A 46633-nucleotide genomic window follows, 5' to 3' on the forward strand; every position below is an offset into this window, starting at 1 on the left:
GGCACCCCGGCGTCGGCTTGCTTGAGGATCGAGACGATCTGCGTCTCGGTGAACTTCGACTTCTTCATGGAACCTCCTGGCTCGGGAACGATGCCAGAAAGTTCTACTTTCGAGATGTCTGCTTAGCGGGGGAGCTTACGCTATCATCAGAGACGGACAGTACTTGTTGCTTGAACATGGCAAACTCATCCGCGAACTCACGGCTTCTGAATACCGGGCGTTGCAAACGAATGAGATCCGCGGGTTTTCGGGGCATTGGCTTGTGTTTTTCTTCGTCCCTGCCGCCTACTTCCTAGGCAATAAATCTAACAAATCGTTCGAGGCGGACGGCTGCGCCGCCGCTCAACGCAAGCGTTAGGTGTCGACTGACAATGGACCTTTCACAAATCCGGACTTGGCTCACCGCCGCGCTCAGGCCGCACTTTGTTGACGGTAGTTGGGTAGGCGACGAGCAACTCCTTCCTTAACAAATCAAAATCAGAGTCAGAGTGCCCTTTACCTTATAGAGAGTCAGATTGACATGGTGAAGGGCGGATTCTCAAAGCAGCTCATGCGGACCCGGCGTCTTCCGTGGCGCCCCGGAACGTAGCGTCCGCCTTGCGGCGTTTCTTCTCGAACCAGTGGTGCGCGTAGGGGTTCTGGTTGTAGGCGGAAATCTCGCGGTAGCCGTTGCGCAGGTAGAGTGCGCGCGCTTCGACCAATGAGCGGTTCGTGTCCAGTCGCAGCGTGCGCAGGCCAAGTACTACGGCCTGTTGCTCGATTGCGTCAAGCAGGCGCTGGGCGATGCCCAGGCCGCGGGCCGATGGATCGACCCACATCCGCTTGATCTCGCCGACGCTGCGCGGCCCGGCCTTCAACGCACCGCAGCCGATGGCGCGACCATCGAGGCGGGCGAGCAGCAGCACCCCGGCCGGCGGGGTCAGTTCATCGGGAGTGGCCGATACGGTCAAGGCCGGATCGAAGCCGCTGTCGAAGCGTATCTTCAGTTCGGCGAAGTAGGCATCGAAGCACGCGCGTGCGTCGCCACTGGCGGGATCGGCGGGCGCGATGGCGACTTCGGATGCGCGCATGAGTCGCTCGACCTCGGCCATCGCGGCGAGCATGCGGGTTCGCTGGGATGAGCCGAGCGGTGTGATCATCGAGGTCGCCATGGCCTGCGATTGCCGGTCGAGTGCCGCCCACTCCGCCAGGCCTTTGCGGGTGAGGGTGGCGCGACGGACGCGTGCGTCGCCGGGTGCGGGCCTGGAGGTGACCAGGCCGCGCGTCTCGAGCGAGCGCAGCAGACGGCTGAGGTAGCCCGAATCCAGGCCAAGTCGCCCGCGCAGATCGCGCAGATCCGCGCCGTCGCGGCCGATCTCGAACAGCAGTCGCGACTCGCCCAGCGGGCGGCCGCGGCCGAGATAGTCATCGCTCAGCACGCCGATGCGGCGCGTGACGGCGCGATTGAAAGCGCGCACCTGTTCAATGTGATTGGCGTCCATTGTCTGACTTTAGTCAGGAAATGGACGAGCGGTCAACATGCGGCCCACACTGGCGGGTGAGCAGGGAATCGGTAGACCGACGGTCGAGAACGCAGAAGGCGCCCCGTGGGGCGCCTTCTTTTTGCAGAGCCTGCAGCTCAGCGGTTGCCGCTGCGGTTGCCGCCGCCGCGGTTGCCACCACCGCCACCCGCGGGGCCGCCGCCGGGACGGTTGCCGCCGCGGCCGCCGGGGCGGGCGCCTTGCGGTTTACCGGAGCGGTTGCCGCTACGTGCCGGGCCACCGCCGCCGGGGCCGCGGGATTCACCGCCGCCGGCACGATTGCCGCCGCCGAAGCCGGAGTAAGGGTTGGCGTTGCCGTGGCCGGCCGGACGCGGGGCGCCGGGCTTGCCGCCACCGCCGCCGGGGCGACGCTTGCCGCCGGGACCACCGGGACCGCCGGCGGGCTTGCCGCGCGGGGCCGAGGGGCCGCCAGCGTAGCCGTCGCGGGTTTCACCGGCGAACCAGGTGCGCACCGAGGGCAGTTCCTGCCCCGGGGCCACGCCGCGCTTGCCGCGGCCGCCGGCGCCGCCCTTGCGCGGCGCGCCGCTGCGCTCGGGGCGGGCGACGTTGCCGTTCACTTCGCGGCCGGGCGGACGGGGACGCTTGCCGCGGGTGGGTTCGTCGCGGATGCGGTCGAATGCGCGCAGCTCGCGCGCTTCGTCGGCGGCGCCGCTGCTCCAGGCGGTGGCGCTGCCGCGCTCGGGGCGGTATTCGGTGACATTGCGGTTGGCGCGGCGCTGGTGCAGCACCGGGCTCAGCGTGAGCACGGGCTGGGGTGCGCCCAGGCCGGTGACCTTGCGCAGCTCCTTCACCGCATCTTCGCCGAGCGCTTCGCAGTCGCCGCGGCGCAGGGCGCGCGGCAGCTGCACGGTGCCGTAGCGGATGCGCTTGAGGCGGCTGACCAGGAAGCCCTGGGAATCCCACAGGCGGCGCACTTCGCGGTTGCGGCCTTCGCGGATCACCACGCGGAACCAGCTGTGGCTACCGCCACGGCTGATGATGGCGATCTCGTCGAAGCGGGCGGGGCCGTCTTCCAGCTCGACGCCGGCCTTGAGCTTTTCGATGATCTCGTCGGGCACTTCGCCGTGCACGCGGCACAGGTACTCGCGCTCCAGCGCGCTGCGCGGGTGCATGAGCGCGTTGGCCAGCTCGCCGTCGGTGGTGAGCAGCAGCAGGCCGGTGGTGTTGATGTCCAGGCGACCCACGGCGACCCAGCGCGCACCCTTCAGGCGCGGCAGCTGCTCGAACACGGTGGGGCGGCCTTCCGGGTCGTCGCGCGTGCTCATGACGCCTTCGGGCTTGTGGTAGATCAGCACCTCGGTCTCGTCGCGGTTGTCGGTGGCGACGACGAACTGCTTGCCGTCGAGCACCACGCGATCGCCGGCGTGCACGCTGGCACCGATGCCGGCGGGCGCGCCGTTGAGCTCGACCTCACCGGCCTGGATGCGCTGTTCCAGCATGCGGCGCGAGCCGAGGCCGGCGTTGGCCAGCACCTTGTGCAGGCGCTCTTCGAGCTGCGGCTCGTTCTCGTCACGGGTGGCGCGTTTGAGGGTTAGTACGGATTTCTGCGGCGCAGTCATGCGCGTGACTCCTTAGGAATGCTTGTCGGCGTCGCCGTGATCGGCGTGCGCGGGGTTCGCTGCCTCGTCGGCAGTGGCAGGGCCATCGGTGTGCGCCTCTGGCGCAGCGTCGTCGGCCGTGTCGGTGGGGACGTGGTCGGCGGGCTCGGTGGATTCATCGAGTGCGGCGACGGTGTCGGTGTTGGGTTCGTCCGGGTCGGTGGACGCGGCGGGGTGATCGTGGTCGCCGTCGTGCAGTTCGGCCTGCGCGGCGGCTTCGGCTTCCGCGTCGGCTTCCGGGTCGATCGACAGGTTCTTGATGACGCGGGCCGGCAGCGGCTCGGGTTCGAAGCGCAGCTGCGGGTCTTCCATGTCGCGGATTTCCGACAGCGGCGGCAGCTCGTCCAGCGATTTGAGGTTGAAGTAGTCGAGGAACGCGCGGGTGGTGCCGAACAGCGCGGGCCGGCCCGGCACGTCGCGGTGGCCGACGACGCGGATCCAGTCGCGCTCTTCCATCGTCTTGATGATGTTGGAGGACACCACCACGCCGCGGATCTGCTCGATCTCCGGTCGGGTGATCGGCTGGCGGTAGGCAATCAGCGCCAGCGTTTCCAGCAGGGCGCGCGAGTAGCGGCTGGGTCGCTCGGTCCACATGCGCGACAGCCAGGGGTGCACGTCCTGCTTCACTTGGTAGCGGAAGCCGGAGGCGACTTCCTTCAGCTCGATGCCGCGGTCGGCGCAGTCTTCGGCCAGCGCTTCGAGCGCGCGTGCAATGAGCTCGCGTGTCACCTCGTGCTCTTCGCCGAACAGCTCCACCAGCTGCGCCACGGTCAGCGGATGGCTGGAGGCGAGCAGGGCGGCCTCCACGATCGGCTTGAGCTGCACGGGCGTGAGTGGCTCGGCGCGCACGGCGGCAGCGATGGCGGTGTCCGTGTCGATGGCAGTGACGTCTTCGTGTTCATTCATAGGCGGAGGCTTCTCCGGCAGATGCATCGTTGGGCTCGTCATCGGCGGCTTCGGCAGCGTCGTCGCCGGTGAGCGCGGCCTTGGCCTTGAGGTAGATCGGCGCCAGCGGCGCTTCCTGCACGATCTCGATCAGCATTTCCTTGGCCAGCTCCAGCATGGCCAGGAAGGTCACCACCACGCCGAGCCGGCCTTCGGCCGGATCGAACAGCGTCTCGAAGCGCTGGAAGGCGCTGCCTTCGAGCCGGCCCAGCAGTTCGCCCATGCGCTGGCGGACGCTGAGGGCCTCGCGCTTGATCGCGTGGTGGCCAAACAGTTCGGCGCGGTGCATCACGTCCTTGAGCGCCAGCAGCATTTCCTTCAGGTCCAGCGGCGGCGGCAGGCGGATCACCGTGCGCTCGCCGGCATCGACCTGCACCGGCACCGTGTCGCGCTCGACGCGGGGCAGGGCCTCGATGTCCTCGGCGGCCTTCTTGAACCGCTCGTATTCCTGCAGCCGGCGGACCAGCTCGGCGCGGGGGTCGTCTTCCAGCCCTTCCTCGCTGGGCGGCCGCGGCAGCAGCAGCCGCGACTTGATCTCGGCCAGGATCGCGGCCATCAGCAGGTATTCGGCCGCCAGTTCCAGTCGCATCACATCGCGCATCAGCTCGATGTAGGTCATGTATTGGCGGGTGATCTCGGCGACCGGGATATCGAGGATGTCCAGGTTCTGCCGGCGGATCAGGTACAGCAGAAGGTCCAGCGGACCTTCGAAGGCTTCCAGGATGACTTCCAGCGCATCCGGCGGGATGTACAGGTCCTGCGGCATCTGCAGCATCGGCTCGCCGCGCACGATGGCCAGCGGCATTTCCTGCTGCTGCGGCATCGACGCGAACACGTCCGGTGCGGTGCTGTTGCTGGTTGTCTGAGGCTCGGTTGGCTCAGTGCTCATCAATGCATGTCGTTGGGCCACCACCGAAGGCCGGCGGGGATTGCACACGATCGGAACCGGACCCGTCCTTGCGGCTCGCGCCGAGGGATGCGGGGCTTGTCTGCGCGCCGATAAAGCCGCGCCACGAGGAAACGCTCCTGCTGCAGATGCCCTGCCTGGCCGGTGCCTTGGTCGCGGTGGCGCGGGATGGGCCGGTCGGCGGCATCATCATCGCGATCGCTTCCAACCGCTGGGCGTCCGGTCCGGGAGGTGAGCCACGGTCGAGGCGCGCATGCCGTGGGGCGTCGGGGACGCTACGGTCGTATCAGTCGGTCGGCGGAGAGCATCGAATGTGGCTCTCGGGACACTCCCCACTGCCTCGCCGGCAGGATGGCGTCCGTTCTTAACCCCATGAATGACCCACAGGGTAGCGGCTGGGCGGGGGCAAGTCCAGCGCGACCGCGCACGGGCAGCACAGGCACGGGCGGAACGGGCGCGCGGCCGATCGTGTCGCAAACTGTCCCTGTGCGGCACCGCGTGCCGACAGCGCGCGACGCGCGTGAGCCGGACTTGTGCGCGAGTCGGCCATTCTGCACTGCCTGCACGGCACTCACTGCGTGGCATGGCTGTTGCTTCGTGATGCTTGTCACTGCGGCGGGCTTCGTGCGCCAATACATCGCGCCATGCGAAGCCCGGATATGCAGCAGTGGGGTAATCTGCCGGCGTCGCTTCGAGGGGATGCTGCCGGCGTGCATCGACAGGCTCCGCGGCGCGGGTTCAAGCGAGGGAACATGATGGCGATCGAGAAGAATGTGGCAGCGTCCGGACTGGAGCATCTGCGTCCGGCCCGCATGCGCATCGAGACCACGGTGCTGATGAGCCACGGCGATCAGTCCCACCCCACCGAACTGGTGGACATTTCCGCCACCGGCCTGCTGGTGCGCCGACCGCTGGGCTGGAAGGGCGAGCTGGGCGAGCCGTGGGTGCTGGACATGATCTTCGGCAACGACCTGCACATTCACCTGGAAGCGACGGTGGCGCGCATCTCCGATCACCACATTGGCTATGCCTACTCGCGCATCCCCGAGGACAAGCAGGTGCCGCTGTGGAACCTGCTGGGCGGCTACGCCGACATCCTGGAGCAGTGGCGCAACTGATCGCGCGCCGCCGTGACCCAACGAAAAACGCCCGCTTGCGCGGGCGTTTTTGCATCCGGCAGCCGCGGCTTCAGTGGGCGGCGGCGGGGACTTTCTTCTCGTCGCGCAGTTCGCGGCGCAGGATCTTGCCCACGTTGGTCTTGGGCAGGTCGGTGCGGAACTCGATGAGTTTCGGCCGCTTGTAACCGGTGAGGTTCTCGCGGCAGAACTCCCGGAGTTCCTCCTCGCCCAGGTTGGGGTCCTTGCGCACCACGAAGATCTTCACCACTTCGCCGGAATGCTCGTCGGGCACGCCGACCGCGGCCACCTCGGAGACGCCCGGGTGCTGCATCACGATGTCCTCGACCTCGTTCGGGTACACGTTGAAACCGGACACCAGGATCATGTCCTTCTTGCGGTCGACGATATAGACGTAGCCGCTGGCATCCATGCGAGCGATGTCGCCGGTGTGCAGCCAGCCGTCGGCGGTGAGCACCTTGGCCGTCTCGTCCGGACGCTGCCAGTAGCCCTGCATCACCTGCGGGCCGTGCACCATCAGCTCGCCCACTTCGCCGAGCGGCAGCGGCTGGTTGTCTTCCGACCAGATCGCCACGTCGGTGGAGGGGATCGGCAGGCCGATCGAACCGTTGTACTCCTTCAGGTCCAGCGGATTGATGCACACCGCCGGCGCCGTTTCGGTGAGGCCGTAGGCTTCGGCCAGCGTGCAGCCGGTGATCTTCTTCCAGCGATCGGCCACCGCGCGCTGCACGGCCATGCCGCCGCCCAGGCTCAGGTGCAGGCGGGAGAAATCCAGCTCGGCGAAGCCCGGCGTGTTGAGCAGGCCGTTGAACAGCGTGTTGACGCCGGTGATCGCGGTGAAGTTGGATTTGGCCAGCTCCTTGACGAAGCCGGGCATGTCGCGTGGGTTGGTGATCAGCCAGCTCAGGCCGCCGAGCCGGGTGAACACCAGGCAGTTCGCCGTCAGCGAGAAGATGTGATACAGCGGCAGCGCCGTGATGATCACCTCTTCGCCCAGCTTGGTGTTGCGGCCGATCCACACGCCGGCCTGCAGCATGTTGGCGATCATGTTGCCGTGGCTGAGCATGGCTCCCTTGGCCACGCCGGTGGTGCCACCGGTGTATTGCAGGAAGGCGAGATCCTGGTGGGTCAACACCACCTTCGGCAGCGGGTGGTGCGCGCCGCGATCGAGCGCGTCGGCGAAGCGCACCGCCTGCGGCAGGTGAAACTCCGGCACCATCTTCTTGACGTGCTTGGTGATCGTGTTGACCAGCATGCCCTTGAGGCCGCCAAGCAGGTCGCCCACGCCGGTGGTGACGATGTGCTGCACGTGGGTATCGGCTACCACCTGCTGCACCGTGGCGGCGAAGTTGTCCAGCACCACGATCGCCTTGGCGCCGGAATCCTCCAGCTGGTGCTTCAGCTCGCGCGCGGTGTAGAGCGGGTTGGTGTTCACCACCACCAGCCCCGCGCGCAGCGCGCCGAACAGGGCAATGGGGTACTGCAGCACGTTGGGCATCATGATCGCGATGCGATCGCCCTTGGCGAGTTTCAGTTCACCGGTGAGGTAGCCGGCGAAATGCGCACTCATGGCGTCGATCTCGCCGTAGCTGAGCTTCTTGCCGAAGCTGGCGAAAGCCGGACGATCCTTGAACCGCCCGAAGGCCTCTTCCAGCACCGCGACGACCGACGCATAGGCGTCCATGTCGATCTGTGCGGGGACGCCATCCGGATAGTGGTCCAGCCACGGACGCTCGTTGCTCATGGTGATCCTTGTGCTCCTGTGGAAGAGGATGATCGCTGCGGTGATCGGCCATCGACACGACGAGGCATTGGAGCATACGCTCGCGTATAGCGGCAAGCCGCGCCGCAACGAGATCGAGGCCTTGTCGATGCGACTCCGGAACGCCCTGTGGATGACCGTCATCGCGATCGTTTGCATGCTCGCGACCGGGTGCCATCGCACCCCCGACGAGGTGGCCGTGAAGCAGGCCGTGGCCGCCGCCGAGCGTGCCGCGGAGCAGACCGACGCAGGCGCTTTTGCCGATCATCTGACCGACGATTTCACCGGTAACGCTGGCGAGGTGGATCGCGCCCAGCTGGCCAACTTGCTGCGCCTGGCGCGCCTGCGCCACGAGAGCATCCACGTGCTGATGGGACCAGTGACGGTGGCGCAGCGCGGCGATCGTTACGTGGCCAGCTTCACGGTGACGCTGACCAGCGGCGGCCGCCTGCTGCCCGAGGACATGGGCGTATACGACGTGGAGAGCGCGTGGCGGCGCGAGGGCGGCGAGTGGGTGTGTTATTCGGCGACGTGGAAGCGGCCGCTTTAGCGCGCAGTCGTGTCGTTTCGCACAAAGAAAAACGCCGCCCCGTGGGCGGCGTTTTTCATCGGGCGTCTTTCATCGGGCTTGGGTCGGTGAGACTCAGGCCGCCTTCTTGCCCGCCAGCTGGCGCAGCACGTATTGCAGGATGCCGCCGTGGCGGAAGAACTCGCGCTCCTTCGGCGTCAGCAGCATCACGTTGACGGTGAAGGTCTTCTTGCTGCCGTCCGCCGCGGTGGCGACCACGGTGGCTTCCTTCGACTCGCCGCCATGGAGGCCGGTGATGTCGAAGCTTTCCTTGCCGGTGAGGCCCAGCGACTGCGCGTTCTGGCCTGCCTTGAAGGTGCACGGCAGCACGCCCATGCCCACCAGGTTGGAGCGGTGGATGCGCTCGAAGCTCTCGGCGATCACCGCCTTCACGCCCAAGAGCAGCGTGCCCTTGGCGGCCCAGTCGCGCGACGAGCCGGTGCCGTATTCCTTGCCGGCCATCACCACCAGCGGCGTGCCCTCGGCCTTGTACTTCACCGCGGCGTCGTAGATCGCCAGCTGCTCGCCCGACGGCACGTGCAGGGTGTAGCCGCCTTCGACGCCGTCCAGCATCAGGTTCTTGATGCGGATGTTGGCGAAGGTGCCGCGCACCATCACGTCGTCGTTGCCGCGGCGCGAACCGTAGGAGTTGAAGTCCTTCGGATCGACGCCCTTGGAGATCAGGAAGCGGCCCGCCGGGCTGTCCTTCTTGATCGAGCCGGCCGGCGAGATGTGGTCGGTGGTGATCGAGTCGCCGAACACGCCCAGCGCGCGGGCGCCGTGGATGTCCTCGACCGTGCCCGGCTCCTTGCTCATGCCGTCGAAGTAGGGCGGGTTCTTGATATAGGTGGAGTCGTCCCAGCGGAACAGCGCACCGTCCGGCGAGGCGATCTGGTTCCAGCGGCTGTCGCCCTTGAACACGTCGGCGTAGTTCTTGTTGAACATCTCCGCGTTGATCGAGCCGGCGATGGCGTCGGAGATCTCCTGGTTGGTCGGCCAGATGTCCTTCAGGTACACCGGCTGGCCGTCGCTGCCGGTGCCGATGGCGTCCTTGGTGAGGTCGATGTCCAGCGTGCCGGCCAGCGCGTAGGCGACCACCAGCGGCGGCGAGGCCAAGTAGTTCATCTTCACTTCCGGATGCACGCGGCCTTCGAAGTTGCGGTTGCCCGACAGCACCGAGGCCACGGCCAGGTCACCCTCGGCGATGCCCTTGCTGATCTCGGCCGGCAGCGGGCCGGAGTTGCCGATGCAGGTGGTGCAGCCGTAGCCGACGATGTAGAAGCCGACCTTTTCCAGCTCCTTCATCAGGCCGGTCTTCTCCAGGTAGTCGGTGACCACCAGCGAGCCCGGGCCGATCGAGGTCTTCACCCACGGCTTGGCCTTCAGGCCCCTGGCGGCGGCTTTCTTGGCGACCAGGCCGGCGCCCAGCATCACCGCCGGGTTGGAGGTGTTGGTGCAGGAGGTGATCGCGGCGATCACCACCGAGCCGTCCTTCAGTTCGAAGGTTTCACCGTCCTTCGCGACGCGCACGGTGCCCTCGCTGACGCTGTTGGCCTCGTTGCCGATGGCGGTGGCGCCGCCTTCGTTGGCGAAACGGGCCGAGTCGCCGTTCTTGGTCTTGCGGTTGGTGGTGAGGCCGCCGACCACGTCATGGAAGCTCTGCTGCACGCCTTCCAGCAGCACGCGGTCCTGCGGGCGCTTGGGACCGGCCAGCGACGGCTTCACGGTGGCCAGGTCCAGCTCCAGCGTGGTGGTGAACACCGGCTCGACCGAGCTCTCGTCGTGCCACATGCCCTGGGCCTTGGCGTACGCCTCGACCAGCGCGATCTGCTCGGCGCTGCGACCGGACAGCTGCAGGTAGTTCAGCGCCTCCTGGTCGATCGGGAAGATGCCGCAGGTGGCGCCGTACTCGGGCGCCATGTTGGCGATGGTGGCGCGATCGGCCAGCGGCAGATGCTTGAGGCCCGAGCCGAAGAACTCGACGAACTTGCCCACCACGCCGAGCTTGCGCAGCATCTGGGTGACAGTGAGCACCAGGTCGGTGGCGGTGACGCCTTCGTTGAGCTTGCCGGTGAGCTTGAAGCCGACCACCTGCGGAATCAGCATGGAGGACGGCTGGCCCAGCATCGCGGCCTCGGCCTCGATGCCGCCCACGCCCCAGCCCAGCACGCCGATGCCGTTGATCATGGTGGTGTGCGAGTCGGTACCGAACACGGTGTCCGGATAGGCCCAGTTTTCGCCGTTGGCGTCGTTGGTGAACACCACGCGGGCCAGGTGCTCCAGGTTCACCTGGTGCACGATGCCGGTGCGCGGCGGCACCACCTTGAAGTTGTTGAAGGCCTTCTGGCCCCAGCGCAGGAAGCTGTAGCGCTCCTGGTTGCGCTCGAACTCGATCTCGACGTTCTGCTCCAGCGCGGACGCCGAGCCGTAGGCGTCGACCTGCACCGAGTGGTCGATGACCAGCTCGGCCGGCGCCAGCGGATTGATCTGGGTGGCGTCGCCGCCGAGCTTCACCACCGCGTCACGCATCGCGGCCAGGTCGACCACGCACGGCACGCCGGTGAAATCCTGCAGCACCACGCGGGCCGGCATGAAGGCGATCTCGGTGTCCGGTTCGGCCTTGGCATCCCACTTGGCGATCGCCTCGATCTCCTTCGCGGTGACGTTGACGCCGTCCTCGTGGCGCAGCAGGTTCTCCAGCAGGATCTTCAGCGAGAAGGGCAGGCGCTTGAGGTCGAACTGCCGGCCCAGCTTGGTCAGGCTGGCGAACTGGTAGGCCTTGCCGTTGGCTTGGAGGGTGTCGCGTACCGAGAATGAATCTTTCATGGGGAACTCCTGGCTGGAACCTGCGGCTGGGATGGGGCCGATCCGCCGCAAGCGGTGGATCAAAGACGATCGATTATCGCGCAAACGCCCAATACCCGCGAAATAGACGGCCAGCGGCAAGGGGCGCGACGTGGATCGCGCCGCATAGGATGATGGACGCCTCCGGGGCGGACAAACGCATTTGACGACATGCTGCATTCGATGATTTCGACCACCCTTGCGGCGGTCTCGCTGCGCGACCTCGCGCTGGTGCAGGCGGTGCATCGGCACGGCAGTTTCAACAGCGCGGCGCGGGCCATGCACATCAGTCCGTCCGGCCTGTCGCACCAGGTGCAGAAGGTGGAGCAGGCGCTGGGCGGGCCGGTGTTCGAGCGCGGCGGGCGGAAAATCGTGCCGACCGCCGGCGGTCGTCGGCTGCTGGAGCAGATCGACGCCGTGCTGGCCGCGGCCGAACACCTGCAGCAGGTGGCGCGCGCCGGCAGCGTCGCCTTCGGCGGCGAGCTGCGCCTGGGCGTGCCGGCCTCGCTGGGGCCGTACCTGCTGCCGCACCTGATCGCGCCGTTCCCGCAGCATTTCGCCGGTGCGCGCCTGAGCCTGTCCGAAGGCAAGCCCAGGGGCCTGCTGCGCCGCCTGCACGAGGGCGAACTCGATGCCGTGCTGGCGCCGCCGCCGGCCACCGCACCCAGCGGCATCGCCAGCCGGCCGCTGTTCTTCGAGCCGTGGGAAATCATGCTGCGCGCGGATCATCCGCTGGCCGGCAAGCCGACGGTGGCGCTCAGCCAGCTCGATGCCGGCGAGGCCACGGTGATGGCCGAATACCACCCGGACGGCGAGCCCGCTGCGGGCCAGGTGCAGGACGTGAGCCTGGAGAGCCTGGCCGCGCTGGTCGAGCTGCGCGGCGGCTACGCGCTGGTGCCGGCGCTGGCGCGCGACCGGCTGGCGTCGATTCCGGCGGTGACCCTGGCGAAGATCCGCGGCCCGGCGCCGGGTCGCGAGATCGCGCTGTACTGGCGCGAGGCGACGCCGTGGCATGACGACCTGCAGGCGTTCGCCGAACTGCTGCGCCAGATCGCCCGCCGCCGGCCGGGACTGCGCCTGCTCGATTGAGCCGGCTCAGCCGTTGTCCAGCGTGGAGCCGGTGAGCAGGCCGCGCGCCAGCATGGCGCACTGCTTACGATGCAGCAGCAGTTGCCACTGGCGTCCGCCGACCTGCTGCCACAGCACGGCCGAGCGCACCGCGGCGAGCAGGCAGGTGCGCACGCGTTCGACGATCGCCTCCTGCTGCAGCATCTGCGGGTTGCCGGTGACCATCACGCGCGGCTTCAGCGTCGACAGCGTGGAGACGTAGAGCGCGGCCAGCCGGCTGATCACCTGGGGGGAATACCGGCCGAAATGCTCCACTTGCCGCTGGGCGGCGAGCAGGCCCTGCTGCAACTGGTCGCGCTGGGCGACGTGACGGGCCAGCGAGCGCTCCAGCCGCATCACGGTGATCGCCATGCGGGTGATCGCCATGTCGCTGGTGCTTTCCTCCAGCTGGGCGATGAGGGTGCGCAGGCCCAGCCGCAGCGACGAGGTGCGGCCGTACACGCCCACCACCGAATCGGCGTCGATGCGGAACACGCTGTCCACGCTGGCCTCGAAGGCGGCCTCGTCGCAGCGGCCCTGGTTGGCCAGCTGCTGGGCCAGCGAGGTGGCCTGGAACAGGCCGGCGAGGCCGAGCACGCGCTCTTCGGTCATGGCAAACAGGCTGGGCACGACTTACGACTCCGGGGAAACAGGGGAAAGGCCGCCGAAGGGCGCATCGGTCGCGGCAATCACCGCGCCACCGAGGCAGGCTTCGCCGTCGTAGAACACCACCGACTGCCCCGGCGTGACGGCGCGCTGGGGCTGGTCGAACGTCACATCGAGCCGGCCGTCGCGGCAATGCACTTCGCAGGCCTGGTCGGTCTGGCGGTAGCGGGTCTTGGCGGTGCAGCGGAAATGCGCGCCCGGTGCCTGGCCGGCCACCCAGTGGGGATCATCGGCCAGCAGGCGGGTGGACTGTAGCCAGTGGTTTTCGCCGCCCTGGGCGACGATCAGCACGTTGCTGGCGACCTCCTTGCCGACCACGTACCACGCCTCGCCGCTGGCGCCATGGCGCCCGCCGATTCCCAACCCCTGGCGCTGGCCCAGCGTGTAGTACATCACGCCCTGGTGCTCGCCGACCTCCAGCCCCTCAGGTGTGCACATCACGCCTGGCCTGGCGGGGATGTACTGGCTCAGGAACTCGCGGAAATCGCGCTCGCCGATGAAGCAGATGCCGGTGGAATCCTTCTTGGCGTGGGTCGGCAGGGCCGCTTCGCGCGCCATCGCGCGCACCCGCTCCTTCGGCAGGTGGCCGATCGGGAACAGCGTGGCGGACAACTGCGCCTGCCCCAGCGCATGCAGGAAGTAGGTCTGGTCCTTGGCCGTGTCGGCCGCGCGCAGCAGGCGGAAGCGGCCGTCGCATTCGTCGACCCGGGCGTAGTGGCCGGTGGCGATCTTCTCGGCGCCCAGGGCGCGCGCCTCGGTCAGGAAGGTCTTGAATTTGATCTCGCGGTTGCACAGCACGTCCGGGTTCGGCGTGCGGCCGGCGCGGTATTCGGCGAGGAAGTGCTCGAACACGCCGTCCCAGTACTCGGCGGCGAAATTGCGCGCGTGGAACGGGATACCCAGGCGGCCGCAGACAGCCACGGCGTCCTTGCGGTCGGCGTCGGCAGTGCAGGGGCCGGAGCGGTCGTCCTCCTCCCAGTTCTGCATGAACAGGCCTTCGACCTCGTAGCCGGACTGTTGCAGCACCAGCGCGGCGACCGAGGAGTCGACGCCGCCGGAGATGCCGAGCATCACTTTCACGGGTAGGGATCCCCGTCGAGCAGGCTGCCCACCAGCGCCAGCGGATGGCGCTGGCCGCCGAGCCAGGCGTCGATGCTCTTGAGCACCAGCGGGCTTCGCAGGCGCTCACCGAGCGCGGCGATCTCGGCCCGGGTGAGCCACAGCGCGCGGCGAATGCCGCTGTCCAGCGGCCGCTGCGGATCGTGCGCCAGCGCCCGTGCGGCGAAGCTGAAGCGCACCACGCCCTCACCGTGCTCGTGGCTGCGCCATTGGTGCACGCCGATCAGGTGTTGCAATTCCACCGTCCAGCCGGTTTCCTCCAGCGTCTCGCGCACGGCAGCGGTGAGCAGGCTCTCGCGGTCGTCCAGATGGCCCGCGGGCTGGTTGTAGGCCAGCCGGCCGCCGACTTCCTCTTCCACCATCAGATAGCGATCGCCGTCAGCGACCACGCAGGCCACGGTCACGTGCGGGCGCCAGGCGGCGTCGGAGCTTGCGGAGGAAGACATCAGGCAATCGCCCTGCGGCACTGGAAAAGCGTTCATTGTGCCATCACCTCCCGAAGGGTCGCCAAAGCCGCATCCACCGCGGCGTACAATCCGTATCAACAGGCAAGCGCATTCCTCCTATGGCAAATCAACCCGAACACGAGCAGGGCACCGGACACGGTCTCGCGCTGGAACCCTCCCGGCCGGAGGTGGCACGACCACCGCTGTATCAAGTTCTGCTGATGAATGACGACTTCACTCCCATGGATTTCGTGGTAGAGGTGCTGCGTGGCTTCTTCGGCATGGACCAGGAGAAGGCGGTGCAGGTGATGCTCCACGTGCATACCCGCGGACGCGGTGTATGCGGCGTGTTTACCCGGGAGGTGGCCGAGACGAAGGTGACCCAGGTCAACGAATATTCACGAGCGCATCAGCACCCGCTGTTGTGCACTATGGAAAAGCTCTAGGCGACCCCATTTTGGCGTCATCGCGGCACTTCAGCCGCTTGCCATCTACTCGGGAGACGGTCCGGATGTTCAGCAAGGATCTCGAAGTCACCATCGGCCAGTGTTACAAGCAGGCGCGCGAGCAGCGTCATGAGTTCATGACCGTCGAGCACCTGCTGCTCGCCCTGACCGACAACCAGTCCGCCGTCGGCGCCCTGCGCGCCTGCGGCGTCGATCTCCCGCGGCTTACCGCCGAGCTGCAGAAAATCATCGCCGAAACCGTGCCAGTGCTGCCGCACGGGGACGAGCGCGACACCCAGCCCACGCTCGGTTTCCAGCGCGTGCTGCAGCGCGCGGTCTACCACGTGCAGTCCTCGGGGCGGAAGGAAGTGACCGGCGCCAACGTGCTGGTGGCGATCTTCGGCGAGAAGGACTCGCACGCCGTGTATTTCCTGCACCAGCAGGAGATCACCCGGCTGGACGTGGTCAATTACATCTCCCACGGCATCGCCAAGATCGGCGAGGAGCCGTCGGCGGGTACGAGCGGCAATACCGATCGCGAAGCCGAGGAGGGCGGCGAGGGCAAGGGCAATCCGCTCAGCGAGTACGCCAGCAACCTCAACGAGCTGGCGCTGGAAGGCAAGATCGATCCGCTGATCGGCCGCGCCGACGAGATCGAGCGCACCATCCAGGTGCTGTGCCGCCGCCGCAAGAACAACCCGCTCTACGTCGGCGAAGCCGGCGTGGGCAAGACCGCGCTGGCCGAGGGCCTGGCCAAGCGCATCGTCGACGGCGAAGTGCCGGAAGTGCTCGAAGGGGCGACCATCTGGTCGCTGGATCTCGGCGCGCTGGTGGCCGGCACCAAATATCGCGGCGATTTCGAGAAGCGCCTGAAGGCGGTGATCGCCCAGCTCAAGAAGCAGCCGGGCGCGATCCTGTTCATCGACGAGATCCATACGATCATCGGCGCCGGTTCGGCGTCGGGCGGCACGATGGACGCGTCGAACCTGATCAAGCCGATGCTGGCTTCGGGCGAGCTGCGCTGCATCGGCTCGACCACGTTCCAGGAGTTCCGCGGAATCTTCGAGAAGGACCGCGCGCTGGCTCGTCGCTTCCAGAAGATCGACGTGGTCGAGCCGACCGTGGCGGACTCCATCGAAATCCTCAAGGGCTTGCGTTCGCGCTTCGAGGAGCACCACGCGGTGGCCTATACCAACGAGGCGCTGAAGGCGGCGGTGGACCTTTCGGTCAAGCACATCCCCGACCGGCTGCTGCCGGACAAGGCGATCGACGTGATCGACGAGGCCGGTGCCCGCCAGCGACTGCTGCCGGAAGACCAGCGCACCACCACTATCGACGTGCCCGAGGTCGAGTACATCGTGGCCAAGATGGCGCGCATCCCGGCCAAGCAGGTGTCCGCGTCCGATCGTGACGTGCTGAAGAACCTCGAGCGCAACCTCAAGATGGTGGTGTTCGGGCAGGACCAGGCGATCGAGGCGCTCACCGCGTCGATCAAGATGGCCCGCTCGGGCCTGGCCGATCCGTCCAAGCCGATCGGCAGCTTCCTGCTGGCCGGCCCCACCGGCGTGGGCAAGACCGAGGTCACCCGCCAGCTCGGCATGCAGCTGGGCATCGAGATGATCCGCTTCGACATGTCCGAGTACATGGAGGCGCATTCGGTGTCCCGCCTGGTCGGCGCGCCTCCGGGTTACGTCGGCTTCGATCAGGGCGGCCTGCTGACCGAGGCGGTCACCAAGCATCCGCACTGCGTGCTGTTGCTGGACGAGATCGAGAAGGCACACCCGGATGTGTTCAACATCCTGCTGCAGGTGATGGACCGCGGCGTGCTCACCGACACCAACGGGCGCGAGGCGAACTTCAAGAACGTCATCGTGGTGATGACCACCAACGCCGGCGCCCAGCAGGCGTCGCGTCGCGGCATCGGCTTCGTCAAGCAGAACCACACCACCGACGCGATGGAAGTGATCCGCCGCATGTTCACGCCGGAGTTCCGCAACCGCCTGGACGCGATCATCCAGTTCAACTCGCTGGACTTCGACCACATCCTGCGCGTGGTGGACAAGTTCCTGATCGAGCTGGAGGCGCAGCTGAGCGAGAAGCACGTGGCGCTGGACGTCGACGCCGACGCCCGCCGCTGGCTGGCCGAGCATGGCTTCGACCCGCAGATGGGTGCCCGTCCGATGGCGCGGGTGATCCAGGAGAAGGTGAAGCGGGCGCTGGCCGACGAGCTCTTGTTCGGCAAGCTGGCCGACGGCGGCAAGGTGAAGCTGGGCGTGCGCGACGGCGAGCTGCTGGTGGAGACCGAGGCGGCCGAGAAGCTGCCTGCCGTGGTGGAGTGAGGTGTTGCCCGGGCGGCCCTGGCTGCCCGGGCAATGGACACGAAAAAAGGCGACGCCGCGGCGTCGCCTTTTTACTGCTCCATGCCTTCGTTTCCGGCGCGGCGCCAAGGCAGCCGCAAACGGAAGGTCCGATTACTTCATGCGGTAGGTGATGCGACCCTTGGTCAGGTCGTATGGGGTCATCTCGACCTTCACCTTGTCGCCCGTGAGAATGCGGATGTAGTGCTTGCGCATGCGGCCGGAGATGTGGGCGATGATCACGTGCCCGTTCTCCAGCTGTACGCGGAACATGGTGTTGGGCAGGGTCTCCTGGACCGTGCCTTCCATTTCAATGACGTCGTCTTTGGCCATGCTTTCCGTCGTTCGGTCGGCGACCGATATGGTCGCGTAAGCCGACGATTATGCCACGTCCGGCGTTCTGGTTAAACATTCGTCAGGCGAACTGTTCGGCCAGCTTGCGCCGGATCTCGTCCTCGACCATCCCCTTGAGCGGTGAAAGCATCAATCCCAGCTCGGCGTGCACCTCGACGGCCGCCGCGCTCACGGCGATGGAGCCTTTCACGCCGGAACGGGAAAAGCGCAGGGTGTCGCCGTCCCACTGGCTGTCCATGTCGAACTTCTCGCGCATGCGAGTCGCGACGTGGTCGACCTTGGCACGGGCGTCGGCGAGGGGGAGCTGGTGCGGCTGGCGGATATCGATCTTGGGCATGGTGCGATTGTCCGGCATGCGCGCGGCGGCTGTCACGCGCAGGCGTGGGCACCGTGCGGCCGCGGGCCGTGCTTCTGCTAGAGTCCCGCCGTCCGTCGACTGGTTCACAGATGCGCATCGAGTTTCCCCACGCCGCCCGCGAAGACGTCCTCTGGGACGGTCCCGTGCTCACCATCGGCAGCGCGCCCGACAATGCGGTAGTGCTCGGTTCCCACCAGGCGGCGGCGCACCACCTGCGCCTCTACAGCGATCGCCGCGGTTGCCTGCTGCAGGTACTGCCGGGCGGCAGTCGCATCTACGTCAATGCCCGGCCGGTGCGCGAGCGCGCCCTGCTGCGCGCCGGCGACGTGCTAAGCGTGGGCGACTGCCGCATGCTGCTGAAGGCGGATGATTCGCCCGATGCGCGTGAGGTGCTGGTGATCCCGGAGCACAGCCGCTGCCCGGTGGCCCTGCGCGCCGTGGCCGGGCCGCTATCGGGCCGGGTGTTCGCGCTGCGCGACCAGCTCGAGCTCGGCCCGCATTCGGCCGTGCCGCTGGAATTGCCACAGGGCGAGACCGCCTCGTTGCGGCTGTACTGGCAGGACGGTCAACTGCGCCTGTCGCAGCAGCAGGTATCGAGCCGCTATCCGCTGCGGATCAACGGTCGCGAGGTTGCCGAAGCGGCGTTGCATCCCGGCGACCAGCTGGGTCTGGCCACGCACCGCTTTGTGGTCGATGCGCCCGGCATGCAAGCGGAGCCGGAGCTGCTGGCGTTTCCCGCGGCCGATCCGCTGCCGGAGGAACTGGCCGGTCCGCGCGGCGAGGTGTGGTGGCTGATCGTCACCGCGGCCGTGCTCGCTCTGGGCATCGCGCTGGTGTTGCTGGTCCGGCTTTGACGATCTCGCATTGACGTCGCCTTGCTGCGCCGCGCCATAATGCGGCGGTCCGTCAGCAGGCTATCGAGCGAGGTCCGGCCAGTGAGCAGGGTGTGGAATTTCAGTGCGGGACCGGCGGCGCTGCCGCGCAAGGTGCTGGAGCAGGCCCAGCGCGAGCTGCTGGACTGGAACGGCTCGGGCATGTCGGTGATGGAACAGTCGCACCGCGGCAAGCCGTTCATCGCGATGGCGGCCCAGGCCGAGGCGGACCTGCGCGAACTGATGGCGATTCCCGCCGACTACGCCGTGCTGTTCCTGCAGGGCGGGGCGACCCAGCATTTCGCCCAGATCCCGATGAACCTGGCCGGCCCGGACGACTGCGCCGACTACATCGTCAGCGGCCACTGGAGCGAGAAGGCGGTGCGCGAGGCGGCGCCCTACCTGCGCGTGAACGTGGCGGCCAGCAGCGAGACGGACGGCTTTCGCCGGCTGCCCGCGCGCGAATCGTGGGTGCTCGATCCGGCGGCGTCCTACGTGCACTACACGCCGAACGAAACCATCCATGGCGTCGAGTTCCACGACGTGCCCGAGGTGGGCGAGGTGCCGCTGGTGGCGGACATGTCGTCCAACATTCTCTCCGCTCCGCTGGACGTGTCGCGCTTCGGCCTGATCTACGCCGGCGCGCAGAAGAACATCGGGCCGTCGGGTCTGGTGGTGATGATCATTCGCCGCGATCTTCTGCTCCGCAGCGGCCGACCGATGGCCAAGGTGCTGCGCTATGCCGAACAGGCCGCGCACGACTCGATGCTCAACACGCCCAACACCTGGGGCTGGTACCTGGCCGGGCTCACCTTCCAGTGGTTGAAGGCCCAGGGCGGCGTGGCCGCGATGGCCGAGCGCAACCGCGCCAAGGCCGAGCTGCTGTATCGGGCGATCGACGATTCGGACGGCTTCTATGCCAACCCGATCGAGCCCGCCGCGCGCTCGCGCATGAACGTGCCGTTCACCCTGAAAGACGGCGCGCTGGACGGTGCCTTCCTCAAGGAATCCGAGGCGGCCGGGCTGATTGCGCTCAAGGGTCACAAGGCGGTGGGCGGCATGCGCGCCTCGCTCTACAACGCGGTGCCGCTGGAGGCGGTGCAGGCGCTGGCCGCCTTCATGGCCGACTTTGCCCATCGTCACGGATGAAACCATGGAAGGCGCCGCGAGGCGCTTTCAGGCACCATGACGCTCCGTCGTTTGGACGTCTATCCATCCAGGTCGTTTTTTCATGTCTGATTCGAAGAACCCGCTGAGCGAAGTGCGCGAGCGCATCGACAGCATCGACCGGCAGATTCAGGAGCTGATCGCCGAGCGCGCCATGCGCGCCCGCGAGGTGGCCAAGGTGAAGGGCGAGGGGCTGTCCGCCATCGACTACTACCGGCCGGAGCGCGAGGCGCACGTGCTGCGCATGGTGGTCGATCGCAACAAGGGGCCGCTGTCGGACACGGAGATGGTGCGGCTGTTCCGCGAGATCATGTCCTCCTGCCTGGCGCAGGAAGACCCGCTCAAGATCGGCTACCTCGGCCCCGAGGGCACCTTCAGCGAGCAGGCCGTGCGCAAGCATTTCGGCCACGCCGCCTACGGTCTGCCGCTGGGCAGCATCGAGGAGGTGTTCCAGGAGGTCGCCGCCGGCCATGCCGATTTCGGCGTGGTGCCGGTGGAGAACTCCGGGCAGGGCATGATCCAGGTCACGCTCGACATGTTCCTCACCTCCGACGCGCGGATCTGCGGCGAGGTGGAACTGCGCGTGCACCAGTGCCTGCACGCGCTCACCGGCCAGCTTGCCGACGTGCGCCGCGTGTACGCGCACGCCCAGTCGCTGCAGCAGTGCAAGACCTGGCTGCGGCTGAACCTGCCGGGCGTGGAGTGCATCGCCGTCGGCAGCAATGCCGAAGCGGCGCGCCTGGCGCGCCACGACGAGAGCGCGGCGGCGATCGCCGGCGAGATTGCGGGCAAGATCTACGGGCTGAAGACCCTGGCCACCGCGATCGAGGACCGCGCCGACAACACCACGCGGTTCCTGGTGATCGGCCGCTCGCTGTTCCCGCCCTCGGGCAACGACCGCACCTCGCTGCTGGTCACCGTCAACGACAAGCCTGGCGCGCTCTACGACGTGCTCAGCCCCTTCGCCAAGCACGGCGTCAGCCTCAACCGCATCGAGTCGCGCCCGGCGCACACCGGCAAATGGCAGTATGCGTTCTTCATCGACGTCTCCGGCCACATCCACGAGGGCAACCTCAAGGAGGCGGTCAGCGAGATCGAGTCCAGCGTTGCCAGCCTGCGTGTGCTCGGCTCCTATCCGGTGGCCCTGCCGTGAGCGGCGGCCAGCGTGTCGACTGGACCAGCCGCCCGGCCGGTCCGCTCAACGGCGTGGTGCACGTGCCGGGCGACAAGTCGGTGTCGCACCGCGCGATGATGCTGGGCGCCCTCGCCGAGGGCGTCTCGCATATCCACGGCTTTCTGGAAGGCGAGGACACCCGCGCCACGGCGGCGGTGATGCAGCAGCTTGGCGTGCGCATCGATGTCATGGCCGACGGCGAACGCGTGGTGCATGGCGTGGGCCTGCACGGCCTGCGCGCGGCGGCCGGCGCGCTCGACTGCGGCAACGCCGGCACCGGCATGCGCCTGCTCACCGGCCTGCTGGCGGGCCAGGCGTTCGATAGCATCCTGATCGGCGACGAGTCGCTGTCGAAGCGGCCGATGCGGCGCGTCACCGATCCGCTGGCGCAGATGGGTGCGCGCATCGACAGCCAGAATGGTCTGCCACCGCTGCATGTGCGCGGCGGCCAGCCGCTGCACGGCATCCGCTACACGTTGCCCGTCGCCAGCGCGCAGGTGAAGTCCGCGCTGCTGCTGGCCGGCCTGTACGCCGAGGGCGAGACGGAAGTGATCGAGCCGCATCCGACCCGCGATTACACCGAGCGCATGCTCGCCGCATTCGGCTGGCCGATCGAGTTCTCGCCCGGTCGCGCCCGCCTGAGCGGCGGTCACGCGCTGCGCGCCACTGACGTGCGCGTACCGGCGGATTTTTCCTCGGCGGCGTTCTTCCTGGTCGCCGGTAGCATCGTGCCCGGTACCGAACTGCGCCTGCCGGCGGTCGGCCTCAATCCGCGCCGCACCGGCCTGCTGCAGGCGCTGCGCCTGATGGGGGCGGACATCCGCATCGAGAACGAAGGTGAGAGCGGTGGCGAGCCGGTCGGTGACCTGGTGCTGCGTCATGCGCCGCTGCACGGCATCGAGCTGCCCGAAGCGCTGGTGCCGGACATGATCGACGAGTTCCCCGCGCTGTTCGTGGCGGCGGCCGCGGCTACCGGTGCCACGGTGGTGCGCGGCGCCGCCGAGCTGCGGGTGAAGGAATCCGACCGCCTGGCCAGCATGGCCACGGGCCTGCAGGCGCTGGGCGTGAACGTCGAGGAGCGTGCGGACGGTGCGACGATCCACGGTGGTCCGATCGGCGGCGGCCGCATCGACAGCCACGGCGACCACCGCATCGCGATGAGCTTCGCGGTCGCCGGACTGATCGCCCGCGGTCCGGTGCATATCGGCGACTGCGCCAACGTGGCGACGTCGTTCCCGGGCTTCATGGAGCTGGCCAACGGCTGTGGATTCCATCTGGCGCCTGCCGCGTAGGAGCGCACCCCCGGATCGAGGCCGGGGCAGGCTCTGTGCGCGACCAGCTCTTGCACAGACCACCAGGTGTCGCGCACAGGGTGCGCTCCTACACACGGGCGCGGCCTGCGGGTTAGGCTTGCGGGCCCGTAATCGAGGTCGCCATGTCCTGTCCTGATTTCATCGTCGCCATCCCCGCCCGCTACGGCTCCACCCGCCTGCCGGCCAAGCCGCTGCGCGCCATCGCCGGCGTGCCCATGGTGGTGCGCGTGGCGCAGCGCGCGCTGCTTGCCGGGGCCCGCCAGGTGGTGGTGGCTGTGGATGACGCACGCATCGCCGAGGCGCTGGCCGGGCAGGGCGTGGACATCTGCATGACCCGTGCGGACCACGCCTCGGGCAGCGATCGGCTGGCCGAATGCGCCGTGCACTACGGCTGGGCCGACGACGCCATCGTGGTGAACCTGCAGGGCGACGAGCCGTTCGCGCCCGCCGCCGGCATTCGCGAAGTGGCCCGCGCGTTGGCCGAGGACGACGCGCCGATGGCCACGCTGGCCACGCCGCTCGCCGACGCGCACGAACTGTTCGATCCCAACGTGGTGAAGCTGGTGCGTGATGCCCGCGGCCGCGCGCTGTACTTCAGCCGCGCGCCGCTGCCGTGGGCGCGCGATGCGTTCGCCGCGAGTCGCGACGCATTGCCCGCCGACGTGCCGTTCCTGCGCCATATCGGCATCTATGCCTACCGCGCCGGTTTCCTGCGCCAGTACACCGGATTGACGCGCACGCCGCTGGAGCAGGCCGAATCGCTGGAGCAGCTGCGCGTGCTGGAGCACGGCCATGCGATTGCGGTGCGGCTCACGCCCGAACCCTTCCCGCCGGGCATCGACACCGAGGCTGACCTGGCGCGGGCCGAACAGTGGCTTGCCGCGCAGCGATGAGTGGCGGCGATTTCCTCATCGTCTGCCTCGGCAACATCTGCCGCTCGCCGGTGGTGGCGGAGGTGCTGCGCCAGCGCTTCGCGGCGGCCGGGCGAAGCGTGACGGTCGATTCGTGCGGCACCGGCGGCTGGCACGTCGGGCATCGCGCCGATGCGCGCATGCGCGAGGCGGCGCGTGCGGCCGGTTACGAACTTTCCGCGCACCGCGCGCGGCAGATCGAGGTGGCCGACTTCCAGCGCTTCGAGCGCGTGCTGGGGATGGACCAGGCCAACCTGCGCGATCTGGCCGCGCAATGCCCGCCGGCGTTGCGGCACAGGCTCGGCCTGTTCCTGCCGGCGGCCGGCATCGACGACGTGGTCGAGGTGCCCGACCCTTACTACGGTGGTCCGGAGGATTTCCGCCAGGTGATCGCGCTGGCCGAGCGCGGCGCGGACGGACTGCTGGCGCAGCTGGGCGGCTGAACCGGACGGTGCAAGCCGCGGCGGCGCCTTCGGCAGCGGCTACAATTCATGCCATGTCTCCCGCTTCCGAGCCGGCCTTCGACGGCAAGGCCTTCGTCCGCACCCTCTCCACGTCGCCCGGCGTCTACCGCTACTTCGATGCGGACGACGAGCTGCTGTATGTCGGCAAGGCCGGCAACCTCAAGAAGCGCGTCGGCAGCTATTTCCTGAAGCCGCGAATGGAGCCGCGCATCGTGGCGATGGTGTCGCAGATCGCGCGCGCCGAGATTACCGTCACGCGCACCGAGGGCGAGGCGCTGCTGCTGGAATCGCAGCTGATCAAGTCGCTCAAGCCGCGCTACAACATCCTGTTGCGTGATGACAAAAGCTATCCGTACATCTACCTGTCCGGCGGCGAGGATTATCCGCGGTTGGCCTTCCATCGCGGCGCGCGCAACCTGCCGGGACGCTTCTTCGGGCCGTACCCGAGCACCTACGCGGTGCGCGAGAGCCTCAACCTGATGCAGAAGCTGTTCAAGGTGCGCCAGTGCGAGGACAGCTACTTCCGCAACCGCTCGCGACCCTGCCTGCAGCACCAGATCGGCCGCTGCACGGCGCCCTGCGTGGGGCTGATCGGTCGCGAGGACTACGCCGTGGACGTGCGCCACGCGCAGATGTTTCTCGAAGGACGTTCCAGCGCGGTGATCGACGAGCTGGCCGGATCGATGGAGCAGGCCGCCGCGGCGCTGAACTTCGAGCGGGCCGCCACGCTGCGTGACCAGGTGGCGGCGCTGCGCCGACTGCAGGCGCAGCATCACGTGCAGGGCGCCAGCGCCGACATGGACGTGATCGCCTGCCGCATCGAGTCCGGCATTGCCTGCGTCAGCGTGCTGTTCTTCCGCGACGGTATCAGCCTGGGCACGCGCGACTTCTTCCCGCGCCTGCCGCTGGACGCCGAGCCGGCCGACGTGCTGGCCCAGTTCATCGCGCAGTACTACCTGGAGCGTCCGGTGCCGCGCGAGCTGGTGGTAGGCGAGGCGCTGGAGGACGAGGCGATCCTCGCCGAGCTGCTGGCGCAGCAATCCGGTCATGCGGTGGAGATCAAGACCCGCGTGCGCGGCGAACGTGCGCAGTTCCTGCAGATGGCCGAGCGCAATGCGCAGGCTTCGCTGACCCAGCGCCTGGCCAGCCGGCAGACGCTCGGCGCACGCTTCGACGACCTGCAGAAGGTGCTGGGCCTGGATGAGCCGCCCAAGCGCATCGAGTGCTTCGACATCAGCCATACGCGCGGCGAACTCACCGTGGCCTCATGCGTGGTGTTTGGTCCGGAAGGGCCGGACAAGTCGCACTACCGCCGCTTCAACATCAGCGGCATCACGCCGGGCGACGATTACGCCGCGATGCACCAGGCGCTCACCCGGCGCTTCCGCAAGGTGGCCGAGGGCGAGGGTGCCAAGCCCGACGTGCTGCTGATCGATGGCGGCGCCGGGCAGGTGGCGCAGGCGCTGGACGTACTGCGCGAGCTGGGCGTCACCGGCATCGAGGTGGTCGGCGTGGCCAAGGGGCCGGGCCGGCGTGCGGGCGAAGAGACGCTGGTACTCGCCGACAGCGGCCGGGAGATCCATCCCGGCTCGTCCTCGCCGGCACTGCACCTGGTGGCCGCCGTGCGCGACGAGGCGCACCGCTTCGCCATCAGCGGCCATCGCAAGCGGCGCGAGAAGGCGCGCGAGCGCAGCGTGCTGGAGGACGTGCCCGGCATCGGTGCGCGTCGCCGTGCGGCCCTGCTCAAGGCGTTCGGTGGACTGGCCGGGGTGGAGGCCGCTGGCGTGGAGGAGCTCATGCAGATCAAGGGCATCGATCGCGGGCTCGCCGAACGCATCTATGCGGCGATGCATCCTTAACCGCCCGGTGACCTGGGCGCGGCGATCACGTGGCGGCGTGCGACACTTGGCGGCAGAGTCACCCGAGGAAGCAATTCGTGATGCGTATCAACCTGCCCACCTGGCTCACCCTGTTCCGCGTCGCGCTGTTGCCGGTGATGGTGGTGGCCTTCTACCTGCCGTTCCGCGGGCACAACATCGTGGCGGCGGTGGTGTTCCTGCTGGCTGCGTTGACCGACTGGCTGGACGGCTATCTCGCCCGCCGCATGAAGCTCACCTCGGCGTTTGGCGCGTTCCTCGATCCGGTGGCCGACAAGCTGATGGTGGCGGTGACGCTGTTCCTGCTGGTGGAGTCGCACCACCGCGTGGTCGAGTCGCACTACGGCGCCGCATTGCCGGACCACGACTGGTTCGGCGTGGTGATGGCGGTCACGGCGGCGATCATCGTGGGCCGCGAGATCAGCATCTCCGCCCTGCGCGAGTGGATGGCCGAGATCGGCATGCGCGCGGCGGTGAAGGTGGCCTTCATCGGCAAGCTCAAGACGGTGATGCAGATGGTCGCGCTCACCGTGCTGATCGTGCAGCACGATGCCGAGACGCTGCGGCTCTACCATGTGGGCGAGTTCCTGCTGGTGGCCGCGGGCGTGCTCACCATCTGGTCGGGCCTGTACTACGTACGTGCGGCGTGGCCGGCGCTGAGCGGCGACCTCGATCGCCGTCCGGAGGAACGCGACGATTCCTGAAGCAGGGGGTTGACGGGTCGCGATCAGACGCTAGAATGCGCGACTCCGATGCGGGAATAGCTCAGTTGGTAGAGCACGACCTTGCCAAGGTCGGGGTCGCGAGTTCGAGTCTCGTTTCCCGCTCCAAGTTATGATCTACAGACTTCTACTGACGTCTGTAAGTCGTTGAAAAGAGGGGCTTCGGCCCCTTTTTTCATTCCAGCGAGCGCCACGGAAATCCACCCACAGCCAGCCTTTTTTAGGCGCCAATTTAGGCACAGGAATACGGGTGAGGCGGCTTCCGTATAGTTGCTGGGGCTGAGCGGGAACCATGACGAGCATAAGGCCTAAGTCATCACTTAGGAGCCTCGAAATGGCACTCTCTGATCTGATCGTCCGGCAGGCCAAGACCACCGGCAAACGCTATACCCTCCACGACAACGACTGCCTGAGCCTGATGGTCTCTGCCGCAGGCGGCAAGTCATGGATCTTCCGCTATTCCTGGCTGGGCACGCAAAAGCGCATGTCCCTGGGCAGTTATCCCGCCCTCAGCCTGCGGGAGGCCCGTGCCGAGCGGGACAAGGCCCAAGCCCTGATCGCCAGGGGGATCGATCCCCGGATCGAGCGTGATCAGCGCCGGCACGCGGCCAGGCTGGCAGGCGAATACACCTTCAAGAACGTCTTCGATGCCTGGGTCGAGCATCGCCGCAAGGAACTCAAGGAAGGCCGTCAAAGCACGCTGTCGCAGATCCTGCGCATCTTCAACAAGGACGTGCTGCCTACCTTGGGAAAGATGTCGATCTACGACATTCGCCGGCCCCAGCTGGTGGGCGTGGTGGCGGCGATCGAGAAGCGCAAGGCGTTCACCACCGCCGAGAAGGTGCGTACCTGGTTCAACCAGATGTTTCGCTATGCCCTAGTCATCGCCGAGGGGCTGGAAGTCAACCCGGCTGCGGACCTGGACGTGGTGGCCGAACCTAAGCCCCCAGTGGCGCACAACCCCTACCTGCACCTGCCCGAGCTGCCCGAGTTCCTTCAGAAGCTCCGGCGCTACAACCCCCGCGGCTGGCAGACCCAGCTTGGCGTCCGGCTGCTGTTCCTGACGGGGGTGCGCACGGGCGAACTGCGGCTGGCCGAGCCTGAGCAATTCGACCTCGACCGCGGTTTGTGGATCATCCCGCCCCAGGTCGTCAAGCAGCTCCAGGACGAAATGCGCAAGGCCGGCAAGCGGCCGCAGGACGTGCCGCCTTACATCGTGCCCCTGTCCCTGCAGGCCATCGAGATCGTCCGCTATCTCCTGGGCGTGATGCGGCCGGCGCAGAAGTACCTGCTGTCGCACCGCAGCGAACTCAAGAAGCGCATCAGCGAGAACACCCTCAACAAGGCCGTGCAGCTCATGGGCTACGAGGGGCGCCTGACCGGCCACGGCATCCGCGGCACCATCTCGACCGCACTCAACGAGATCGGATACCCGAAGATTTGGGTGGACGCGCAGCTTTCGCACTCCGATCCAAACAAGGTCAGCTCGGCCTACAACCACGCCAAGTACGTGGAGCCGCGCCGCCGGATGATGCAGGACTGGGCCGATCGCCTGGACCTGCTCGAACAGGGCGAAGTGGAAGCTGCGAGCGCGCACCTGACCATTCGTATCGACGGGGTGCCGGTGATGGCAGAAGCGGAGGATGTGGTGAGTGCGGCCCCCACGGTGGCCGAGCCTGTTGCCTCCGGTGTCTCGCCCGTGGTGGCCACGCCCATCGTCGTGACCCCCAACAGCGGCGGAATCACGTTCCAGAGGCTGTCGCAGGTGCCGCCACCCCCGACGCATGCCCCGGAGCCGGAAGTCTCCGCCATTCAGCGCGAGCGCGAGGAAATGCTGGCGATGTACGAGTCGCCGAACAACCTGCCGGTCCCGCTGTTCGGCAAGCTGGCTGGGAAGTCCAAGGATCAGATCAATCGGGAGCTGAAAGCGGGCAAGCTGCTGTCCATCAGTCTGGGCAACCGGGGGCAGCGGGTTCCCGACTGGCAACTGGTGCCGCTCAAGCACAAGCTGGCCCAGGTGCTCATGAACCAGTGCCCTCGCGCGGATTCGTGGGAGCTATACCGCATGCTGACCCAGCCACACCCCGATCTGGGGGATCGCGCGGCCATCGATGCGGTCACGCCGACCAATGTGCCCACAATCATCCGGGTCATCATGGGCGACTACCAGCGCCATGCGGATGCGCCCGAGGCCGTTGCCATATGGCCCACCCCCGGCGATGTGCGGCAGAGCGTGCGTCGGCTGGTGGACAGCGCGGTAGTGTTTGAGGGGGCCTGATCCTGCGCGTCAGCTATGGCCGGGATGATGGCCCCGGCCGTAGGTGCCACTATGTGACGCCAGCCCCGGTGACTTGCAGCGCTCTGCGCTCGAACCGCTCCGAAGTGGAATTGGCATGCGCGTGGGGCCGCTGCAGGTATGTCGCGATCTCGTAGGGACCGCCGGCGAGCGGTCGCACGGTGATTCCCCATTCATGGGCACGCTCAATGCGCGATCGCGTAGATACCCCGACGCCATAGCCCGCTGCGACCCATAGCGCCATCATCTCGAAGGAAGTCACCCGTTGGAGGTTCTCCTGGTCCACTGGCATGAGGGAGGCCAGCCTCTCATCCAGCAGGGGGCAGGCTTCTGCCTGCCAGCGATAGACGGGATAGTCCCGAAGATCGGCGATGGCGAGCTTCGCCTCGTCGAATAAGTGGAACCGTGTCGGCATGGCGACAGCCATGGTCTCGGTCCATAAGAGCTGCGTTTTGAGAGCGGGGTCGCTATACCCCTGAAGCGACATCCCGACGTCATAGCGGCCTTCAAGAAGCCCCTCAAGCAGGACGTCACCTGCAACCTCGAAAACCGCGAGGGTGACGCCCGGCTCCTCTGCGCGTTGACGCGCGAGAAGCGCCGAGAGTTGAGATGACGATACGCCCGGTGCTACCGCAAGCCTAAGACGGGGGGACGGGCTGGTGGCATCGTGCATAAGAGCCCCCAAGAAGAGAATTGATCAAGAAACCAATCCGACATGATACCCATGAGTTAAATTTAACGTGGTTAAATTCTAGTGACTGCCTGACGCTTCTGCCGATGCAGAGGCGTACTGTTCAACGGGGGCGTCCCCCTGGCACAACCAGATATGAAGCCGAGCCAGCCCAGGCTTTTGGCAAGGCTGTGCGCGCGTTCCGCATGGACCAGGGCATCGCTCAGGAGGAACTGGCCGGGCTGGCTGGAATAGAGCGTTCCCACATGGGCAAGATCGAACGAGGGGAGCATTTGCCCTCCTTGGCCCTGATACTGAAAATCGCCACTGCGCTGAAGATGAGTGGGACCGATCTAATGGCCGCCACAGAGCGCAATATGGATTCCACTGTCGAATCTTGAGCCAGGTTAGTTACCCAGCCCTTCGCGCAGGCGCGCGATAAACCGCTCCAGAGAGGCCGAAGAGGCGCTATTGTCGGGCCGAAGCACGTAGGTCGTAATAATTGCGGATTCAACAGCCAACGGGCGTATTACGACATCAGGCCGCTGTGTGGCTGGAGTTCTGTTCGCGGCCATGAAGCCAACACCATAACCGGCACCGACCAGCGTGAGCATCATGTCCAAAGAGGTTACATGCTCAACGACGTTTTTCTGGTGTCCCAGAGGTCCTAGAAGGCGCGCCAGCTCGCGGCAGTAACCCTCGCAGACTTGCGGATCGCACAAGACAAGCGGGTGACCGCTAAGTTCATGAAGTGGCACTTCCTTGTGAGCGAGTAGCGCGTGCCGTGCCGGTACGGCAATTACCAGCGGGTCTCGCCATATTGGTTCGGCAACGATACCGTCGTTGACATCCGCGGTGTGTGCGAAGCCGATCATGAAATCGCCGGATCGAAGCCCCCGCATCTGTTCGGCCAAGGGTACTTCGGACAGGCGTATTTCGATCTCTGGTTCTTCGGCGCGGCAACGGGCCAGGAACGATGAAAGCCTAGGGTCGATTGCTCCATCAGACACCGCGATACGCAGGCTACCCCGCAAACCCGCCGCGACGGCCTTGACGTTCTCCCGGGCTTGTTCGAGAACGGTGAAAAGCCTGCGAGAGTCTTGCAGGAAGGCAACTCCTGCGGCGGTCAGCCGCGTTCCTCTGCGATCACGATCAAAGAGTACGACCCCTAGTTCGTCTTCCAGCTCTTTGATCGCCCGAGACAAGGGCGGTTGTTCGATATGCAGCCGCTCCGCGGCGTGCGTGAAATGCAGCTCGTCAGCCAAGACGACAAAGTAGCGAAGATGTCGCAGTTCCATGTCCCCAGCCCCTTCTGCCGCCTGGGCGGCCTGTTGCTATGATCTGATATAGACCCATCCTGTCCGCTGCATGCGCGCGATTTCGATCACGGCTGGGCCTGCCATCACCTGGAGCGGCGGCCGGTTCTCCCTGCCGATCCGGGTCAGCGTCGTCGGGCACACCCAGGTGTGGATGTCCACCTCGGCATGCGCTTGATCGAGTGCTGCCTTGACAGCCTCTGCATTGAGAATGATGCGCAGCTCGGCATCAGGCGCTTCGCGCAGGAGATTGACCGCATTCTTGCGTGCGCGCTCCAGTGCTGCGGGAGTTGGCGCATGCAGGATCACTTTCAATGCTTGGTTCTGGATGTTTTGGCTCATGATGGTTCGGGCGTGATGGCGGAAAGAAGGAGTCCGTTTACGGGTTGAGTTGCTGGGATGCCGACTTCAAGGCGCTCTGCAGCATCTCCTCGATGGATGGGTGGTAGAACGGCATCGTCAGCAGGTCATTGACGGTCTGCTTGGCCTGGATTGCCCAGGCGAGCAGGTGCGCCAGATGCTCGCCTTGCGTCAGCAACATGCTGGCCCCAAGCAACAAGCCAGTGCCGGGTTCGACGTAGATGCGCAGCAGGTTGTCCTGGGCACCGAGAATCTTCGAGCGCCCGTTGCCACTACCTTCCGCGATGCCGACCACGGCATCTTTCTTCATTGCGGCCTGGTAGGACATGCCGACAGCGCAGACGTCGGGATCGGTGAACAGGATGCTGATCGGCACCCGACGCGGCGCCCCCTGCCATTGTTCGCCACGCAGGCGCGTCAAGGCGGCCTGGGCCGCCATCTGGCCTTCGTCGGCGGCCTCGTGCATCAGCGGACGATCCGGCTGCACATCGCCCGCGAAGAAGATCGGTGCATCCGATGCCTGCATGGTGGAGGCGTCGATGTTCGGCCGGCCTGCCTTGTCCAATAGGATGCCTGCCGCTTGCAGATTGAGCGCTTCGGTATTGGGCTGGCGGCCAGTCACGACCAGCAAGCGATCCACGAGCGCTTCATGTTTGTCGGTGCGCATGCGCACCTTGTCGCCTGCCAGGGTAACTTCGACGGGTGCTCCCAGCCACATGGGAAACTCGCCGCCGAACCTCGAAAGCGCCCGATCCTGCACCTCGGGATCTTGAATACCGCCGATCGTGTCCTGTTGGTCGGCACCGATCACCTGCACGTCAAGCCGCGACAGGGCCAGGCCAAGTTCCAGGCCGATCGCTCCCAGTCCTAGAATCCCCAGGCGCTGCGGCAGTTCTTTCTGCTCGAAAAGGGTGTCGGTGGTGAGGATGTGGGAGGCCGCGCCGTCCAGCGACTTGGGCACCACCGGATGCGAGCCCGTGGCCACGATGAAAGCCTTCGCTTCGATACGCTGGTCGCCGACTTCCAAGGTGCCTGGCGCGACAAAGCGAGCCTCGGCCATGATCAGGTTTTCGCCGACGGCCTTGCGCGTGCGCTCCGCGGCAGCACCGGCCAGAGCATCCCGCGTCTGGCGGGTATGCCGCCACAAAGCCTGCGGCCCTTGTGCGGAGAGCGTGACGCCCGCGGGCAACTCCTTGGCCGTCGTCCAGCGCATCCCCGCATGCAAAGCGGCCTTCGACGGCATGCAGCCTACGCGCGCGCAGGTCGTCCCCAGCGGTCCACGATCGATCAGGACGACATCCTTTCCTGCCGCCTTGAGTGCATGAAATGCCGTGATGCCGGCGGTTCCAGCACCGATGATGGCGATATCTACTTTCCTTGCCTGCATTGGAAATCTCCGTCCAATCAATTAACCAAATAGCGAATCTCTAGCCCACGTTGCGCATGAGCATGAGAGCCGCCACGGACACGCAGGTGATCGAGAACACCCGCTGCAGCATCTTTGAAGGAATCCTTAGCGCCACAGCGCGACCACCCGCCATGCCCACCAGCGCGGTGAGTACGAATGCCCAAGTAGGCGCGGTAAGCAGCAGGCCATGACTCCATGCGATGAACACGGTCACGGCGGACAACAGCGCGATCACCATGAGCGAGGTCGCGACGATGCTGTGCATGCGCAGCTCGCTGAAATGCGCCAAGGCTGGGACGATAATGAAGCCGCCGCCTACGCCCAGCATGCCCGTGGCCAAGCCGGACACGACGCCGATACTCCCCAGCGTGGTCGCGGTTCGCAGGTTCCAGAGAAAGCGCCCCGTGTCTTTGGAGACCTTGCACGCCTTGGCCTGCTCGTCGCCCAAGTCGCTATCGGCTTGGGGGCTGCGCGAGGACAGGAACATCCGGTACGCGATGATGAGCATGATGGCCACGAAGACCATGTTCAGCCACCGCGGCGAAAGCCAGTGCGCGAGCTGAACACCCAGCGGGGCAGTCACGGTGCCGGCGGCCGCCAGCACCATCGCGGCCTTGTACCGGACAATACCCCGCCGCAGTCCCTGTACAGCGCCCAATGCCGCCGCCGCACCCACCGCAAGCAGCGCCACGGGTGCGGCACTACGTATGTCCATGCCCAAGCCGAAAACCAACGCCGGCACCGCGAAGATGCCGCCGCCGGCGCCGGTCAATCCCAGCACGGCTCCGATGATGAGGCCCAGCAGCCCACCTGTCAGTGAGAGCATAGTGAACGCCCCTTTCAGCTATTTTCCTTGTGCAGCCTCGGATGCAATCCGAGAGAAGCGAGCATCGAGTTCCTCCGCCTCCTGACGCAGCATTTTTGCGTCATCGCTGCTGCCAACGTCCTCGATATATGGCGCGAAAATATGACTGGGTTCGACCCACGACAGCGTTGCATGCCCGTCATCCCGCTCAGTCACATAAAACCGGATTGGTGCCTCGATCATCGCCGGCACACTGAGGCGCAAAATATCGACGGCAAACTTGTTGTTGAAGACCCCCACCACCCGGTTTCCCGGAATGTGGATGCCGCGCTTTGCAGCAGCCTCCGTCGGGCCAACATCAAAGACAACATTCAAGTCGTTCGCGGAGACCGCTTTCTTGAGATTGGCGAGCAATTCCGAATAGCTCTGGCTCGTCTCAATCACCCTCCAGCCATCCTTGGGCCAATCGACTCCTGCGGCCGACGGAGCGGCGACAAGCAGGCACACCAGGCCAAAAAACAAGCCAGCAATCAGGCGATGGTTAGTGGACATGATTCACCTCCTTGAATTGCAGTTGGTTAGCCCAGTAGGTGCAGCTCTGGCGCGCGATGCGGCACATATCGCATTCGCGCGCCAAAGGATGGGTCTCAGCGTGGTCCCAGCACCTCGGCCAACTGGGGCCCCTGAGGCATGCCGTTATATTTCTTGAGTACGCCATCGGGGCCACGAACGACGATGCCAGGAGTTCCGCGGAAGCCCATGCTCAACATCAGCATCTGGTTGTCATCGAGGGTCTTCCGTACATTTGCTGGAATGCTCTTGGCCGGTGTAATCCCGCCCTGGGAATACTTCCGCTCGTTTTCCAGCAACGCTGCCGAGGGATCAGCGGCACCCAGGATTGCCGCAGCTTTGGCGGGACTGTCTTCCCTGATGATTCCGACCATGATGTGCCGAATCTGGACCTTGCCAGCATCGACCCAAGGACGTGCGGCTTCCCAGAAGCGATGGCAATAGGGACAGTTGGCGTCGGAGAAGGCATACACGATGCGCGGGGCATTCGCTTGCCCGTCCCGGACAGAGGTTGCAGATTGGAGCTGCGCCCATTCCTTGTCGCTGAGCGGCTTGGCCGCCAGATTGTTCAGGGCTGCCTCATCGATCGGCTCTCCCTTGGCATTCAGGCGTGTTCCCACGATGGCATTGCCATCGCTCGTGATGTAAATGGCGACGGGCCTGTCACCGGCAACTGCCGCGAAAGCGCGCAGTCCGCCTCCGACCTTGAATTCCTGCATGACGGTCAGGCCCTGATCCTCCAGCGCCTTCAGGGCGGGCGGCTGGTTGGCGGTTTCCGCCTGGCTGCAGCCGGTGACCAACAGCAGGCTGGCGGCCAAAAAGAGGGAAATGCGAGAGCGTTTTGCAAACATGGTTATTCCTTTTCTGTCTTGATCTGTTGGGATTGCGCGAAACGGCGCGACACCGTGTTTTTGAGGCTGGCCATCGAGAGTTCGCCCAGGTGCGTATCCACCAGGCGTCCGTGCTCATTGAAGAACAACGTGGTGGGCAGGCCTCGCGAAGCAACCGCCTGCATGGTTTGGGAAGCCGGGTCGAGCAACACATCCTTGAGCTGCAGGCCTTGGGCTTCGAGAAAAGCACGCGCCTGCTGGGCGCTTTCACCCTGGTTGACCATGACGAAAGCGATCTCGGGATACTGCGCTTGCGCCTGCTCGAACACCGGCATTTCGCGACGGCATGGCGGACACCATGAAGCCCAGAGGTTGAGCACGACTGGCCGTCCGATATAGGAGTTCAGGACAACAGGCTTTTCGTCGAGCGTGGCGAGCGCCAAGGCTGGCAGCGGCGGTGCCGAGCGCTGCAACAGCTCAAGCACGCCACCTGCGGCAAACCACGCCAAAAGTCCGGCTGTAACACCTACCAGTACAGGGCGGCGCAATGCCCGGGTCGAACGGGTGCGCCACCAGATGAACACCAGCGTTGCCGCGACACCTATCCACCAGGTGAAGCCTTGGTCGCCGATGAAGAACATGGACATTGGCGACTGCGCGTACTCGTCCCACCACTGCGCGATATAGCCCAGGCGAGCTGCTACAAATCCCAGGAACACCGCGTCCATAAGCATTCCGCCGGCCGCCTTGTACGGCGAGTCGGGCAGTCGCTTGGCAACCATGCGAGCTACTGCCCAGGCCAGCAGCACGGCAGCGAAGACAGCCACGACCTGGACGGAGAAAGGCCCCACGCTGATCATCAGGAGCCCGCCTTGTCCAGATGATCCAGGAAGGTGCGAGCATCGATCTCACCCACCACGCGCAGATCCCGGCGTTCCTTGCCGTCCGGGCCAACCAGAATGAGTGTGGGCGGTCCCATGACGCCCCAGCGCTTGAGCAGAGCCTGGTCGGTTGCATCATTGCGCGTGACGTCCGGCCGCACCACCTGCATGCGCGCCAGCCGGGACGCGACAGCGGGGTCTCCGAATACGTTGCGCTCGATCACATGACAACTGACGCACCAGTCGGCGTAGAAGTCGATCAGGGTCCATTGGTCGCGCGAAGCCGCCTGGGCCAAATGCGCATCCACGTCCTCGACCGATTTCGCCTGGACGAAAGCGACACCAGCCTCAGCGGATGCGGCCGAAGTCGATCCACCGCGCAGATGCGCCAACGGCTGCAAAGCGGATTCGCCCCCGGATGCAGCGCCGACCAGCATCAGGACGGACCACAAGCCGGCGAAGACAGCACCGGACCGCAGCGTCCATGCCAGCCGATGCTTCGCCGCCACGGCCTGACCCCAGGCGATCAGGCCAATCGCCACGGACAAGACCCAGGCCCCCCAAAGCACCAGGCCCACGGTGCCGGGCAGGAAGCGCGTTAGCATCATCACGGCCATGCCGACCATGACGTAGCCGAATGCCACGCGCACGCGATCCATCCATGCGCCCGGGCGAGGTAGGACCCGGGCACCGAACACGGCGATGGCCAACAGGGGCAATCCCATGCCCAAACCCAGCGCGAACAATGCCATTCCGCCATAGACCGCGCTGCCGGTCTGTCCGATGTACAGCAATGCACCCGCCAATGGCGCGGTCATGCAGGGGCCGACCAGGAGCGCCGAGAGGAAGCCCAGTGCTGCAGCGCCGGGGATGCTGCCGCCCGAGCGGTCTCTGCCGGCAGACTCGACACGATTGACCAGGGCCGAAGGCATCTGCAGCTCGAACAGGCCGAACAACGAACTCGCCAGGACGAGGAACAGGGCCGCGAACGCTCCCAGCAGCCAAGGCGATTGCAGGGTGGCCTGCAGGTTGGCACCGGCCATGCCAGCGGCCACACCCACCACCGCGTAGGTGCCCGCCATTGCCACGACATAGGACAGCGAGAGGAAGAAGGCCCGTCGCGGCTTGGCTTGGCTGCCTACGACCATGGAGGAGACGATGGGGATCATCGGCAGCGAGCATGGCGTGAAGGCCAACAGCAACCCGAAGCCGAAGAACAGCAGCGTTCCCCATACGGGGCCGAGTGCGGCAAGCCGCTGCGCTGCCGCTTGATCCTCGGCGATCTCGGTCGCCCCCGCCACGCTGCCTTGGCTGGCGGGTGCCGCGGTTGGGCTCTCGTGTGTGGAGCCATTGCCTGCGGTAGATGTGCCTGCTGCCACTTCCGGCAGTGCCAGGTTCACGGTCTGCGGCGGATAGCAGATGCCTGCTTCGGCGCACCCTTGCCAATGGAGTGTCAGCGGGCCGGCGGCAGTGACGGGAAAGCGCAGATTGAGCGCATCACCCTTATAGATTTCCGTGTCGCCAAAGAACTCGTCGTGCTTGGCAGTTCCTGCTGGAAGGGTCAGGCTGATCTCATGGCCCCGCGCATCGACCAATTTGATGGCATGGCGGTAAACGTAGTAGCCATCGGCGATATGTCCTGCAATTAAGAACGAGTCGCCTTGTTGCTGCGCTGGGTCCAGCTTGAATACTTCGGCAACGTCCAAAAACTGCCGTTCGCTACTGCCCCAGGAGGGAAGAAGGCCATTCGCCCAGGCGCTGCCGACCATGCAACAACACAGTAGAAAGATCGCAACTATGCGCCGATAAAAAGCCAAATCCGAATCCTCCAAGCAAAGCTGCTTGAAGGATGCGCTCGCTCGATTAAGCGAAACTAAAGTGCCGTGAGGGCCTATCTTTTCGCTGACGTGAAAGGGATTTCTGTCCTACCATGAGCATTTGATCGAGGCAAGGTGAAGCGGAAATGCGGGTACTGCTGGTAGAGGATGACGAGTTGATCGGCAAGGGAATCGTCGCCGGTTTGCGAAAGCACGGCATTTCCGTCCAGCATGTCCTCACGGCACAGGACGCGGAAACCGTGCACGCAGAAGAAACCTTTCATGCCTTGGTACTCGATCTCGGTCTGCCCGACCGGGATGGCATGGAATTGCTGGCCAGCATGCGGGCGGTCGAACCGCAGTTGCCCGTCTTGATCCTCACCGCACGCGACGCCATCGAGCACAGGCTCAAGGGGCTGCATGACGGTGCCGACGACTACATGGTCAAGCCGTTCGACCTGCGGGAACTCGCGGCCCGGTTGCACGCGCTGGTCAGGCGCACGCAAGGTCGCGCTGCCCAGGTCATCTCGGCCGGCCCTTTGCGATTGGAGCCGGAGAGCGGGCTGGCCTGGTTCCAGGGCGAGGCCGTCACCTTGTCGCGCCGCGAAGTCGATTTGCTGGCCCATCTCGCCAACGCCGATGGCCGGTGGGTGCCCCCCGACATGCTTAACGAACGCCTGTACGGACTCGGGGAAGAAATCGGCAGCAATGCGCTCAACGTGCATATCCACAACATCCGCCGCAAGCTCGGGGCCGAGGCGATCGAGACGGTTCGCGGACTCGGTTATCGGCTGGGCTGGAGGCTTACGTCATGAGCCTGCGCCTTCGCGCCGTTCTGATCGCCGGCATTTCGCTGCTGGTTCTGTGGAGCGCTGCCGCGGGCTGGATGATGCGCGGCGTTCATTCCAATCTCGACCGAACGCTCGACGGTCGCCTTGCCATGTCGGCACGCATGGTGTCGGGGCTTCTTGAACGCGCGGCACTGGCCCCCAACTCGGCCTCCACCGACTTCACCGAGGCCGTGCGCGTCAGCGGCAAGGAAGGCATCGCATGCGAAATTCGATCCCTGCGTGGGGAGATCCTGGCACGCACGACCACTGGACCTCATTCGGAATTTGAGTCGCTGCCGACAGGCTTCAGTACGCGGGAGGTTCTGGGGCACCAGTGGCGGGTCTACGTTCTTCGTGCCGATGGCTATCAGATCACTACGGCCGATCGCGTGGATCAGCGGGACATGCTGATCAACGAATTGCTGAGCGTGGCTGGCGTACCGTTCGTGATCGCCTTCCTCGGCGGCTTGGCTGCGCTTTGGATCGGCATCGGCCGGGGGCTGTCCCCGCTGAAGGCGCTTTCACAGCAGTTGCGCGACAAGCATGCGGACGATACATCCCCGATCGCCGTCAACCACTCGCCCTCCGAACTGCGTCCGGTTCTGGATGCGATGAATGGGCTTCTCAGGCGCTTGGCACGGGCGCTCTCCAGCCAACGGGCATTCACCGATGCCGCGGCGCACGAACTGCGCACGCCGCTGACCGTAATCGACACGCACCTGCAGGTAGCCAGGATCAGCGAGGGCGACGAGGTGGCGTCCTCGCTTTCCAGTGCAGAGGAAGGGGTGAAGCGACTGCGGCGCACGCTGGACCAGATGATGACCCTGGCCCGTGCCGAGGCACCTGCCGATAAAGCGGACGGCTGCACCTGCGTGGCCGATTGTGTCCGTGGCGTGCTGGGGCAATGGAACGCCGACGAAGGCAAGCGCCTGTCGCTGACCGTCAACGGCGAAAGCATCGGAACTCCAGTGCCCAGGTCGATGCTGGAAACGGCGGTTCGCAACCTGGTTGACAATGCGATGCGCTATTCGCCCCAAGATGCCGTGATCGATGTCAGCGTGCTCTTGGAACAGGATGCGCCGCGGTGCTTGATCACTGTATCGGACCGTGGCCCTGGCCTCACTACCGAGCAGGCAGCGCAAATCGGCCAGCGCTTTTGGCGTGGCGACCAGGGCCGGAACAGCAAGGATGGGTCAGGCCTGGGCATTTCGATCGTGCGTGCGATTGCGGCGCGTTTCGGTGGCAGTCTTGAATTGAGGCCAAGGGATGGAGGCGGCCTGATCGCGGAGATTTCCCTGCCGGGAACAAACGCACCGAGGGACAGCACTTTCCCTGGATAGAGGCTCGATGCCTCGATGCAAGGGGTTGATCGCCTGCCTCTCCATCCGGCCATGGCGCGTTCCTTATCGGACAACGGCCGAGTCGAGGAATCGCTCCGCGTCCAGTGCCGCCATGCAGCCGAAGCCGGCCGAGGTAATGGCCTGACGGTAGTGCTGGTCGGCCACGTCGCCGGCGGCGAACACGCCTTCCACCGAGGTCTGGGTGGCGTTGCCGCCCAAGCCGGAACGGATTTCCAGGTAGCCGTTGTTCATCGCCAACTGGCCCTTGAACAGCTCGGTGTTCGGGCTGTGGCCGATAGCGACGAAGAAGCCGTGGGCGTCGATGTCGCGGGTGCTGCCGTCCAGGGTGGACTTCACCCGCACCCCGGTCACGCCCATGTCGTTGCCCAGCACCTCGTCCACCTCGTGGTGCCAGACGGTCTCGACCTTGCCGGCGGCGACCTTGGCGAACAGCTTGTCCTGCATGATCTTCTCCGCGCGCAGGGTGTCGCGGCGGTGCACCAGGTAGACCTTGCGGGCGATGTTGGACAGGTACAGGGCCTCCTCGACCGCGGTGTTGCCGCCGCCGACCACGATCACGTCCTGGTCCTTGTAGAAGAAGCCGTCGCAGGTGGCGCAGGCCGAGACGCCGCGGCCCTTGAACGCCTCCTCGGACGGAATGCCCAGGTACTTGGCGGTGGCGCCGGTGGCGATGATCAGCGCGTCGCAGGTGTACTGCGCGCTGTCGCCGGTCAGGGTGAACGGGCGCTTGGACAGATCGGCGGTGTGGATGTGGTCGAATACCACCTCGGTCTCGAAGCGCTCGGCATGGGCCTGCATGCGCGTCATCAGGTCCGGCCCCATCAGCCCATGGGCATCGCCCGGCCAGTTGTCCACCTCGGTGGTGGTCATGAGCTGGCCGCCCATTTGCAGGCCGGTGAGAACCAATGGCTTGAGGTTGGCACGGGCGGCGTAGACCGCGGCGGTCCAGCCGGCCGGCCCGGAGCCGAGAATGATGAGCTGATGGTGTGTTGCCATGGTCATGATGAGTGTCGGTTGATCAATTGGAAGGCGGGTCGGCATGCTCAGATCGCAAGGGCGACCAAGAAGCGGGACACCATGTTGTAGGCGGCGACCGTCGCGACCGCCTCTACCGTCTGCTGCTCTCCGAAGAAGGCCTTGAGCTTCTCGATGACGGCAGCATCGACTTCGACGTTGCGGGTGGACTGGTCCGTCAGTTCCAGCAGCGCTCGCTCCTTGCCGTCGAAAAGCGAAGCGATACCGTCGGCGCGCATCGCATCGCATTTTTCTGGCGTGCCCCCGGCCTGCAGGTAGGCGGGCTTGTGGACATTCCACTCGAATTCGGCCCGGTTGAGCACGGCAACGCGGCACATGATGAGTTCTCGGTATTCGAGGGGCAGCTCAAACTCTGCCCGCACGCGACCGAGCAAACCGTTCCAGCCGGTCGCCAGGGGAAAGCTCTTGAGCAAGACGCGATCGATACCGATCAGCTCGCCGTTCGGGCGACGGGCTTGCATGTTTTCCAGAAGCTCGGGGGGAGCGTTATCGCCGTCCTGCCAAGGTTTCACTCTTACATGGGTCATTGGTGTTGTTCTCTATGGGCGGTCGGGGGGCTGCAGGTGCGCTACGGCCGACGCGGTGATGCCGAGCGGTCGCACCGTCCGGTTCAATCGAGGTGGTTGTTGATGAAGCGAAGGACGTTGGGCTTGGGCGCTGCGCCGGTCATCCGGTCGATCACCTGGCCATCCTTGAACAGCACCACCGTTGGGATGCTCTGCACGCCGAAGCGGCCAGCCAATTCCGGGGCCTGGTCGATATCGACCTCGCCGAAGTGCGCGCGATCCTGCATGTCGCGGGCGACGTCCTTGAAGATCGGGGACATCACCCTGCACGGGCCGCACCATTCGGCCCAGAAGCGGACGGCATAGACGCCGGGCACCTGGCCGAGCGTCGTATCGAAATTGTCGTTGTTCAGCTCTTGAAGCATGGGGGGTCCTGAAGTTGGAAAGGAGTCACTGGCGCAGCCAGTGCGGATCGCTGCAAGCAGAGAGGCTTGGTTGAGCAGCGGATGGGAGGGATGGCTGCCGGTTGCGGCAGTCGTGCGCGGGCGGGGATATGCTTTGCAATATACGTTCAATTATTTGATTGAATGATAGTGCGATGGTATCGTGGCGTCAATGAACCCGCCCGCCCACATCGACGGCAGCAGCCGTCTGGACCCATTGGCCGAAGTCGCCAAGACCTTGGGGCATCCGCATCGCCTGGCGCTGCTGGAGCAGATCGTGCGAGGGGAAAGGTCGGTCGAGAAACTGGCCGAGTTGACCGGGATCACGGTGGCGAACGCCTCTCAGCACCTTCAGCACCTGAAGCGTGCTGGCTGCGTGCAGACGCGGCGCGATGGCAAGCACATGCTCTATCGCCTCGGGCCGGGACCGTTGGCCTCGGTGGTCGTGGCGCTGCATGACTACGTGGAGTTCCAGCATTCCCGCATCCGCGAGGCCATCGCCGATAGCCGTCAACGGCCCCAGGAGATGGAATCGGTCTCGATCGACGGCCTGCTTGATCGCATGGATGAAGGGGCCGTGGTGCTGCTGGACATTCGCGGCGATGAGGAGTTCGCGCAGGCTCATTTGCCGGGCGCGATCAATATCCCGCTGGAGCAACTGGCCGACAGGATCGGTGAACTGTCCCGGGATACGGAGGTCGTGGCCTACTGCCGCGGTCCGTACTGTGTGCTATCCATGCAGGCCGTGAGCATCTTGCAGGCTCACGGGATGCAGGCCACGCCACTGGCGGGGGGCGTGCCCGAATGGCGGGCGGCGGGCCTTGCGCTGCAAGGCAGCACCGGCCCCGTCTCCTGAGCAGTACCGGGCAATCCTCACGCCCGGCTTGCTTCCCGAATCAGGAAACTGGTTACCTGAAGCGCGCGCTCGGGGCTGCCGGCGGTTTCTCCGTCCGCGTACCAACGTCCGGCGATGCCTAGCGCCGGCACACCCGCCACCTTGAAATCACTGGTCGTCTGCGTTGCGCGTTTGGCTCTGGTCATGGTCGAGAACGAGTGATACGCCTCGGCGAACTTCTTGCCGTCCAGTCCAGGTTGCTTGTCGGCCCAAGCTAAGATGGCATCGTCGCCGAACAGGCGTTGGTGCTCTTGATGGATGGCCCGGAAGATCCTGGGTCGGAATTCGTCCTCTTTGCCCAGAGCCTGCAGTGCGTAGTACATGCGCTGTTTGGCTTCCACGTCACTGCCTACAAAGGGCACAGGAACGCGCCGGAAGGATGCGATGGAGGGAAGTTGCCTCGTCCAGATTTCGAGCTGCGGCTCGAAGGCAGCGCAGTGCGGACAGTTGTACGAGAAGAACTCAATGACCTCCACCTTGCCAGGCGGCGCATCGACCGGCACGGGTTTGTCCAGCTCCAGGAAATCCTTGCCCGCTTTGAAAGCCTCTTGGGCGGAAACGCTATTGGCCAGCGGCGCCAAGGGCACCATCGCAGCGGCAATCAGAAAATGACGTCGTTTCATGCGGGGGGTATCTCCAGGGTCGGGACTGCTCCGATACCACTGTCGGTCTGGTGAAAGGGCCATTCAGAAGCTGTAGCTTTCGCCATCATCGGGAACGAGGACTCGCTGAGGGTCGAGCGATTTCTCCTTGATGTAATCCTTCAGTTCCTGCCGGCTTTGCGTCGCATGGTTCAGGGATTCCAAGTGCACCGCCACGATATAAGCGCCAGGGGCGGCTTGATTCACTCGATATAGATCCTCTTTGCCCATGATGATGGCGCCATCGATATCGTTGAATCGCACATAGCCCGCGTTCAGGACGATGACGTCCGGGCGGTATGTGGCGAGAGCGTCCTGGACGTGGGTATTCCAGACGGTATCGCCAGCCACGTAGAGCGACTTGAAGCCTGGGCGCTGGAAGACCACGCCAGACACCGTGCCCAGAAGTTTCCCGCGGACGGCCATTGCAGCGTCGCTGCCATGCTGGCCGCTTGTCTTGATCAGGCGGACTCCCTTGAATTCGGTTGCCTCATTCAAGACGCGCACGTCCCGAAAGCCGGAGCCTCGGATCGTCCTGGCATCCTCATCGTTCTGCGCAAAGATCGGCATGTCTTTCGGGATGCGTTCTTTGGCCTCGTTGTCCCAATGATCGAAGTGCAGATGCGTGACGATTACCGCATCCACGTCGATCACTTTTTCAAGGGGTATGGGAAGGTCTACGGTAGGGTTGCGGATTTCGCTGTTGAAGCTTCCCGGTGCCGCGGGATATGAGCCTTTTTTCGCCAGCATCGGATCGACCAGAAACCTGACGTCGCCGTAGTCGATCTTGATCGTCGCGTTCCTTATCTGCTGCAGCACAAACGATTTCGTTCCAGCACTGGACGCTGGTGCCGATTCGGCGGACGCGCTGGCAGCAGCTCCTGCGGCGATAAAGCCCGCAATGAGCAGGCTTGCATATTTGCGTATCAGTTCTTTCATGGACATGGATAGGGTTCTCCTGAAGTAATGGCTTGGCGAAGTGAATTGCACAGCCGCGAGCCCGGATATTTGCCGGGCCCACCAAGCCGAAAAAGTGAACGAAAGCGGTTTCCCGGCAAACATCCGTGCCCAGTTCAATAGGAACTAGATGTGCAAGGTGTTGTATCCCTTGTCCTTAAGCTCAAGCAGATGGATGGTTCCGCTTCGGGTTGTGCTCAGTCTCTTGTCCAGTTGGTCCTTCGTGACCCCGAACACGGCCATCGCGTTCTCGCAGACAACGATCTTGGCACCGTAGTCCTCGCTTTTTGCAAACCACTCGGCCAGTGAATGGTCGTTTGCAAGATCCTTGACCACCGCGCCTACGGCCACGATTTCAAAGGTCAGTCCTTTCTTCTTCACGTCCATTTGCTTGGCGGTCAACACCGCGGCCTTGAAGTGCAGCACGTCCGAAACCATCAGCGCGAACTTGGTGGAGGTGCCTTCATAGGGAATTACGATGTCCGGCATCTTGTTGATGTCGGGCATCTGCGGGCCTTGGGCAAAGCCGTTCGTTGGGGAGGCGAAAAAAGCCAGTACTGCAAGAAGGAGGGAAAAGACTGTTGTTTTCATTTTTCGTTTCCTCGCGTGGTGAAAGAGAACTGGCCAAAAGCCGGATGCTGGGCTGGTCCGATTAAGCGAAAATAAAGCCGTGCCTGGGGGGCTGGACCGCCGGCCATCTTCATCGCTGTCCCCCGGTAGCCCGTTGCGGTGTGTCCTTGCTTGTAATGAGCAGGTGGACCGTCCGTATGACCAGGTAGCCGATGAACACGTTGGCGCCGACGAAAACCGGCACGGCCAGAACCTGTGCCGAATGGATGCCGGCCTGTGCCAGCTTCAGGCCGCTGACGGTTGCAGCGGCCACACCGAACGTATAGGCCCAGTAGGCGGGGATGAAGGGCTGCACGCCCAACCAAAGGCCAAGGCGCAGGCCAAGCAATAGCTGGAAAAGGCCATAGCCCCACAGCATGAGAAGCCAGTGGTCCGTGCTGCCGGGAGACAGGGCCAGCCAGGCCATGGCGCAAACGACGGGTGGCGCGAATTGAATACCAATCAGCGGACGTTGCGGCGCCGGTATCGATGTCGAGTGCCATAGGCGATGGATGACCAGGGATTCGAGGGCCAGCCACGAGAAGAATCCCGCGCCCAGGAAAATCCATCCCCAATCAGCGCTGCCTAGCGCGCCCAGCGCGGCCGCCGTGGTGAGATTTCCTGCGACCGTGGGCAGGTACAAGGTCGGAAGCATGTCCTCCGAGTTCCTCCCGCCTTGCCAGAGCGTGCCGGTGTGCCAAAGCGCGAAGCCGATATTCCAGGCAATGCCGCCGATCGTCAGGAGCCACGCAAGGGCCATGGAATACGGGATCACCGCGATGGCGATGAGCAAGGTGGAAACCGCGATCAGTGCGGGCGTTCCACCCTGGACCGGATGCAGGAACTCGGCCTTTGCCGCCTCGAAATTCCGAATCGACTGCCAGACGTAGCCGATGATGAGCGCAGCCCAGATCAGTCCGGCCATCGCGAGCAGGGCTTCGCCAATGGCAGAAGGCAAATGCCAGAGCTGCACAGCGGAGCGCCAGGCCTGTCCCAGGCCGGCGACTCCAAGGACGACCCCAAAATACGATGCCGGAATTTGCCTCCGCTTGATGCGATGGGCTTCCATCTCCAGACCCCTATCGTTCACAGGTGGTCTAGGCCCGCTGCGCAGCGCCGCCGAGGAGTCGGCGAGCCTGATGACGGTCAAGCGGTGTCACTTGCCGCCGCCGCAGCAGGTCTTCGCCGAAGCCGATGCGGCGGCGCGGTTTTGTTCGATCAGGACGGGGGTATAACCCGCATCGGCGATGGCGTCCTGGAGTTCCTTCGGATCAGCGCTACTCGATTCGATTTGCACCAGGCTCTGGCTTTGATCGATGGTGAACTTGGCATCCTGATCCGCTGCCTTCAGCGCCTTCGTGATCATGCTGACGCAGTGCCCGCAGGTCATGTCCTTGACTTCAAAACTGATCATGAGATTTCTCCAATGGAGTTACTGGTAGGGAACTGGCACTGTGGGCCTTGTCACGGTGGGAAGGTCAAGGGGTATTTTTTCTCGGTAATCCATGCCGCCAGATGCCGCGCGTCGCTGGTCCAGAAGTGACCTGCGGCACGATATGCAATGGTTTCGGATCATCCGATCCGCTGCTTGCGCACGGGGATCACGGTGGGGCTCTGTTGCAAAAATCGTGAAGCTTGAGCATGCTTGGCGGAGATTGGACGGACGGAACGATGACGGATTTCAAGTGGCGCCATTTCCAGGGTGATGTGATCCTGTGGGCGGTGCGCTGGTATTGTCGCTATCCGATC

General features: G+C 65.4%; 47 protein-coding genes, 1 tRNA gene and 1 pseudogene. 21 read left to right on the top strand and 28 right to left on the bottom strand.

Translation table 11 applies throughout. The features are described from left to right. Positions 1-163: 163 nt before the first annotated feature. Complete coding sequence (locus ISP17_RS19050; RefSeq protein ID WP_404636078.1) at positions 164-358, top strand: hypothetical protein; 195 nt, start codon at positions 164-166, stop codon at positions 356-358. 190 nt (positions 359-548) lie between these two features. On the opposite strand, the gene ISP17_RS19055 is transcribed toward ISP17_RS19050, so the two are convergent. The 4 genes from ISP17_RS19055 to ISP17_RS19070 all read right to left on the bottom strand — a co-directional run bounded on the left by ISP17_RS19055 (position 549) and on the right by ISP17_RS19070 (position 4973). Further along, positions 549-1481 carry a bifunctional helix-turn-helix transcriptional regulator/GNAT family N-acetyltransferase gene (locus ISP17_RS19055; RefSeq protein WP_404636080.1) on the bottom strand — a complete coding sequence of 311 codons (933 nt, stop codon included), beginning with the start codon at positions 1479-1481 and terminating at the stop codon, positions 549-551. A 137-nt stretch (positions 1482-1618) separates the two neighbouring features. Then, entirely contained in the window at positions 1619-3100 is a 1482-nt protein-coding gene (locus ISP17_RS19060) for a pseudouridine synthase (RefSeq protein WP_404636082.1), read from the bottom strand. A 12-nt stretch (positions 3101-3112) separates the two neighbouring features. Then, on the bottom strand, positions 3113-4045 hold the full coding sequence (scpB, locus tag ISP17_RS19065) for an SMC-Scp complex subunit ScpB (RefSeq protein ID WP_404636084.1): 933 nt from the start codon (positions 4043-4045) through the stop codon (positions 3113-3115). Beyond that, positions 4038-4973: a segregation and condensation protein A gene (locus tag ISP17_RS19070; protein WP_404636086.1), complete on the bottom strand. Its 936-nt coding sequence runs from the start codon at positions 4971-4973 to the stop codon at positions 4038-4040. Before ISP17_RS19070 ends, scpB begins: the two co-directional genes overlap by 8 nt. A 773-nt stretch (positions 4974-5746) precedes the next feature. Between ISP17_RS19070 and ISP17_RS19075 the strand changes: the two genes are divergently transcribed. Continuing rightward, complete coding sequence (locus tag ISP17_RS19075; RefSeq protein ID WP_404636129.1) at positions 5747-6109, top strand: PilZ domain-containing protein; 363 nt, start codon at positions 5747-5749, stop codon at positions 6107-6109. A 70-nt stretch (positions 6110-6179) separates the two neighbouring features. Here the strand turns inward: ISP17_RS19075 and ISP17_RS19080 are convergent, their stop codons facing one another. After that, positions 6180-7871: an AMP-binding protein gene (locus ISP17_RS19080; RefSeq protein ID WP_404636088.1), complete on the bottom strand. Its 1692-nt coding sequence runs from the start codon at positions 7869-7871 to the stop codon at positions 6180-6182. On the opposite strand from ISP17_RS19080, the gene ISP17_RS19085 reads away from it, so the two are divergent. Continuing rightward, positions 7864-8439: a hypothetical protein gene (locus tag ISP17_RS19085; RefSeq protein WP_404636090.1), complete on the top strand. Its 576-nt coding sequence runs from the start codon at positions 7864-7866 to the stop codon at positions 8437-8439. The genes ISP17_RS19080 and ISP17_RS19085 overlap by 8 nt on opposite strands. 93 nt (positions 8440-8532) lie before the next feature. Here ISP17_RS19085 and acnA read toward each other — a convergent pair whose 3' ends face one another. After that, complete coding sequence (gene acnA / locus ISP17_RS19090; RefSeq protein ID WP_404636092.1) at positions 8533-11283, bottom strand: aconitate hydratase AcnA; 2751 nt, start codon at positions 11281-11283, stop codon at positions 8533-8535. A gap of 189 nt (positions 11284-11472) precedes the next feature. On the opposite strand from acnA, the gene ISP17_RS19095 reads away from it, so the two are divergent. Beyond that, positions 11473-12390, top strand: coding sequence for a LysR family transcriptional regulator (locus ISP17_RS19095; RefSeq protein ID WP_404636094.1), 918 nt, complete (start codon positions 11473-11475; stop codon positions 12388-12390). Between the two features lie 6 nt (positions 12391-12396). Here ISP17_RS19095 and hflD read toward each other — a convergent pair whose 3' ends face one another. From hflD to ISP17_RS19110, 3 genes are read right to left on the bottom strand one after another with little or no spacing between them, the layout of a single operon-like run. Further along, positions 12397-13020, bottom strand: coding sequence for a high frequency lysogenization protein HflD (hflD, locus tag ISP17_RS19100; RefSeq protein ID WP_404636131.1), 624 nt, complete (start codon positions 13018-13020; stop codon positions 12397-12399). A gap of 21 nt (positions 13021-13041) precedes the next feature. Continuing rightward, positions 13042-14154 carry a tRNA 2-thiouridine(34) synthase MnmA gene (gene mnmA / locus ISP17_RS19105; protein WP_404636096.1) on the bottom strand — a complete coding sequence of 371 codons (1113 nt, stop codon included), beginning with the start codon at positions 14152-14154 and terminating at the stop codon, positions 13042-13044. Further along, entirely contained in the window at positions 14151-14639 is a 489-nt protein-coding gene (locus ISP17_RS19110) for an NUDIX hydrolase (RefSeq protein WP_404636098.1), read from the bottom strand. Before ISP17_RS19110 ends, mnmA begins: the two co-directional genes overlap by 4 nt. A gap of 119 nt (positions 14640-14758) precedes the next feature. Between ISP17_RS19110 and clpS the strand changes: the two genes are divergently transcribed. Both clpS and clpA read left to right on the top strand, forming a co-directional pair. Beyond that, positions 14759-15085 (top strand): ATP-dependent Clp protease adapter ClpS, encoded by a 327-nt coding sequence (gene clpS, locus ISP17_RS19115; protein ID WP_404636100.1) that lies wholly within the window; start codon positions 14759-14761, stop codon positions 15083-15085. A 65-nt stretch (positions 15086-15150) separates the two neighbouring features. Then, positions 15151-17424, top strand: coding sequence for an ATP-dependent Clp protease ATP-binding subunit ClpA (gene clpA, locus ISP17_RS19120; RefSeq protein ID WP_404636102.1), 2274 nt, complete (start codon positions 15151-15153; stop codon positions 17422-17424). 132 nt (positions 17425-17556) lie between these two features. Here the strand turns inward: clpA and infA are convergent, their stop codons facing one another. Both infA and ISP17_RS19130 read right to left on the bottom strand, forming a co-directional pair. Then, positions 17557-17775 carry a translation initiation factor IF-1 gene (gene infA, locus ISP17_RS19125; protein ID WP_014402653.1) on the bottom strand — a complete coding sequence of 73 codons (219 nt, stop codon included), beginning with the start codon at positions 17773-17775 and terminating at the stop codon, positions 17557-17559. Between the two features lie 82 nt (positions 17776-17857). Continuing rightward, entirely contained in the window at positions 17858-18133 is a 276-nt protein-coding gene (locus ISP17_RS19130; RefSeq protein WP_404636105.1) for a polyhydroxyalkanoic acid system family protein, read from the bottom strand. 110 nt (positions 18134-18243) lie between these two features. Between ISP17_RS19130 and ISP17_RS19135 the strand changes: the two genes are divergently transcribed. The 10 genes from ISP17_RS19135 (at position 18244) to ISP17_RS19180 (ending at position 28932) form a co-directional block, all read left to right on the top strand. Then, positions 18244-19008 (top strand): FHA domain-containing protein, encoded by a 765-nt coding sequence (locus ISP17_RS19135; protein WP_404636107.1) that lies wholly within the window; start codon positions 18244-18246, stop codon positions 19006-19008. Positions 19009-19089: 81 nt separating this feature from the next. Beyond that, positions 19090-20175 (top strand): 3-phosphoserine/phosphohydroxythreonine transaminase, encoded by a 1086-nt coding sequence (serC, locus tag ISP17_RS19140; RefSeq protein ID WP_404636109.1) that lies wholly within the window; start codon positions 19090-19092, stop codon positions 20173-20175. Positions 20176-20257: 82 nt separating this feature from the next. Beyond that, the gene (gene pheA / locus ISP17_RS19145) at positions 20258-21346 is read left to right on the top strand and encodes a prephenate dehydratase (RefSeq protein ID WP_404636111.1); all 1089 of its coding nucleotides are present in this window, start codon (positions 20258-20260) and stop codon (positions 21344-21346) included. Further along, entirely contained in the window at positions 21343-22659 is a 1317-nt protein-coding gene (gene aroA, locus ISP17_RS19150) for a 3-phosphoshikimate 1-carboxyvinyltransferase (protein ID WP_404636113.1), read from the top strand. Before pheA ends, aroA begins: the two co-directional genes overlap by 4 nt. A 143-nt stretch (positions 22660-22802) precedes the next feature. Continuing rightward, positions 22803-23573 carry a 3-deoxy-manno-octulosonate cytidylyltransferase gene (gene kdsB / locus ISP17_RS19155; RefSeq protein WP_404636115.1) on the top strand — a complete coding sequence of 257 codons (771 nt, stop codon included), beginning with the start codon at positions 22803-22805 and terminating at the stop codon, positions 23571-23573. Then, positions 23570-24034: a low molecular weight protein-tyrosine-phosphatase gene (locus ISP17_RS19160; RefSeq protein WP_404636117.1), complete on the top strand. Its 465-nt coding sequence runs from the start codon at positions 23570-23572 to the stop codon at positions 24032-24034. The genes kdsB and ISP17_RS19160 overlap by 4 nt, the downstream gene beginning before the upstream one ends. 53 nt (positions 24035-24087) lie before the next feature. Then, positions 24088-25914 carry an excinuclease ABC subunit UvrC gene (gene uvrC, locus ISP17_RS19165; RefSeq protein WP_404636119.1) on the top strand — a complete coding sequence of 609 codons (1827 nt, stop codon included), beginning with the start codon at positions 24088-24090 and terminating at the stop codon, positions 25912-25914. Between the two features lie 80 nt (positions 25915-25994). Beyond that, positions 25995-26636, top strand: coding sequence for a CDP-alcohol phosphatidyltransferase family protein (locus ISP17_RS19170; RefSeq protein ID WP_404636133.1), 642 nt, complete (start codon positions 25995-25997; stop codon positions 26634-26636). A 50-nt stretch (positions 26637-26686) separates the two neighbouring features. Further along, positions 26687-26762: transfer RNA gene (locus tag ISP17_RS19175), tRNA-Gly, on the top strand. A 226-nt stretch (positions 26763-26988) separates the two neighbouring features. Continuing rightward, a complete protein-coding gene (locus ISP17_RS19180) occupies positions 26989-28932 on the top strand; it encodes a tyrosine-type recombinase/integrase (RefSeq protein ID WP_011347495.1) in 1944 nt (647 codons plus the stop codon). 49 nt (positions 28933-28981) lie between these two features. Here ISP17_RS19180 and ISP17_RS19185 read toward each other — a convergent pair whose 3' ends face one another. Next, positions 28982-29623 (bottom strand): substrate-binding domain-containing protein, encoded by a 642-nt coding sequence (locus ISP17_RS19185; protein ID WP_011347496.1) that lies wholly within the window; start codon positions 29621-29623, stop codon positions 28982-28984. 104 nt (positions 29624-29727) lie between these two features. Between ISP17_RS19185 and ISP17_RS19190 the strand changes: the two genes are divergently transcribed. After that, positions 29728-30021, top strand: a complete 294-nt coding sequence (locus ISP17_RS19190; RefSeq protein WP_011347497.1) for a helix-turn-helix domain-containing protein — start codon at positions 29728-29730, stop codon at positions 30019-30021. Positions 30022-30027: 6 nt separating this feature from the next. Here the strand turns inward: ISP17_RS19190 and ISP17_RS19195 are convergent, their stop codons facing one another. The 8 genes from ISP17_RS19195 to dsbD form a co-directional block, all read right to left on the bottom strand. Further along, positions 30028-30918, bottom strand: coding sequence for a LysR family transcriptional regulator (locus tag ISP17_RS19195; protein WP_011347498.1), 891 nt, complete (start codon positions 30916-30918; stop codon positions 30028-30030). A gap of 36 nt (positions 30919-30954) precedes the next feature. Then, positions 30955-31278, bottom strand: a complete 324-nt coding sequence (locus ISP17_RS19200; RefSeq protein WP_011347499.1) for a DsrE family protein — start codon at positions 31276-31278, stop codon at positions 30955-30957. 37 nt (positions 31279-31315) lie between these two features. Beyond that, positions 31316-32683, bottom strand: a complete 1368-nt coding sequence (locus ISP17_RS19205) for a dihydrolipoyl dehydrogenase (protein WP_011347500.1) — start codon at positions 32681-32683, stop codon at positions 31316-31318. Between the two features lie 40 nt (positions 32684-32723). Further along, positions 32724-33530: a sulfite exporter TauE/SafE family protein gene (locus tag ISP17_RS19210; protein WP_011347501.1), complete on the bottom strand. Its 807-nt coding sequence runs from the start codon at positions 33528-33530 to the stop codon at positions 32724-32726. A gap of 18 nt (positions 33531-33548) precedes the next feature. After that, positions 33549-34061 carry a DUF302 domain-containing protein gene (locus ISP17_RS19215; RefSeq protein WP_011347502.1) on the bottom strand — a complete coding sequence of 171 codons (513 nt, stop codon included), beginning with the start codon at positions 34059-34061 and terminating at the stop codon, positions 33549-33551. 95 nt (positions 34062-34156) lie between these two features. Then, entirely contained in the window at positions 34157-34930 is a 774-nt protein-coding gene (dsbG, locus tag ISP17_RS19220) for a thiol:disulfide interchange protein DsbG (RefSeq protein WP_011347503.1), read from the bottom strand. Positions 34931-34932: 2 nt separating this feature from the next. Beyond that, positions 34933-35769, bottom strand: a complete 837-nt coding sequence (locus ISP17_RS19225; RefSeq protein ID WP_011347504.1) for a TlpA disulfide reductase family protein — start codon at positions 35767-35769, stop codon at positions 34933-34935. After that, complete coding sequence (dsbD, locus tag ISP17_RS19230; RefSeq protein WP_228903360.1) at positions 35769-37622, bottom strand: protein-disulfide reductase DsbD; 1854 nt, start codon at positions 37620-37622, stop codon at positions 35769-35771. The genes ISP17_RS19225 and dsbD overlap by 1 nt, the downstream gene beginning before the upstream one ends. A gap of 131 nt (positions 37623-37753) precedes the next feature. Between dsbD and ISP17_RS19235 the strand changes: the two genes are divergently transcribed. Both ISP17_RS19235 and ISP17_RS19240 read left to right on the top strand, forming a co-directional pair. Beyond that, complete coding sequence (locus ISP17_RS19235; protein ID WP_011347506.1) at positions 37754-38422, top strand: response regulator; 669 nt, start codon at positions 37754-37756, stop codon at positions 38420-38422. After that, positions 38419-39777, top strand: a complete 1359-nt coding sequence (locus ISP17_RS19240) for an ATP-binding protein (protein WP_011347507.1) — start codon at positions 38419-38421, stop codon at positions 39775-39777. Before ISP17_RS19235 ends, ISP17_RS19240 begins: the two co-directional genes overlap by 4 nt. A 63-nt stretch (positions 39778-39840) precedes the next feature. On the opposite strand, the gene trxB is transcribed toward ISP17_RS19240, so the two are convergent. The 3 genes from trxB to trxA all read right to left on the bottom strand — a co-directional run bounded on the left by trxB (position 39841) and on the right by trxA (position 41764). Further along, a complete protein-coding gene (gene trxB, locus ISP17_RS19245; protein WP_011347508.1) occupies positions 39841-40800 on the bottom strand; it encodes a thioredoxin-disulfide reductase in 960 nt (319 codons plus the stop codon). A gap of 41 nt (positions 40801-40841) precedes the next feature. Beyond that, positions 40842-41294, bottom strand: a complete 453-nt coding sequence (locus ISP17_RS19250; protein WP_011347509.1) for a carboxymuconolactone decarboxylase family protein — start codon at positions 41292-41294, stop codon at positions 40842-40844. Between the two features lie 149 nt (positions 41295-41443). Next, entirely contained in the window at positions 41444-41764 is a 321-nt protein-coding gene (gene trxA, locus ISP17_RS19255; protein ID WP_011347510.1) for a thioredoxin, read from the bottom strand. 190 nt (positions 41765-41954) lie between these two features. Between trxA and ISP17_RS19260 the strand changes: the two genes are divergently transcribed. Further along, complete coding sequence (locus ISP17_RS19260) at positions 41955-42638, top strand: ArsR/SmtB family transcription factor (protein WP_011347511.1); 684 nt, start codon at positions 41955-41957, stop codon at positions 42636-42638. A gap of 17 nt (positions 42639-42655) precedes the next feature. Here ISP17_RS19260 and ISP17_RS19265 read toward each other — a convergent pair whose 3' ends face one another. From ISP17_RS19265 to ISP17_RS19285, 5 genes are all read right to left on the bottom strand, one after another. Continuing rightward, entirely contained in the window at positions 42656-43300 is a 645-nt protein-coding gene (locus tag ISP17_RS19265; protein WP_011347512.1) for a thiol:disulfide interchange protein DsbA/DsbL, read from the bottom strand. A gap of 63 nt (positions 43301-43363) precedes the next feature. Then, positions 43364-44263, bottom strand: a complete 900-nt coding sequence (locus tag ISP17_RS19270; protein WP_011347513.1) for an MBL fold metallo-hydrolase — start codon at positions 44261-44263, stop codon at positions 43364-43366. A 138-nt stretch (positions 44264-44401) separates the two neighbouring features. Next, on the bottom strand, positions 44402-44866 hold the full coding sequence (locus ISP17_RS19275; RefSeq protein ID WP_011347514.1) for a DsrE family protein: 465 nt from the start codon (positions 44864-44866) through the stop codon (positions 44402-44404). 109 nt (positions 44867-44975) lie between these two features. Beyond that, a complete protein-coding gene (tehA, locus tag ISP17_RS19280) occupies positions 44976-45953 on the bottom strand; it encodes a dicarboxylate transporter/tellurite-resistance protein TehA (protein ID WP_011347515.1) in 978 nt (325 codons plus the stop codon). A gap of 87 nt (positions 45954-46040) precedes the next feature. Next, positions 46041-46298, bottom strand: coding sequence for a heavy-metal-associated domain-containing protein (locus tag ISP17_RS19285; protein ID WP_011347516.1), 258 nt, complete (start codon positions 46296-46298; stop codon positions 46041-46043). A gap of 257 nt (positions 46299-46555) precedes the next feature. On the opposite strand from ISP17_RS19285, the pseudogene ISP17_RS19290 reads away from it, so the two are divergent. Beyond that, positions 46556-46633 (top strand): annotated as a pseudogene (locus ISP17_RS19290) (IS6 family transposase); the annotation flags it as partial.

The organism is Dyella ginsengisoli, assembly GCF_044904665.1.
Classification (GTDB): domain Bacteria; phylum Pseudomonadota; class Gammaproteobacteria; order Xanthomonadales; family Rhodanobacteraceae; genus Dyella_A; species Dyella_A ginsengisoli.

Coding starts and splice junctions, on each gene's coding strand:
- ISP17_RS19130 (WP_404636105.1), bottom strand. CDS start 18,133: ATGCCCAAGATCGATATCCGCCAGCCGCACCAGCTCCCCCTCGCCGAC.
- ISP17_RS19200 (WP_011347499.1), bottom strand. CDS start 31,278: ATGAGCCAAAACATCCAGAACCAAGCATTGAAAGTGATCCTGCATGCG.
- dsbG (WP_011347503.1), bottom strand. CDS start 34,930: ATGTTTGCAAAACGCTCTCGCATTTCCCTCTTTTTGGCCGCCAGCCTG.
- uvrC (WP_404636119.1), top strand. CDS start 24,088: ATGTCTCCCGCTTCCGAGCCGGCCTTCGACGGCAAGGCCTTCGTCCGC.
- ISP17_RS19265 (WP_011347512.1), bottom strand. CDS start 43,300: ATGAAACGACGTCATTTTCTGATTGCCGCTGCGATGGTGCCCTTGGCG.
- ISP17_RS19205 (WP_011347500.1), bottom strand. CDS start 32,683: ATGCAGGCAAGGAAAGTAGATATCGCCATCATCGGTGCTGGAACCGCC.
- ISP17_RS19135 (WP_404636107.1), top strand. CDS start 18,244: ATGCGCATCGAGTTTCCCCACGCCGCCCGCGAAGACGTCCTCTGGGAC.
- infA (WP_014402653.1), bottom strand. CDS start 17,775: ATGGCCAAAGACGACGTCATTGAAATGGAAGGCACGGTCCAGGAGACC.
- ISP17_RS19225 (WP_011347504.1), bottom strand. CDS start 35,769: ATGATCAGCGTGGGGCCTTTCTCCGTCCAGGTCGTGGCTGTCTTCGCT.
- ISP17_RS19060 (WP_404636082.1), bottom strand. CDS start 3,100: ATGACTGCGCCGCAGAAATCCGTACTAACCCTCAAACGCGCCACCCGT.
- ISP17_RS19095 (WP_404636094.1), top strand. CDS start 11,473: ATGCTGCATTCGATGATTTCGACCACCCTTGCGGCGGTCTCGCTGCGC.
- hflD (WP_404636131.1), bottom strand. CDS start 13,020: ATGACCGAAGAGCGCGTGCTCGGCCTCGCCGGCCTGTTCCAGGCCACC.
- ISP17_RS19160 (WP_404636117.1), top strand. CDS start 23,570: ATGAGTGGCGGCGATTTCCTCATCGTCTGCCTCGGCAACATCTGCCGC.
- ISP17_RS19180 (WP_011347495.1), top strand. CDS start 26,989: ATGGCACTCTCTGATCTGATCGTCCGGCAGGCCAAGACCACCGGCAAA.
- scpB (WP_404636084.1), bottom strand. CDS start 4,045: ATGAATGAACACGAAGACGTCACTGCCATCGACACGGACACCGCCATC.
- ISP17_RS19185 (WP_011347496.1), bottom strand. CDS start 29,623: ATGCACGATGCCACCAGCCCGTCCCCCCGTCTTAGGCTTGCGGTAGCA.
- trxB (WP_011347508.1), bottom strand. CDS start 40,800: ATGACCATGGCAACACACCATCAGCTCATCATTCTCGGCTCCGGGCCG.
- acnA (WP_404636092.1), bottom strand. CDS start 11,283: ATGAAAGATTCATTCTCGGTACGCGACACCCTCCAAGCCAACGGCAAG.
- clpA (WP_404636102.1), top strand. CDS start 15,151: ATGTTCAGCAAGGATCTCGAAGTCACCATCGGCCAGTGTTACAAGCAG.
- ISP17_RS19195 (WP_011347498.1), bottom strand. CDS start 30,918: ATGGAACTGCGACATCTTCGCTACTTTGTCGTCTTGGCTGACGAGCTG.
- ISP17_RS19275 (WP_011347514.1), bottom strand. CDS start 44,866: ATGAAAACAACAGTCTTTTCCCTCCTTCTTGCAGTACTGGCTTTTTTC.
- trxA (WP_011347510.1), bottom strand. CDS start 41,764: ATGCTTCAAGAGCTGAACAACGACAATTTCGATACGACGCTCGGCCAG.
- ISP17_RS19260 (WP_011347511.1), top strand. CDS start 41,955: ATGAACCCGCCCGCCCACATCGACGGCAGCAGCCGTCTGGACCCATTG.
- ISP17_RS19070 (WP_404636086.1), bottom strand. CDS start 4,973: ATGAGCACTGAGCCAACCGAGCCTCAGACAACCAGCAACAGCACCGCA.
- ISP17_RS19170 (WP_404636133.1), top strand. CDS start 25,995: ATGCGTATCAACCTGCCCACCTGGCTCACCCTGTTCCGCGTCGCGCTG.
- ISP17_RS19110 (WP_404636098.1), bottom strand. CDS start 14,639: ATGTCTTCCTCCGCAAGCTCCGACGCCGCCTGGCGCCCGCACGTGACC.
- ISP17_RS19270 (WP_011347513.1), bottom strand. CDS start 44,263: ATGTCCATGAAAGAACTGATACGCAAATATGCAAGCCTGCTCATTGCG.
- ISP17_RS19215 (WP_011347502.1), bottom strand. CDS start 34,061: ATGTCCACTAACCATCGCCTGATTGCTGGCTTGTTTTTTGGCCTGGTG.
- ISP17_RS19055 (WP_404636080.1), bottom strand. CDS start 1,481: ATGGACGCCAATCACATTGAACAGGTGCGCGCTTTCAATCGCGCCGTC.
- kdsB (WP_404636115.1), top strand. CDS start 22,803: ATGTCCTGTCCTGATTTCATCGTCGCCATCCCCGCCCGCTACGGCTCC.
- pheA (WP_404636111.1), top strand. CDS start 20,258: ATGTCTGATTCGAAGAACCCGCTGAGCGAAGTGCGCGAGCGCATCGAC.
- clpS (WP_404636100.1), top strand. CDS start 14,759: ATGGCAAATCAACCCGAACACGAGCAGGGCACCGGACACGGTCTCGCG.
- tehA (WP_011347515.1), bottom strand. CDS start 45,953: ATGGAAGCCCATCGCATCAAGCGGAGGCAAATTCCGGCATCGTATTTT.
- ISP17_RS19080 (WP_404636088.1), bottom strand. CDS start 7,871: ATGAGCAACGAGCGTCCGTGGCTGGACCACTATCCGGATGGCGTCCCC.
- ISP17_RS19240 (WP_011347507.1), top strand. CDS start 38,419: ATGAGCCTGCGCCTTCGCGCCGTTCTGATCGCCGGCATTTCGCTGCTG.
- ISP17_RS19250 (WP_011347509.1), bottom strand. CDS start 41,294: ATGCAAGCCCGTCGCCCGAACGGCGAGCTGATCGGTATCGATCGCGTC.
- ISP17_RS19075 (WP_404636129.1), top strand. CDS start 5,747: ATGGCGATCGAGAAGAATGTGGCAGCGTCCGGACTGGAGCATCTGCGT.
- ISP17_RS19190 (WP_011347497.1), top strand. CDS start 29,728: ATGCAGAGGCGTACTGTTCAACGGGGGCGTCCCCCTGGCACAACCAGA.
- ISP17_RS19285 (WP_011347516.1), bottom strand. CDS start 46,298: ATGATCAGTTTTGAAGTCAAGGACATGACCTGCGGGCACTGCGTCAGC.
- ISP17_RS19235 (WP_011347506.1), top strand. CDS start 37,754: ATGCGGGTACTGCTGGTAGAGGATGACGAGTTGATCGGCAAGGGAATC.
- ISP17_RS19210 (WP_011347501.1), bottom strand. CDS start 33,530: ATGCTCTCACTGACAGGTGGGCTGCTGGGCCTCATCATCGGAGCCGTG.